The sequence below is a fragment of the Amycolatopsis sp. NPDC051903 genome (assembly GCF_044452505.1).
Lineage (GTDB): Bacteria > Actinomycetota > Actinomycetes > Mycobacteriales > Pseudonocardiaceae > Amycolatopsis.
The window spans coordinates 463,078-519,924 of sequence record NZ_JBITBT010000001.1 but is presented as its reverse complement, the minus strand read 5'-3'; the positions used below and the strand labels follow the sequence as shown (position 1 = coordinate 519,924).

Here is a 56,847-nt window from a genome sequence, read left to right as displayed (position 1 = left end):
ATGGACAGTGCGGCGTTCTTTCACCCGGACGGCGAGCGGGGGCCGGCGAGGGCACGCCGTGAGGCCAGGGCGAAGGCGGTCTGCCTGGCCTGCCCGGTCCTGGACCTGTGCCGCAGGCACGCGCTGGCCGTGCACGAGCCCTACGGGATCTGGGGCGGCCTGTCGGAATCGGAGCGCGAGAACCTGATCAAGCAGGACAAGCGAGCGCTGAGCATGACCTGAGCGGTTTTCACGACTTTGCCGGGGCGGTGTCCGATGTGGACACCGCCCCGGTGTCGTTTGCGGGGTTTCCGGCGCTTCCTGGGTCTCCCGGCCACGAAGCGAGCGCGGCGTCGATGATCAGACTCAGCTCGGGCAAGCCGGCACTGTCGCGGGCCTGCACGGACAGGCCGAACAGGACGGTCGCGTAGAAGCCGCCGAGCGCCTCGACGTCCGTGCCCTCGGGCAGTTCACCGGCTTCGACGCCGCGGCGCAGGCGCGTGCGGATCAGCTCCCGGACGTGGTCGCGCAGTTCGCCGAGGTGCTCGCACACCGACCGGTTGGCGGGCGAGCAGTTCGTGGCGGCGAGGACGACCATGCAGCCCGACGGGTGTGCGGGGTCGACGTAGACGCGGACGTTGTCGCGCAGCATCGCTTCGATGGCCGCGCGGGCCGTCGGCTCCTCGGCGAGCGCGCGGGGCGTGTAGCTGCCGTACGTGGCGCTGTACTGCTCGACGGCCTCGCGGAACAGGGCTTCCTTGCTGCCGAAGGCCGCGTACAGGCTGGGTGGGTTGATGCCCATCGCACCGGTCAGGTCGGCGAGTGACGCGCCCTCGTAGCCGCGCTCCCAGAACACGAACATGGCCTCGGTGAGCGCGCGTTCGCGATCGAACGCACGGGGCCGGCCGCGCGGTGACATCAACCACCTTCTTTAGCGGGCGATACAGAAAAACTTGACGACGCGATGGTACGGCAGCTTTTATGTAGTCATCGATACAGAAAGGAGCCCTGATGGGCAACCTCGACGGCAAGGTCGCGCTCGTGACGGGCGGCAGCCGCGGCATCGGCGCGGCGATCGCGAAGCGGCTGGCCGCGGAAGGCGCCGACGTCGCGATCACCTACGAACGCTCGGCCGACCGGGCCGCGACCGTGGTCAAGGAGGTCGAGACCCTCGGCCGGCGCGGCCTCGCCCTGCAGGCCGACGCGGCGGACGCCGCCGCGGTTTCGGCGGCGGTCGACCGCGTGGCGTTCGAGCTCGGCGGGCTCGACGTCCTCGTCAACAACGCCGGTGTGATGACAGGCACCCCCTTCGACTCGCTCTCGGTGGACGAGGTGGACCACATGCTCGCGGTCAACGTGCGGGCCGTCGTGGTCGCCACCCAAGCCGCCCTGCGCCACCTCCCCCGCGGCGGCCGCGTGATCTCCATCGGCAGCGACCTGGCCGAACGCGTGCCGTTCCCGGGCGTGAGCCTGTACTCCGCGACCAAGAGCGCCCTGGTCGGCCTGACGCGGGGCCTGTCGCGGGACCTCGGCCCGCGCGGCATCACCGCCACCGTCGTCCACCCCGGCTCCACGGACACGGACATGAACCCCGCCGACGGCCCTGGCGCGGCCGGCCAGCTGCCCCACATCGCCCTCGGCCACTACGCCGAAGCCGCCGACGTCGCCGCGACGGTCGCCCACGTCGCCGGCCCGGACGGCCGCTACCTGACGGGCAGCTCGATCGCGGTGGACGGCGGATTCACGGCCTGATCCGGTGCGGCGGGGTGGTGCCTTTCGGGCCGCTGCCCTGCTTCCCGTTGTGGCTGGGGTCGATTCGCCGTGTCGGGTCGGCAGCCGCGGCTGGGCGCTGGCTTCGGCGACCTTGCCCGGCAAGCGGGCAACGCCGGTCGCGGACGAGTTGACCTTGGGTTCAGTGCTGCACCGGGTTGCGTTCGGCGTCGACGACCGCGGGGTTCCCGGCCTGATCCAGTGCGCTCGGCAGCTCCCCGCGAGACACAAAACCCCCGCCCTCCCAAGGGGGGCGTCCCCGTCCCATTCTACCGGCCGGCACCGACAAAATCGGCTGGTGAGCGGAGTTGTCCACGGTGGGCCGAAGTTGTGGACAACCCGGCAGACGGGCGCTCAGCCTTCGACAGGAGCTCAGTCTCGACAGCCAAAGCCGGATCGGCCGAGCAACACCCTCGACGACGAAAGCCGACCTGACCGCCAGCATCCCCGGCGCGCGAATGAGAAGCGGAGCGGCACTCCCGAACGAAGGCGGACCCGGCCTAGCAGCAACCCACCGCACCAACGAAAAGCTGCGGGCACTCTCGAGAGCGACAGGCGACCCCGCCAAACAACAACCCCACCCCACCAACGAAAAGCGGGGCGGCACTCCCGAAGGAGTACCGCCCCGCTTCCGTACGGAGGAGAACCTCAGTGCGCGTGCCCGTGACCGTGGCCGGTCTCGGGCTCCTCCTCGACCGGCTTCTCGACCACGGAGCTTTCCGTGGTGAGCACGAGCCGGGCGATGGAGGCGGCGTTGGCGACCGCCGAGCGGGTCACCTTGACCGGGTCGACGATGCCCGCCGCGAGGAGGTCGGTGAGCTCGCCAGTGGCGGCGTTGAAGCCCTGGCCCCAGCTCTGCTCCTGGACCTTGTTCACGATGACCGCGCCCTCGTGGCCCGCGTTGCTGGCGATCCAGAACAGCGGGGCGGTGAGCGCGTCGCGGACGATGCGGACGCCCGTGGCCTCGTCGCCGGTGAGGCCGAGGTCGCCCTCGAGCTCCTTGACGGCGTGGACCAGAGCCGAGCCGCCGCCGGGGAGGATGCCCTCTTCGACGGCCGCCTTCGTCGACGCCACGGCGTCTTCGATGCGGTGCTTGCGCTCGTTCAGCTCGGTCTCGGTGGCCGCGCCGACCTTGATCACGGCCACGCCGCCGCCCAGCTTCGCGAGGCGCTCTTGCAGCTTCTCGCGGTCCCAGTCGGAGTCGGTGGTCTCGATCTCCTTGCGGATCTGCGCGATCCGGCCGTCGATGGCGTCCTTGGAGCCGGCGCCGTCGACGATCGTGGTGTCGTCCTTGGTGACGACGATGCGGCGCGCGCGACCCAGCGAGCTCAGGTCGATCTCGGACAGCTTGAGCCCGATCTCGGCGGAGATGACCTCGCCGCCGGTGACGAACGCCAGGTCGTCCAGGAACGCCTTGCGACGGTCGCCGAAGAACGGCGCCTTGACCGCGACGGCGGTGATCGTCTTGCGCAGCGAGTTCACCACGAGGGTGGACAGCGCTTCGCCGTCGACGTCCTCGGCGATGATCAGCAGCGGCTTCTTGGCCTCGACGACCTTCTCCAGGAGCGGGAGCAGGTCGGTCAGCGCCGAGATCTTCTCGCGGTGCAGCAGGATGTACGCGTCCTCGAGGATCGCCTTCTGGTCCTCGGGGTTGGTGGCGAAGTGCGCCGACAGGAAGCCCTTGTCGAACTGCACGCCCTCGGTGATCACGAGCTCGGTCGCCAGGGTCGACGACTCCTCGATGGTGATCACGCCGTCCTCGCCCACGCGCTCGACGGCCTCGCCGAGCAGCTGGCCGATCGTGGCGTCGCGGGAGGTGACGGTGCCGACCTGCGCGATGTTGTCGCGGCCCTTGACCGGGGTCGCCTTGGACTTGAGGACCTCGACGACCTTCTCGGCCGCGGCCTCGATGCCCTTGCCGACCGAGGTCGGGTTGGCGCCGGCGGCGACGTTGCGGAGGCCGTGCTTGACCAGCGACTGGGCCAGCACCGTGGCGGTGGTGGTGCCGTCACCGGCGACGTCGTTGGTTTTCGTGGCGACGTTCTTGGCCAGCTGCGCGCCGAGGTTCTCGAACGGGTCGTCGAGCTCGACCTCGCGCGCGACGGTCACGCCGTCGAGGGTGATGGTCGGGCCGCCGAACTTCTTGTCCAGAACGACGTGGCGACCGCGCGGGCCGAGGGTGACCTTGACCGCGTCGGCGAGCTTGTTCACCCCGCGCTCCAGCGCGCGACGAGCGTCCTCGTCGAAGTTGATCTGCTTGGGCATGGCTTGGTTCCGATTACCTTTCGGAGGGTGTGACGGAGACGCAAAGACGCCCCGTCCCCGGCTTGAGCGGGGCCCGGGGCGTCATGCGCTGCGAGCGGTCGTCAGTTGATGACGGCCAGCACGTCGCGGGCGGAGAGGATCAGGTAGTCCTCGCCGTTGTACTTGACCTCGGTGCCGCCGTACTTGGAGTAGATGACGACATCGCCCACGGCCACGTCGAGCGGCACGCGGTTGCCCTTGTCGTCGATGCGGCCCGGGCCCACGGCCAGAACCTTGCCCTCCTGGGGCTTTTCCTTGGCGGTGTCGGGGATGACGAGGCCGGAAGCGGTCGTCTCCTCGGCCTCGCTCGTCTGGACAACGATCTTGTCCTCGAGCGGCTTGATGTTCACGCTCACCGGGTTGACCTCCACGGTCGTCGAAAGCGTCGGCAGGATGACTTACGGCTCCTACCACCCCCGCCGTCGCGGGTGCCGGGCGTGTTCGGGCCGTTCGATTAGCACTCTAGCCACGGGAGTGCCAGCTTTGCAAGGAGGGTCTGCCCGACGTGGCGAAACTTCGCGCCACCAGTCCTGACCGGCGGTTTTGCTCCGCGGTGGTTCCGTGAACTCTCCGCAGCACCTCGACCTGGTCGCCTTCAGTATGCCTGCCCCGGTCTCCGGTGAGGCGACATGTCGAGGCGCGATCCGCGGTGGTCGGCCGTCTCCGTCATCCTCGTCCCCGCTTCCGCCAGCTGGCCGTCGGCCTCAAGGGCGCGCTTGCGTCCATCGCGGAGTGACCCTTGAAGCGGTGGTCCTGCGCTAAACGAACGCGCGCAAGGAAGCGCGGCTGGCGAGCGAGCCTCGGCGTCCTCCGCGCGGATCTTGTGGCTCAACCCGCTCGGCAGCGCGCGGTTGCCGCGTCCGCGACGGGCTCGCTCGGCGGCGTCGGCCAGAGCGGCAGGCCTGCGTCCACTGCTGGACAAACCCGGCCCCACCAGCCCTGACCGGCGGTTTTGCCGCCGCCGCTGGCCGGGGGGTCACTTCTCGGCGCGCGGACGGTGGGGTTCGGGGTGGCCGTCGGAGCCGAAGGGGAGGTCGCGGTCGACGTGGTCGGCGTGGTGGAGGGCCTGGGCCAGGAGGCGGCGGACGTGGTCGTCGGCGGCGGAGTAGAAGACGAACGTGCCCTCGCGGCGGCCCTTGACGAGGCCGGCGAGGCGCAGTTTGGCCAGGTGCTGCGACACGGACGTCGGGGTGACGCCGGCGAGTTCGGCGAGGCACGCGACGGACGACTCGCCCTGCAGCAGCGCCCACAGGACCTTGATGCGCGTCGGGTCGGCGAGCAGCCGGAAGGACTCGGCGGCGAGGTGCACCTGCTCGTCGTTGGGCATGTCGAAATCCGGCAGCGCGCTGTGCATACCGAGCACCCTACGCGGCTGCGTGCATACCTACATACCTTCATTCATACGCAGATACGCTGGTAAGCTCCCCGCCATGACCACCGGTCACGGGCACCACCACGGCTTCGGCCGCGTGCGCCACGCCCTCGCCCCGCACAGCCACGACAGCACCGACCGCGTCGACGACGCGCTGGAGACCAGCCGCCGCGGCATCCGGGCGCTGGTCTGGTCGTTCGCAGCGCTCTTCGCCACCGCGCTCGTGCAGGTGGTGCTGGTGCTGCTCACCGGATCCGTGGCGCTGCTGGGCGACACGATCCACAACTTCGCCGACGCGCTGACCGCGCTGCCGCTCGGGCTCGCGTTCCTGCTGGGCCGCAAGGCGGCGACGCGCCGCTACACCTACGGGCTCGGCCGCGCCGAAGACCTCGCGGGCGTGGTCGTGGTGCTGATCATCGCCGGGTCCGCCGTGCTGTCGGCGTACGAGGCGATCCGGCGGCTGATCGACCCGCAGCCGGTGACGCACCTGTGGGTCGTCGCGGTCGCCGGCGTGGCCGGGTTCGCCGGCAACGAACTCGTCGCGCGCTACCGCATCACGGTTGGCCGGCAGATCGGATCGGCCGCCCTCGTGGCCGACGGGCTGCACGCCCGCACCGACGGGTTCACCTCGCTGGCCGTGGTCCTGGGCGCGGCGGGCGTGGCGCTCGGTTTCCCGGCCGCCGACCCGATCATCGGCCTCGTCATCACCGCCGCGATCCTCCTGGTCCTGCGCGACGCCGCGAAGGAGGTGTTCCGCCGGCTCATGGACGGCGTCGATCCGTCCACTGTGGAGCACGCCGAACTCGCCGCCCGCGCCGTCCCGGGCGTGCGCGACGTGGCGGACCTGCGGATGCGCTGGATCGGTCACCGCCTCCACGCGGACCTCGCCATCCGCGTCGACGACACCCTCACCGTCGACGAGGCCCACCGGCTCGCGCACGAGGTCGAAGACCGCCTGCGCGAAACCACGCCACGGCTCGCGGCGGCCGTGATCCACACCGAACCGGCTGCGAAAGCCGGAATCGCCTGAGCCGCGCCACGGTCCTGGTTACGCTCGGCCGGTGATCACCAGGATGGCCGACGGCAGCGCGGGCGACGCGGACTACGGCGAGATCGGCAAGGTCTACCGGGGATTCCGCCACCCCGAGCCGCTGATCGCGCGGGCCGTCGCCGACGTGCTCGGCGACGCGGAGACCGTGGTGAACGTCGGGGCCGGAGCCGGGTCGTACGAGCCCGCGGACCGGGCCGTGACAGCGGTCGAACCGTCGGCGTCGATGCGGGCGCTGCGGCCCGCCGGGCGGCCGGCGGTAAACGCGACGGCCGAGGACCTGCCGTTCGACGACGGCAGCTTCGACGCGGCGATGGCGACGTTCACCGTGCACCAGTGGCCCGATCTCGCGCGGGGGCTGAGCGAACTGCGGCGGGTCACGACGGGACCGGTCGCGATCCTGACCTGCGACCCCGATCTCGTGCGCGGTTTCTGGCTGTACGAGTACGCGCCGGAGGTGCTCGACACCGAAGCGCGGCGCTACCCGTCGGTCACGGAGCTCGCCGAAGGCCTGGGCGGCGAGGTCGAGACCATTTCCGTGCCGATCCCGAAGGACTGCGCCGACGGGTTCAACGAGGCGTACTTCGGGCGCCCCGAGCTGCTGCTGGACCCGGCCGCGCGGCAGGCGTGCTCCGCGTGGAGCTTTGTCGGCAAAGGGGTGCACGACCGGTTCGAAGCCACGCTCAAGCGGGACCTCGCCGACGGCACGTGGGACGCCGGCCACGGCCACCTCAGGCAGCGGCAGGCCTACGACGGGTCGCTCGTGCTCGTCGTCAGCCGCACCGCGGACTGAGTGGACCGCTGAGCGGAACCGCCGTAACGACGGATTACCACTCGCCCCCGGTTCTGGTTAGGTTTCGCCCGAACAGCACCTGACCACCTGGGGGTCCCACCATGTCCCACACGCTCGCGCGACGGCTCGCCGTCGCGGGCGGCGCGGGGTTGCTGGCGGTTGCACTGGCGACGCCGGTGCCCGCGCAGGCCCAGCCGCCGAACCAGCAGCGCCAGCAGGACTTCGTGAACGCGGCGCGCGAATTCGGCGTGCCGCTCGACGTGCTCCTCGGCGTCTCGTACCTGGAGTCCCGCTGGGACTACAACGCCGCCACGCCCAGCACGGCGGCCGGGTACGGGCCGATGCACCTCACGGATCTGCGCGCGGCCGGCGTCGTGACCAGCGAATTCGACCAGGGCGGCGAAGACCCGCGCGGGGATGCGGCCCGGCCCGCGGTGCACCCGAAGGCCGACGGGCCCGCCGCCACACCGCCGAGCCTGCAGACCGTCGACGAAGCGGCCGCGCTGCTGCACACCGACGCCGCGACGCTGCGCCGCGACCCGGCGCAGAACATCCGCGGCGGCGCGGCGCTGCTGGCCGAGTACCAGCGCCGCCTCGGCGTGCGCAGCACCGCGGCCAACGACTGGTACGGCGCCGTCGCCGCGTACAGCGGTTCGGACGACGTGACGGCGGCGAGGTCGTTCGCCGACGAGGTCTTCGGCACCCTGGCAACGGGTGAGACGCGCACGACCGACGACGGCCAGGCGGTCACCCTCGCCGCGACGCCCGGCCTCGCGCCCGACCGCGCGCAGGCCGACCGGCTGGGGCTGCGCGCCGAGGCGCCGCCCGCCACGGAGTGCCCGAAGTCGGTGGCGTGCGAATCCGTGCCCGCGCCGTACCAAGAGCTGCCGGGCGGCGACTACGGCAACCACGACATCGCGAACCGGCCGCAGAGCCAGAAGATCGACACCATCGTCATCCACGACACCGAGGGCTACTGGGCCGACGCGCTGACGCTGGCGCAGGACCCGACGTACCTGGCGTGGCACTACACCGTGCGCTCGCAGGACGGGCTGATCGCGCAGCACGTGGCGACGAAGGACGTCGGGTGGCACGCGGGCAACTGGTACGTCAACGCGAAGTCGATCGGCGTCGAGCACGAGGGCTTCGCCGCGCAAGGTACCTGGTACACCGAGGCGATGTACCGGTCGTCGGCGAAGCTCGTGGGCTACCTGGCGAAGCGCTACGGCGTCCCGCTCGACCGCGCGCACATCATCGGCCACGACAACGTGCCGGGCACCACGCCCGCGACCATCGCGGGCATGCACTGGGACCCGGGCCCGTACTGGGACTGGTCGCACTACTTCGACCTGCTGGGCGCGCCGATCAAGGCGTCGGGCCGGCCCGGTTCGCCGATGGTGACGATCGCGCCGTCGTTCGCCACCAACAAACCCGCGATCACCGGCTGCGACAAGATCGGGTCCGGCAACCCGTGCCCGGTGCGGGGTTCGGAGGCGGTGTGGCTGCACACGGCGCCGGACGCGTCGTCGCCGTTGCTCGCCGACGTCGGGCTGCACGGCTCTTCGCCGTCCACTGTGGACGTGTCCGATGTGGGCAGCCGCGTGGCCACCGGCCAGAAGTACGCGGTGGCCGGGCGCCAGGGCGGCTGGACGGCGATCTGGTACCTCGGGCAGAAGGGCTGGCTGCCGAGTTCGGCGGTGGTCCCGGCGAGCGGGCTCGTGGTGACCCCGCGCCCGGGCAAGGCGACGGTCCCCGTGTACGGACGGGCGTTCCCCGAGGCGTCGGCCTACCCGGCCGGGATCACCCCGCAGGCGCTGGCCCCGATGCCGTACACGTTCGCCGCGGGCCAGAAGTACACCGCCGGCGGCATCGTCGGCTCGGAGTACTACTCGGCGACGACGTTCGACGTGTCCCAGCACGTGGTCGTGCGGGGCAAGACGAGGTACGCCGAGATCCAGTTCGGACACCGCGTCGAGTACGTCAACCTCGACGACGTGCTGCTGCTGCCGGCGATCTGAGCCGGCCCGCGAACCGGCCCCTCCCGGGGAGGGGCCGGTTTCGTCAGCTGTCGAGGGCCACCTTGACGCCCGCGGTGGCCTCGGTGTTGCGACGGGTCTTCGACCAGCCGTTGCGGCGGCGCACCAAGCGGAACAGCGCACGCCACGACGTGACGTAGAAGGTGTAGCTGTACGCGGCGTAGAGCAGGCCCAGGCCGACGCCGCGGAAGATGTTCTTGCTGCGCAGGCACTTCAGCTGGTAGATCGGGCCCCAGACGACGAACGGCAGGAGCCCGAACGAGCCGTAGATCGCGAAGAGGATCCAGGCGCCGCCGGTGAACCAGGTCCAGACCTGGGCCGGATCGCCGGCGGTGGTGACGAGTAGCAGCAAGAAGGGCACCGGGTACAGCAGCGAGCCGAGCAGCTGCAGCCACGGCTGCGCCAGGTAGTACATCATCTCCGCGGCGCCCGAAGTGGACACGTGCGGTGAATCCCAGATGCGGCGCAGGTAGCGCGAGCACTGCATCGTCCCCTGGCCCCAGCGCGTGCGCTGCACGAGGAAGCGCCGCAGGCTGTACAGGCCTTCCTGGGCGACGTGGGAGTCCGGCGTGAACCCCGTGCGCCAGCCGGTCGTGAGCAGGTGGACGCCGAGCTCGAAGTCCTCCAGCAGGGAGCCGCGCCAGGGCCGGCGTTCGGCGCCGGCGATGGAGTCGAGGGCCGACAGGCGGGTGAACGGGCCGTTGCCGCCCATGGAGATCGTGCCGGTGAAGCCGCGAGAGGTCTGGATGGCGGCGATCGCGGTGCGGAACTCGAGGTCCTGCAGCTGGGCGAGCTTGAGGCCGAACGCGCGGGCGAACCACGTGCGCCCCGGCGGGCGGGTGCGGACGTTGCTCATCCGCACGTCCAGCTGCACGGCGCCGATCTTCGCGTCGCCGAAGAGGTGGCCGGCGGCGCAGACCTCGAGGCAGTTCCGGGCGGGCCGGCCGTCGGCGTCGACGACCACGACGACGACCTCGTCGCGGTCCACGCCGGGTGGCAGCCAGTCGTCGAGTTCGTGGTAGGCGGCGTTGAGCGCGTCGCCCTTGCCCGTGCGGGCGTCCGGGCGCTTGCGCTCCACGAGGTGCAGGTTGGTGTCGTAGCCGCCGTTGCGCCGCCAGACCGAGCGGACGACACGGGCGGTGCGGTCGTCGGAGTCGTCGTCGACGACCCAGACGTGCGTCCGGCGGAACGTGGTGCGCAGGTACCGCACGGTCTCGCGGATGACGGCCTCTTCGTCGCGGCACGGCACGAAGAAGTGCCAGGTGAACGCGTCCGGATCGCCCACCGGAGCCGGTTTGCGACGCAAGAAGGGCACCACGATCAGCGCGACGTACACGAGGAACGCGACGCTCATCGTCAGCGCGAACGCCTGCGTGCTCGACAGCAGGACCTTGAAACCGGCGTCGGTCACGCGGCCCGCCCGGCCTTGTTCCCGCGGGTGGCGAGCCAGCCGAACAGCACGAGCGAGAGCGCGCCGCCGAGCACGCTGACCATCGAGCCGAGCAGCGTGTGCCCCCATAGTAGCCCTCGTCGGTGCCGAGCGCGTGCACGAGACCGACGATCGTGAGAATGCACAACTGATTCACGAGAATCACGGTGATCGCGGAAATTCCCAGCGAAATAAACAGCCGTCGCGCATTCTGCAGGCGGAAGTACAGGAAGGCCGCGGTGACGAGCAAGAGTGGCAGTAGCAGGAATACCGATGAGCATTCCGGGGTCATTCTCAACCCGAACGGGGTAGCGCCGGTCAACCCGAAGTACACGGTTTCCCGACTGCCCCGATGAGGTGATGATCCTCAGGATCAGACCCGCGAGCTGCACTTCCAGTTCGCGGTAGAACCGCTCCACCAGCACGAGCCCCACGCCGATCGCCACGGCCCCGGCGACCGCCACACGCAGCGGAAACCGGGGCGCGCCGGACACAGGTGCGTTCACCACCACCACAACGACCCTCCCAGCCGGAAACTTCGGGAAAACGAACGGATCCCGCCGACAGCGCGAGTCACCACAGCCGGACCTTTCACCGGTATCCCCTTCTCAGGGATCTCCCAGCGCCTTTCGGCACGAATGGAACCTTGCTAGGGCGTTCAGGTGATGGCGGCACCGACGTGGGAAACGTTCCGCGGGAAACCACCCGATTCGGTGGTCCGGGCAGAATTGTGTGCCATTTCCGGCGGGACCACCGATATCCGTCTCGCGTGCCGACTCTTGATCAGCGGGATTCGTCCGTGCAGCGGCTCACCCTGACAAAAATCGGAGGACCAGTGAAGAAACACCTCTTGCGACGAGGCGGGGTGCTCGCCGCTGTGGTGGCGGGCATCGCCCTCGCCGGAGCGGTTCCGGCCTCGGCGGCGCCCGGCGACGGTTCCACCTACGGCGCCAATGTCAACGTCCAGCTCCTCGGCGCGAACGCGGTGAAGGCCGGCCCGCTCTCGGCGGCGGACACCAACGGCCCGACTTCGGCGTTACTGGCGAAGATCGACCTGCCCGGCATCCTCACGACGGGTGCGGTCGCGGCCTCGGCGATCCGGGACGACAACTCGGGTTCGGTCACGGCGAAGGCGTCCGTCGCGGGCGTCGGGCTGCCGTTGCTCAAGGCGGTGCTCGGGAACGTGAACGTCGGCGTCATCGAGGCCGTCTGCACGGCGACCCAGGAAGGCGTGAAGGGCAGCGCGACGCTGGCCGACGCGAAGCTGGGCAGCTGGCACCGTCGACGCGAACCCGACGCCGAACACACAGGTGAAGGTCGCGCTCGGGCCGGTCAACGTCGCCACGCTGATCCTCAACGAGCAGATCCACAACCCGGACGGCAGCCTCACCGTCAACGCGCCGCACCTGAAGCTGCTGGGCGGCGTCGTCGGCGCGCTCGGCTCGGGCGACGTGATCCTGTCGTCGGCGACCTGCGGCCCGGCCGCACCGCCGATGCCGCTCGCGTCGGGCACCGGCCTGTGGGTGGGGCTGGGAGTGCTGGCCGCCGTCGCCGTGCCCGTCGGCCTGCGGTTCACGCGGCGCCGCTCGGTCGCCCGACCCGGTTCGAGGTGATCGATCGATGTACAAGATGCCTGGTGCGGGCGTCGATGTCGCCGGTGGCGGCGTGGGCACCCTCGCCGCCACCGGCGCCGACGTCGGCTGGTGGCTCATCCTCGGCGCGCTCCTCGTGGTCCTCGGGATCGCCGCGGTGATCGCCGCCCGCCGCCGCAACCGGCGCCTCGCCCGCGCGGAGGACTAGCGGCCGGCCGGCGGCCGTCGTGGTCCACGGCGGCGGCCGCCGATCCGCGCAGCAGCCGATGACCAGCAAAAACCGGCCCGTCGCCCGGCCGGAATTCCGGGACACTCGAAGGTGTGGAGCTCGTGGACGTGATGGTGCTGGCCGGTACCCGGCCGGAGGCGGTGAAGCTGGCTCCGCTGGCCGTGGCGCTGGCGGGGCGGGCCGGGGTGCGGCCCGTGGTGGTCCACAGCGGGCAGCACCAGGGGATGGTCGAGCAGGCGCTCGTGCCGTTCGGGGTGGGCGTCGACGTGTGGCTGGACGTTCCCCCGCGCGTGGCGGGGACGCAGGCGGAGCTGGTGGCCGGCCTGCTGCCCGCGCTCGACGCCAAGCTGCGAGACCTGAGACCGGCCGCGGTGGTCGTCCAGGGCGACACCACCACGGGGCTGGCGGGCGCGCTCGCGGCGTTCTGGCTGGGCATCCCGGTGGTCCACCTGGAAGCCGGGCTGCGCACGAAGGACCTCGCGGCGCCGTTCCCCGAGGAGGGCACGCGGCAGATGGTCGCGCGGATCGCGGCGCTGCACCTCGCCCCGACCGTGGCGGCCCAGCGAGCGCTCCACGCCGAGGGCATCGCGCCGGAGCACGTCGTGCTGACGGGGAACACGGTGGTCGACGCCGTCCTCGCCATCACGGCGCGGGACCTGCCCGCGATCGACCCGGGGCTCGCGCTGCTCGAGATGGAGATCGCGGAGGCCGGGGAACGGCTGGTGCTCGTCACGTCGCACCGGCGCGAGTCGTGGGGTGAGCCGCTGGACCGGACGCTCACGGCCGTGAAGCGGATCGTCGAAACGCACGAAGACGTGCAGGTGCTGTTCCCCGTGCACCCCAACCCGGCGGTGCGCGCGCAAGTCACGAACGCGCTCGGTGGCGTCGGCCGCATCACGATCACCGAACCGCTCGAGTACCCCGACCTCGTGCGCGCGCTGCGCCTGGCGTCCCTCGTGCTCACCGACTCCGGCGGCATCCAGGAAGAAGCGCCGACGTTCGGCACACCCGTGCTGGTCCTGCGCGACGTCACCGAACGCACCGAAGCCGTCGACGCCGGGTGCGCGTGGCTCGTCGGCACGGACCCGGCCCGGATCACCGGCGCCGCGACGCGCCTGCTGGCGGGCCGGCTCCACCCCACGGCCACACCGAACCCGTACGGCGACGGCCACGCGGCCGAACGAGCCGTCACCGCCATCGAGCACCTGCTCACTACCCGGCAGGCGCTGGAGGAAGCCGCGAACTAGAGCGACACGATCTCGACCGACAGCCCCGGGTTCGCGGAGAACTCCCACGGCGCCGTCGGCCGCCCGGCCGCGACGACGTGGGCGCCCAGCGCCGCGATCATCGCGCCGTTGTCCGTGCACAGCCGCGGGCGCGGCACGCGCAGCTCGATGCCGGCGGCCGCGCAGCGCTCCGCCGCGAGTTCCGACAGCCGCGAGTTGGCCGCGACGCCGCCGGAGATCACGATCGTGCCGATCCCCTGTTCCTGCGCCGCCTTCACGGCCTTCGCGGTCAGCACGTCGGCGACGGCCTCCTGGAACGACGCCGCGACGTCGTTCACCGGCACCTCGCCGCCGGCGCGTTCGACGTTCTCCACCCACCGGGCCACAGCCGTTTTCAAGCCGGAGAACGAGAAGTCGAACTTGGCGTCGCGCGGACCGGTCATGCCGCGCGGGAACGCGATGGCCGACCCGTTGCCGAGCTTCGCCGCCTTGTCGATCGGCGGCCCGCCCGGGTACGGCAGGTCGAGCACGCGCGCGACCTTGTCGTAGGCCTCACCCGCCGCGTCGTCCACAGTGGACCCGATCTCGGTGATCTTCGACGCGATGTCGTCCACGCGCAGCAGCTGCGTGTGCCCGCCGGACACGAGCAGCGCCAGCACCGGCGACGGCAACGGCCCGTGCTGCAGCGTGTCCACGGCGATGTGGCCCGCCAGGTGGTTCACGCCGTACAGCGGCACGTCCAGCGCCGACGCGTACGCCTTCGCCGCGGAGACGCCCACCAGCAGCGCGCCCGCCAGGCCGGGACCCGCCGTCACCGCGATGGCGTCCACATCGGACAGTTTGAGCCCCGCCGTCGCGAACGCGCGCTCGGCCGTCGGCACCATCGCCTCGAGGTGCGCCCTGCTGGCGACCTCGGGCACCACGCCGCCGAAGCGCGCGTGCTGCTCGACGCTGGAGGCCACCTCGTCGGCGAGCAGCTCCACCGAGCCGTCGTCGTGCAGGCGGACCAGTCCGACGCCGGTCTCGTCGCAGGAGCTCTCGATTCCCATGATGACGCGCGACATCAGCCGGCCACCTCATCTCGTGCCGGGGTCCGCGCGGGGCGGACCATGGTGAAGGCGTCGGCGCCGGAGGGCTGGTAGTAGCGCTTCCGGATGCCGAGCTTCTCGAAACCGTGCCGTTCGTACAGGCCGACGGCCGTGTCGTTGTCGGTGCGCACCTCGAGGAACACCGGCGCCGACAGTTCGTCGGCGCGTTCCAGCAGCGCGCGCAGCAGGGCCTTGCCGATGCCCTGGCCCTGGGCCTCGGGCACCACGCCGATCGTGTGCACGCTCGTCTCGTAGTCCCCGCGGCGGCCCACCACCGCGAGGCCGGCGTACCCGAGCAGCTCGGTGCCGTCGTCGGAGCGGGCGGCGACGTACAGGTGGCCCTGGTCGAGTTCGGAGTGGAACGCCGCGGCGCTCCACGGGTCGTCGCCCGGGAAGAGGATCCGCTCGATGTCCGCGCAGCGCCGGACGTCGCTGCGACGCAGGCGGTCGAGCTTCACGGTGCGGTCACCCGTTTCCGAGCCGTGGGCTCGACGGCGTCGGGGCGGCGCAGGTACAGCGGCGTCAGCGGCGCGGGCTCGGCGCGGGTCAGCAGGGCTTCCCGCGCGACCGCGACCAGGCCCGCGGGCGACGGGAACCGCGGCTCGATGGGCACGACGCCGATCGCGGCGGCGTGCAGCAGGGCACCGTCCCCGGCGGCGACGCGCGCGGTGGTCTCGACCTCCGCCGGCTTCTGCACGTGGGGACCGCTCACGCGGACGCCCGCGGCGTCGTACTCGGCCCAGTACACCTCGCGGCGGCGCGCGTCGGTGAGCACGAGGAACGGCTTGTCGGTGCGCACCACCTCGGCGGCGATCGCGTCGAGGCTGCCCACGGGGTGGACCGGGATGCCGAGCGCGTGGCCGTACGCGGCCGCCGTCGCCAGGCCCGCGCGCAGGCCCGTGAACGGGCCGGGGCCGACGCCGCAGACGATCGCGTCGAGGTCGCGCAGGGTCACCCCCGCAGCTTCGGCCGCGGCCGTCGCGTGCGGGGTGATGAGCTCACCGTGGGCTCGCGGGTCCACCGTCACGCGGTCAGCCCGGGTGGTCAGTTCCGCCTCGTCCACGGCGACGATGCCCGCGGTCACGGCCGGGGTCGAGGTGTCGATCGCCAGTACCAGCACGGTATCCCAGCTTACGTCCAGTCCCGGAGCACCAGGCTGGCGGGCCGATCGGGGCAACCCTTCAGCCGTGTGAATCGCGTCGCAGGTGGTGAGCGTCACCTCGCGGTACGGTGCGGATCTGACACCCGCCGACGCCGTGCTGGAGGTCCTCGCCGTGCCCGATCCGCTGTTCCCCGCGATCACCGCCGGTTCCCGGAAAGAGGCGCTGCGCTTCGGCGATCAGGCCCTCACCTTCGCCGAGCTGGGCGCGGTCGCCGGCTCGCTCGCGGCCGGGCTGCCCGCGGGCCGGATCGCGGTGTGGGCGACGCCGACGCTGCACACGAGCGTCGCCGTGGTCGCCGGGCTGCTGGCCGGAGTGCCGGTGGTGCCCCTGAACCCCAAGATCGGCGAACGCGAGCTCGCTCACATCCTCGCCGACAGCGCGCCGGAACTGGTGCTGGCCGAGCCCGGCGCCGAACTGCCGGAAGGGTTGTCCGGGCTCGAGCGCCGGGACATCCCGCTGACGGGAACCGGCCCGGTGCCGTCGGCGGAACCGGACGCCGAGGCGCCCGCGTTCATCGTCTACACCTCCGGGACCACCGGCCCGCCCAAGGGCGTGGTGCTCCCCCGCCGCGCTGTCGCGTCGACGCTCGACGCGCTGGAGGACGCGTGGCAGTGGACGGCCGCCGACGTGCTGGTGCACGGCCTGCCGCTGTTCCACGTGCACGGCCTGATCCTGGGCGTCCTCGGCCCGCTGCGCCGCGGCGGTTCGGTGCGCCACCTCGGCCGGTTCTCGACCGAGGGCGTGGCGCGGGAGCTGCGCGGCGGCGCGACGATGCTGTTCGGCGTCCCGACGATGTACCACCGCATCGCGGAGGCGGTGGCGACCGACTCCGCGCTGGCCGACGCGTTGCGCGGCGCCCGGCTGCTGGTGTCGGGGTCGGCGGCGCTGCCGGTGCACGACCACCAGCGCATCACGGCGGCGACCGGGCAGCAGGTCGTCGAGCGCTACGGGATGACCGAGACGCTGATGAACACCAGCGTGCGCGCCGACGGCGAGCGCAAACCGGGCACGGTCGGGGTGCCGCTCGCGGGCGTCGAGCTGCGGCTGGTCGGCGACGCGGGTGAGGAGATCACCGACACCGAGACGGTCGGCGAGATCCACGTGCGCGGCACCAACCTGTTCACCGAGTACCTCAACCGCCCCGACGCGACGGCCGCCGCGGTCGTCGACGGCTGGTTCCGCACGGGCGACATGGCGACGCGCGACTCCGACGGGTACGTGAAGATCGTCGGCCGGAAAGCGACGGACCTGATCAAGAGCGGCGGGTACAAGATCGGCGCGGGCGAGATCGAGAACGCGCTGCTGGAGCACCCGGACGTCGCGGAGGCGGCCGTGACGGGTGAGCCCGACGACGACCTGGGCGAGCGGATCGTGGCGTGGGTGGTGCCCGCCGCCGGTTCCCAGCCGTCGGCCGGGGAACTCGCCGACCACGTCGCGAAACTGCTCGCTCCGCACAAGCGGCCGCGGGTCGTGCGGTACCTGGATGCCTTGCCGCGCAACGACATGGGCAAGATCATGAAGCGGGCGCTGGGGTGACGGCCTCGGCGCGCGAGGTGATCGCGCAGCTCGCCACCAGCTTCACCGAACTGTCCGAATGGGACGGCGTGGTGGACGGGGTGGACGACCCCATCGGCTGGCCCCGCTACGTCGAGGCCCACGCCGTCGCGGCGGAGCGCACCGGTGAACGCGAGTCCGTGGTCGTCGGCGAGGCGCTGGTCGGGGCGGCGCCGGTGGTGCTGATCGTGTGGGAGTTCGGGTTCCTCGGCGGGTCGATCGGGCGGCGCACCGGCGACCGCGTCGAGGCGGCGTTCGCGCGGGCGCGGGCGCGGCGGCTGCCGGTGGTGTCGCTGATCGCGACGGGCGGCTCGCGCATGCAGCACGGGATGCGGGCGTTGTCGCAGCTGCAGCGGATCGCGCGCGCGTCGGCGGCGGCGCGGGCGGACGGCGTGGCGCAGATCTCCGTGCTGCGCGACCCGACGACGGGTGGCGGCTGGGCGACGCTCGGCGCGAGCGCCGACGTGGTGCTCGGGTTGCCGCTGGCGCAGGTGGGCTTCGCGGGCTCGCGCGTGCGGCCGGCGACTTCGCCTTCGGAGGCTTACACGGCCGAGGCGCACTACGAATGGGGCCAGGTCGACCAGCTCGTTTCGCCGGCCGACCTGGGCGCGGTCCTGGAGCGGTGGGTGCGGCTGGTGACGGCGCGGTCCTCGGAGCCGGCGCCGCCGCCCGCGGCCGCGCGGGAGGTCGCGCTACCGGAGACGGGCTGGGAAGCCGTGCGGCTGGCCCGGTCCTCCCACCGGGCGCGCGCGGCCGAATACCTCGACACCTACTTCGACTGGCGCGAGCCCATCCGCGGCGACCGCGCCGGCAGCGTCGACGACGGTGTCCTGTGCGGCCTGGGCTGGCGCGACGGGCGCGCGGTCGCGTACGCCGCGCAGTGCGGCACCGCGACGCGTCCGGCGGGTTTCCGCACGGCCGCCCGCCTGGTGCGCCTGGCCTCCCGGCTGGGGATCCCCGTGCTGACGCTCGTCGACACCCCCGGCGCCGCCAACGACGCGAACGCCGAAGAGGGCGGCGCCGGCCCCGCCATCGCGGACCTGTTCGAAGCCATCGCCTCAGCGTCGGCCCCGGTCACCACGCTCGTCATCGGCGAGGGCGGCTCGGGCGGCGCGCTGGCCTTCGCGGCGCCGGACAACACGTGGATCGCCCCGGACGCCTACTTCTCCGTCACGTCCCCCGAAGCCGCGGCGGCGATCCTCAAACGTCCGCTGACGGAGGTACCGGCCACGGCCGACCAGCTGCGGTTGCGGCCGCAGGACCTCGTCGCGCTCGGGCTGGCACGGGGGATCGTCAAGCCCTAGAGGTATGTGGCCATCAGGTTGGTGGCAATCGGCTGGTGGGTGGGTGGCCGCCGAGTGCGCTGTGTCGGCGTTGGGTGTTGTCGTGCTCGAGCCGCGGGAAAGGCCGGTGGCTCGGTTGGTGTTGCCGGTGAAGACCTGCCCGTAGGCCCATTCGGTGTGCAGAGTCCGGTTGAGGCGCTCGACTTTCCCGTTCTGCCAGGGCAGTGCGGCCTGGTGGACTTCTGCCGGATGCCGTGCTCGTTAGGTGATCGCCCGGAGCAGGAACGCAGCACAGGTCGAGCCCTTCTCATCCGGGAGGATCTCGGAGTAGGCCGGCCGGGAGTGGTCGTCGACCAGGGAGTGGACGTAGTGGAACCCGACCTTGACGCTGCGGTCACGGGTGGCTTCCCGGTTCACGCGGCCATGGGCTCGCCAGCCACCGCCGTCGGGGATGCGGCCGATCTTCGTGACGTCCACGTGGACCAGCTCGCCGGGCCGGTCCCGCTCAGAGCGCACCGCGGCGGTTTTGCCGGCCCGGATGAGGCTCTCCCGACGTCAACCAGGCCGCTCGCTACCAACGTCCTGGCCAAACACACCTAAACCGTCGGCAACGGGATCCGCGACGCCCACGCGCCGTGCGGCTCCAGCGTCACCTCGCGCACGTCGTCGTCGCGGCGTGCCATGCGCACGACCAGGTAGTCCTCCGACAGGCGTTCCGCCGAGCCCTCGCCCCATTCGACGACGAGGGCGGAGCGTTCGAGGTCGGTGTCGAGGTCGAGGTCGTCGAGCTGGGCGAGGTCGCCGCCGAGGCGGTAGGCGTCGACGTGGACCAGCGGCACGCCGGCCGGGCCGGCGCCGTGGACGCGGGCCAGCACGAACGTCGGGGAGCTGACGCGGCCGCCGACGCCGAGACCGTCGGCGATGCCGCGGGTGAGCGTCGTCTTGCCGGCACCCAGCGGACCGGCCAGCAGCACGAGGTCGCCCGCGCGCAGGGACGCGCCGAGGGACCGGCCGAAGGCCATCGTGTCCTCAGGGGTCGCGAGAAGGAACGTCACCGTGTCCACCACCAGTTCCGCCGGTTCGGTGCGGCGCCGCCGGAGCAGCGCTGCAGGAGATCGATGAGATGGCCCGTCACGAGGTCGGGCTGTTCGAGCTGCACCATGTGCCCCGCGCCGCGCACGCGCACCAGTTCGGCCTCGGGCAGCTCGGCCGCGATGCGCTCGGCGTGCGCGAAAGGCGTGAAGCGGTCGGAGTCGCCGCCGATCACGAGGACCGCGGCGTGCTTGAGGCCGGCCAGCGCGGCGTAGCGGTTGTGGCTGCCGAGCGTGTCGACGAAGTTCACCAGGCCCCGCACGGGCGTCACGGCGAGCATTTCGAGCATGAAGTCCACCAGCCGCGGCGACACGTCGCGGCTGCCGAACGCCAGGCGGCGCACGGCCTGGCGCTCCAGCTGTCCCCCGGCGGCGCGCACGAACTCCACGAGCCCCGGCTGCCAGCCCGCCAGGTTGCCGACGCCCTTGGTCAGCGGGTTGTACTTCGACAGCAGCGAACGCGGCAGCCCACGCGCCCCGACCTCACCCGCGGCCGTCGCGATGAACACCACGCCGCACACGCGGTCCTCGAACAGCTCGGGCCGCTGCGAAGCCAGCTCCATCACCACCATGCCGCCCATGGAGTGTCCCATGAGGACGATCGGACCGTCGGGCACGACGGCGCGCAGCACGCTGTCGAGGTCGTGCGCGAGCTGCTCGATGGTGCTGTTCTCCGCCGTCGCCGCGCCGGAGAGGCCGTGGCTGCGGTGGTCGTAGTAGACCTGGCGCACGCGCGGCACCTTCAGCGCGGCGATCGCGCGGCGCTGGAAGTGCCACGACTTGCGGGACAACGCGAACCCGTGCACGCCGACGAGCGTCAGCTCCGCTTCGCCGCCGTCCTCCGGGTCGATCTCCTCGACCGAAAGCGGCGTGCCGTCCTCGGCCGCGACCGTGAACGCGCGGTCGGGCTTCAGCTCGCCCAGCGGCTCGTCCACGAACTGGTCCTCACTCTGCCTGCGTTGCTGCGCCGCGACGATGGCCGCGGCGGCCGTGCCGGTGGCGACGGCGCCGAGCCCGCCGACGATCGCCCACAGCCGGTTCGACGGCCTCACGGCTGCTCCCCCACGTACCGCCGGCGCACGCGCGGCCGGTACATCGAGGTGACGATCTCGTAGTCGATCGTGCCCAGCGTGTCGGCCCACTCGCGCGCCGTCGGCTCACCCGAGCCACCGGCGCCGAAGAGCACGACCTCGTCGCCGACGGCCGGGGTGTCGTCACCGCAGTCGACCACGAGCTGGTCCATGCACACGCGGCCCGCCACCTCGCGCCGGCGCCCGCCGAGCCACACCTCCATGCGGCCCGACAGCGACCGCGGCACCCCGTCGGCGTATCCGGCGGGCACGAGCGCAAGCGTGGTGTCGCGCTTGGTCGTCCACGTGTGTCCATACGAGACGGACTCGCCCGCCGGCAGCCGCTTCGTGAGCGCCACGGCCGCGCGGAACGTCATGGCCGGGCGGAGATCTTCGGCCTGCGGCACGGGATTCAGCCCGTAGATCGCGATGCCCGGGCGCACGAGGTCGAAGTGCAGGTCGGGCCGCGTGAGCACCGCCGCGGAGTTCGCGAGGTGGCGCAGCGGTTTAAGGCCCGCCGCGCGCGCGACGTCGTACGCGTCGGCGAAGCGCTTGGCCTGGAGGTCGATCGACGGGTGGCCCGGTTCGTCGGCGCACGCGAGGTGCGACCACACGGCGACCACCTCGACGCCGGAGGCCGTCGCGGCGGCCTCGACCAGCTCCGGCCAGTCGGCGGGCTGGCAGCCGTTGCGCGACAGGCCCGTGTCGATCTTCAGGTGCACGCGCGCGCGTTTCCCGAGCTGCCGGGCCGCGGCCGCGATGCGCTCGAGCTCGTCGACGGAGCTCACGCCGAGGTCGACGTCGGCCTCGATGCCGGGGGCGAAGTCGACCTCCGGCACGTCGAGCCAGCTGAACAGGCGCACGGACAGCCCCGCGCGCCGCAGATCCAGCGCTTCACCCAGCGAGCACGTGCCCAGCCAGGTGGCGCCCGCCTCCACGGCGGCGCGCGCGACGGGCACCGCGCCGTGGCCGTACGCGTCGGCCTTGACCACGGCCATCACGGCCGAGCCGGACGCGCGCGCGGCCAGGAGGGCGACGTTGTGGCGCACGGCGCCGAGGTCGATCACGACCTCGGCTCGCGGGAAACTGGCAGTCATAACGACTGCCAGTTTCCCATGCGAGGTGCTCAGGGCAGGCGCAGCCCGGTGGTGCCGGAGAACACGTGCAGCTCGTCGGGACGGATCCGCAGGTGCAGCGTGTCGCCCATGGCCGGGGTCGCACGCGGGTCGACGCGCACGACCACGTTCTTCGACGAGCCCTCGGCCGCGACGTCGACGGACCCCGCGAGCTTGCCGTAGACGAAGGCGTCGGAGCCCAGCTCCTCCACGAGGTCGACCTTGATGGGCAGGGAACCGGCGGTGTCGGTGGTGACCTCCAGCGACTCGGGCCGGAAGCCCAGCGTCACGGTGTCCCCGTCGGCGGCCGAGCGGATCGCCGACGTGAGCGGGACGCTCGCGCCGCCGACCTCGGCGCCGTCGGTGGTGAGCTTCGCCGAAACGAGGTTCATGGCGGGCGAGCCGATGAAGCCGGCGACGAACACGTTGGCCGGGTGGTCGTACAGGGCGCGCGGGGTGTCGCACTGCTGCAGCAGGCCGTCGGACAGCACGGCCACGCGGTCGCCCATCGTCATGGCCTCGACCTGGTCGTGCGTGACGTACACGGTGGTGACGCCGAGGCGACGCTGCAGGGCGGCGATCTGCGTACGCGTCGACACGCGCAGCTTCGCGTCCAGGTTGGACAGCGGCTCGTCCATGAGGAACACCTGCGGCTCGCGCACGATCGCGCGACCCATGGCGACGCGCTGGCGCTGACCACCGGACAGGGCCTTCGGCTTGCGGTCGAGGTACTGCTCGATGTCCAGCAGCTTCGCGGCTTCGAGCACCTTCTGCTTGATCTCCGACGCCGGGCGGCCCGCGATCTTCAGCGCGAAGCCCATGTTCTGCGCGACGGTCATGTGCGGGTACAGCGCGTAGTTCTGGAACACCATCGCGATGTCGCGCGAACGCGGCGGCAGCTGCGTCACGTCGCGGTCGCCGATCCAGATCGAGCCCTCGTCGACGTCCTCGAGGCCCGCGAGCATGCGCAGGGCGGTCGACTTGCCGGAACCCGACGGGCCGACCAGCACGAGGAATTCGCCGTCGGCGATCTCCAGGTCGAGCGCGTCGACAGCAGGCCGATCGGTGCCGGGGTAGCGCCGGGTCGCCTTGTCGTAGGTGATGGTGGCCATCGGTCAGTCCTCTCCGAATTTCGCGGGAACCCCGTGCGCGGCTTCCCGTGCCTCGAGGTGGCGGCGCTGGATCTCCATGCCCGCGGCGCGCTGCGCCTCGGCCGGCTCGTCCAGCACGAGCCGGTTTCCAGGTCCTTCGCCCACCCAGGCGGGCGCTTCGGCGGTGCCGGCCAGCGCCCACGCGGCCTGGCGCGCGGCGCCGAGCGCCACGTACTCGCCGGCCTCGGGGATCACCACGGGCACCCCGAGCACGATCGGCGCGACGGCCCGCACGGCCGCGGACTGCGCGCCGCCGCCGATGAGCAGCACGCGGCGCACGTCCAGGCCCTGCGCGCGCACGGCGTCGAGACCGGCGGCGAGGCCGCAGACCATGCCCTCGACGGTGGCCCGCGCGAGGTTCTCGGAGGTCATGTTCGCCCTGGTCAGGCCGTGCAGCGAACCCGTGGCGCCCGGCAGGTTCGGGGTGCGCTCGCCGTCGAGGTACGGCAGCAGCGTGAGCCCGCCCGCGCCCGGCTCGGCCGCGAGCGCGAGGCGGTCGAACTCGGGCAGTTCGACGCCGAGCAGCGCGGCGCCGGCGGTGAGCACGCGCGCCGCGTTCAGAGCGGCGGTGAGCGGCAGGAACTTGCCCGTGGCGTCGGCGAACCCGGCGACGAGGCCGGTCGCGTCGGCGGAGCCGGTCTCGGCCACGCCGAAGACGGTGCCGCTGGTGCCGATCGAGATCACGGCGTCGCCGGGCTCCAGCTCCAGGGCCAGCGCGGCGGCCATGTTGTCGCCCGTGCCGGCGGAAACGACCAGGCCCTGGTCGGTGTGACCGGCGACGTCCGCGGGGCCGAGCACGGTCGGCAGCTCGGGCGTGCGGCCGCCGAACGCGTGGGCCAGCACGTCGAGGCGATAGGCGTTCTCCGTCGGCGAGAAGTAGCCGGTGCCGGACGCGTCGCCGCGGTCGGTCACGGCCGTCTCCGGCTTGCCGAGCAGGCGCCAGGTGAGCCAGTCGTGCGGCAGCAGGACGCGCGCGACGCGGTCGGCGTTGGCGGGCTCGTGCTCGGCGAGCCAGCGCAGCTTCGTGACGGTGAAGCTCGCGACCGGCACGGAGCCCACGGACTTGGCCCAGACACCGGCGCCGCCCAGTTCCTCGGTGAGGTCCTGGGCGGCCTGCGCGGAGCGCGTGTCGTTCCAGAGCAGGGCGGGGCGAACCACCTCCCCGGCCTCGTCGAGGGTGACCATGCCGTGCTGCTGACCGCCGATGCCGATGGCCCGCACCCCGTCGAGCACACCGTCGGTCGCCTCGCCGAACGCCTGCCACCAGGCCGCGGGGTCCACCTCCGTGCCCTCGGGGTGCGGCGCGCGGCCGGTGCGCACGACTTCGCCCGTGCGCGCGTCGCACACCACGACCTTCGTCGACTGGGTCGACGAGTCGATCCCGGCCACCAGCTCAGCTGTCATACGGCTGCCCCTCCTCGACGTGTTCCACGGTCTCCACGGCCGTGCCGGCGTTGAGCGCGGCCTCGATCTCCTCGGTCGGGGTGGCCTCGCTGGTGATCAGCAGGTCGTAGTCGCCGACGTCGCCGTGCGCGTAGGTCGCGGTGCGGCCGAACTTCGAGTGGTCCAGCACGAGCACGTTGCGGTTCGCGGCGCGCAGCACGGCCTTCTTGAGCTCGGCGTAGTCCCGCACGGGGTGGAACAACCGGCCGACCGCGACGGCGCTCACGGACACGAACGCGACGTCGGCGCGGGTCCGGTCCAGCAGCGCCAGCACGTCCGGACCGGAGCACGAGTCGTACTCGGCGTCGTACCGCCCACCGGCGACCACGACGTCGACGCCGGTGCCCAGCAGCCGGGCGGCGCGCAGCGAGTTGGTGATGACCGTGAGGCCCGGGATCTCCGCGAGCCGCTCCACCAGCGGGAACAGCGTGGTGGAGTCGTCGACGAACACCGTCTGACCGGGCTCGACGTGCTTGACGGCCGCCTCGGCCAGCGCGACCTTCTCCGCGGAGTGGAGCGTGAAGCGGCTGGCCGTCTCCATCGTCAGCGCCGGGTAGGCCTCGACCTTGCCGCGCAGCTTGCGCAGGAGCCGCCGCTCGGCCAGGTCGTCGAGGTCGCGGTGCATCGTCATGAGGCTCACGCCGAACCGGGCGGTGAGGTCGTCGATGCGCACCTCGCCCCGCTCGATGACCTCGTCGAGGATCTCCTGCCGCCGCTGCTCGACGGCCGCGTCCGACGGCCTCGTCTTAGGCACGGCGTACCCCCGTCGGGACCCGGCTGGGGGTCACCTGATCAGAGGCGCCAGTGCTCACACTGCGTTCTTACCAGATTTTCTCGCGAGAGTTAACACGTAACTCGATAACTTCGCCGCCGACTTCCGGTTACGGTTCCCGGATGCCCGACCCGCTCTTCACCGACCCCCGCCTCGCCGCCGTCTACGACGCGTTCGACGGCCCGCGCGACGACCTGGCCGCCTACCTCGGGATCGCCGACGAACTGGGCGCCGAGCGCGTGCTCGACCTCGGCTGCGGTACCGGCAGCCTCGCGCTGCTGCTCGCCGCGGGCGGCCGCACGGTCGTGGGCGCCGACCCCGCCGCGGCTTCGCTCGCGGTGGCTCAGACCAAGCCCGGCGCCGACCGCGTCCGCTGGCTGCACGGCGACGCGACGACCCTCCCGGACCTCGCCGCCGACCTCGCGGTCCTGACCGGGAACGTCGCGCAGGTCTTCCTCACCGACGACGACTGGGCCCGCACCCTCGGCGGCCTCCGCGCCGCGCTGCGCCCGGGCGGGCACCTCGTGTTCGAAACCCGCCGCCCCGAGCGCCGGGCGTGGGTGGACTGGGCGGCCGCCGATCCGGTGGCCCTCGACGTCCCGGGCACCGGCCGAGTGGAGCAGCGACTTCAGGTCACCGGAGTGCACCTGCCGCTCGTCACCTTTCGCTTCACCTACCGCTTCCTGCCCGACGGTGCGGTGCTCACGTCGGAGTCGACCCTGCGGTTCCGCGAGCGCGCCGAACTCACGCAGGACCTGCTCACCCACGGCTTCCGCGTCCTCGACGTGCGCGACGCACCCGACCGGCCCGGGAAGGAGTACGTGTTCGTCACCCAGCGGGTGGACTAGAGCGTGGCGGCGCGGACGGCCCTGATCGCCGACGTTGAGCGGTTGCAGTTCCTGCCGGATGACCGGTGAGCGTTGGTCGGGGACCTGTTTCCCGCGCGTCACAACATCACCCGGGTCGTCTGTTGCTGGATCGCGCAGCACCGGATCCGTTGACCAACCACTTGATCATTCGATCAGCGCCTCGGCAGCCGGCCACGCCGGATACCGAATCGCCACGGCGGCCACCGAGCCGGCTTCGACCCGGTCGGCTACTGACGACGCGACGTCGCCGAACGCCATCTCAACCGGGTCAAGCACGTGGCGTGTACTCGCAACTCGCCACGCGGTCGCGCTTGTCTGCCGAGCTGCCTTGCTCCTGCCTGGACCACGGCAGTCTCAGCCGCGCCGTAGCTAGAGCGTGGCGGCGCGGACGGCCCTGATCGCCTCGGGGATGGCGTCGACCAGGCCGGACGCGGACGTGGGCACGCCTTCGGCGGCCAGGGCGCCCGCGAGGGAGTGCAGTTGCGCGCCCGCGGCGGCCGCGAGCCACGGGTCGAGGCCGGCGGCCAGCAGGGAGCCGATCAGGCCGGTGAGAACGTCGCCGGAGCCGGCGGTCGCGAGCCACGAGCCGCGGGGGGTGTTGGCGGCGACGCGGTCGTCCGGGGCGGCGATGACGGTGCAGTGGCCCTTCAGCAGCACGACGGCGTCGTACTTCGCGGCGGCGGCGCGCGCGGCCTTGACGCGGTCGGCGCCGGGGCGGCTGCCCATCAGGCGCTCGTACTCGCCGGCGTGCGGCGTGAGGACGAGCGGGGTGTCGGGGTCGCGCGCGTCGAGGACGTCGGGGTGCTGGGCGAGGATCGTGGTCGCGTCGGCGTCGGCGCAGACGGGCACGCCCTGGCCGAGGATGTGGCGCAGCACGTCGCGGCCGTCGGCGCCGGTGCCGATGCCCGGGCCGACGACCCAGGCCTGCACGCGGCCGGCGTCGGTGACCGAACCCGTCGCGACGATCTCGGGCCAGCGCGCCCGCACGACGTCGGCGGCGGGGCCGGCGTAGCGGACCATGCCGGCGGTGGCGTGCACCGCGGAGCCGGACGCGAGCACGGCAGCGCCCGGGTACGTCGCGGAACCGGCGGCGATGCCGACCACGCCCTGCGTGTACTTGTCGTCGCCGGGCCCGGGCATCGGCCAGAGTTCACCGAGGTCGGCCGGTTCGAGGCGGAGCAGGTCGGGGTCGCCGAGCTCGGGCCGCAGGCCGATGTCGACGAGCACGACCTCACCGCACTGCTGCGGCGCGAGCGCGTGCACGGGTTTGAGGCCGCCGAAGGTGACGGTGCGGGTGGCCGTGACGTGCGGGCCGTCGGCCGCGCCCGTGTCGGGGTCGACGCCGCTGGGCAGGTCGACGGCCACGATCGGTGCGTCGACCAGCTCGACGAGAGCGGCCGCATCGGGCCGCAGCGAGCCCTTCCCGGAGATGCCGACGATGCCGTCGACCACCACGTCGGCCTTGGCGATCCACTGTGGACTGTCCTCGACGGACACGGCGCGGCCACCCGACCGGGTCAGCGCCGCCAATCCCTTGGTGTGCGCCTTCTCCGGCTTCAGCAGCACCGCCGTGACGGCCACGCCGCGGCGGCGCAGGAAGGCGCCGGCCCACAGCGCGTCGCCGCCGTTGTCGCCGGAGCCGACGAGCAGGACCACCCGCCGGCCGGCGACGCCACCGGTGCGTTCGGCCAGCAGGTCCGCGATCTGCGTGGCCAGGCCGAACGACGCCCGGCGCATCAGTTCGCCGTCGGGCGTGACGGCGAACAGCTTGCCCTCCGCCTCGCGAATCCGTTCCGTGGTCCAGATTCCCTGCACGGCGGGCCTCGCTTACTCGACTGTGACCGACTTCGCCAGGTTACGCGGCTTGTCGACGTCGTACCCGCGCGAGCGGGCGATCTCGGCGGCCAGCACCTGCAGCGGCACGGTGGACACCAGCGGCTGCAGCAGCGTCGGCACGGCCGGGATCTCGATCAGCTCGTCGGCGAACGGGCGCACGGTCTCGTCGCCCTCCTCGGCGATCACGATCGTGCGGGCACCGCGGGCCTGGATCTCGCTGATGTTGGACACCAGCTTCGAGTGCAGCACCGCCCGGCCCTTCGGCGACGGCATCACGACGACGACCGGCAGGCCCTCTTCGATCAGCGCGATCGGGCCGTGCTTCAGCTCGCCGGCGGCGAAGCCCTCGGCGTGCATGTACGCGAGTTCCTTGAGCTTCAGCGCGCCTTCGAGCGCCACCGGGAACCCCACGTGGCGGCCGAGGAACAGCACCGCGCGCGAGTCGGCGATACGCCGCGCGACGTCGCGGGTCTGGTCCACAGTGGACAGCACCTTCTGCACGGCGGCCGGCATCGCCTCGAGCTCGGCGAACTCGCGGGCGACCTCGTCGGGGTACTTGGTGCCGCGGGCCTGCGCGAGCGCCAGGCCCACGAGGTAGTTGGCGGCGATCTGCGCGAGGAACGCCTTCGTCGACGCGACCCCGATCTCCGGACCGGCGTGCGTGTACAGCACGGCATCGGACTCACGCGGGATCTGGGCGCCGTTGGTGTTGCAGACGGCCAGCACGCGCGCCTTCTGCTCGCGCGCGTGGCGGACGGCTTCCAGCGTGTCGGCGGTCTCACCGGACTGCGAAACGGCAACGACGAGCGTGTCGCGGTCGAGCACCGGGTCGCGGTAGCGGAACTCCGACGCCAGCTCGACCTCCACCGGCAGGCGGCACCAGTGCTCGATCGCGTACTTGGCGACCAGGCCCGAGTGGTAGGCCGACCCGCAGGCGACGACGAAGACCTTGTCGACGTCGCGCAGGTCCTGGTCGGAGATGCGCTGCTCGTCGAGGATGATCCGGCCAGCCTCGAAGTGGCCGCGCAGCGTGTTGGCCAGCGCCTCGGGCTGCTCGTCGATCTCCTTGAGCATGAAGTACTCGTGGCCGCCCTTCTCGGCGGCCGACAGGTCCCAGTCGACGGTGAACGGCTTGGCCTGCGCGGCGTCACCGTGGAAGTCGGTGACCTCGTAGCCGTCGCGGGTGATGACCACCAGCTGGTCCTGCCCCAGCTCGACGGCCTCGCGGGTGTGCTCGATGAACGCCGCCACGTCGGACGCGACGAACGTCTCACCCTCGCCCACACCCACCACCAGCGGCGACGACCGCCGCGCGGCGACGATCGTGTCGGGCTCGTCGGCGTGCGTCACCACGAGCGTGAACGCACCCTCCAGCCGCCGGCACACGGCCGCGACGCTCGCGGGCAGGTCGCCCTGGGTCTCACCGCCGGTGTACGCGCGGGCCACGAGGTGCGCCGCGGTCTCCGTGTCGGTGTCGCTCGCCATCTCCACGCCGTCGGCTTCCAGCTCGGCGCGCAGTGCGGCGAAGTTCTCGATGATCCCGTTGTGCACCACCGCGACCCGCCCGGTGGCGTCCCGGTGCGGGTGCGAGTTGCGGTCGACGGGCGCGCCGTGCGTCGCCCAACGGGTGTGGCCCATGCCCGCCGTGCCGGCGAACGCGTCCCTGCCCACCGCGTCGAGCTGCGCCTCCAGGTTGGCGAGGCGCCCGGCCTTGCGCTCGACGTTCAGAGCGCCGGCGCCGTCCAGCACCGCCACCCCGGCCGAGTCGTAGCCGCGGTACTCCATCCGCCGGAGCCCACCCAGGACGACGTCCAGGGCCGGCCGGTGTCCGACATATCCCACGATTCCACACACGCGAACAAGCCTAACGAGGGATGTCCAGTCCCCTACTCCGGTACCTTCCCGGGGCATTTCAGCCCGGTTGACCAGCGGGGATGCACCGGTAACGGTCCGCAGTCGGCGAGCTCTGGTGAGTGATGGTGAGGGGTCGGGGCTGGGGTGCCCCGGCATCGGGGTGCGGCTGGGGTGGACAGTGGGTGCAGCTGGGGTGGGAGTGGGTGCGGCGCTCGACGGGTGTGGGCGGGGTTTCGGCGAGGCAGCGGACTCCGCGAGCCACCACCTTCGGAGCCTGCGATGAACCACAGCCCCCGCGGCGTGTCAGTCCAGCCGTATGCCGCACGCCCACCCCACGGCACAGCGCACCTCCTGCTCGGCAACAGGCGAGCCAGCGGACAGACCGGCCACGACCCACCCGCCACACACCGGGCCGGGCACCCGGAGCGGCGGACGGGCCGAGGCCCGGCACGGGCAGTAAGGTCACGCGCATGGCCAGCAAGCCCAAGCAACTGCTCGCGGAGCTGTCACACCCTGGGCCCCACGAGGTCCTGCGCGGCAACCTTGCCCTGGTCGGGCTGCCGGGGGTCGTGTTCACGCCCCGGCAGGGGCTGGGGCTGCCGGCGATCGCGTTCGGGCACGGGTGGTTGCAGCCGGCCGCGCGGTACCGGCACCTGTTGCACCACCTGGCGAGCTGGGGGGTCGTCGCGGCGGCGCCGGCGACGCAGGGCGGGCCGTTCCCGTCGCACCGGCTGCTGGCCAGCGACCTGCTGACGACGCTCGACGTCGTCACGAACGTCCGCCTCGGACCCGACGGCATCAGCGTCGACCCCGACAAGCTCGGCCTCGCGGGCCACTCCACCGGTGGCGGCTCCGCCGTGCTCGCGGCCGCCCAGGCCGCCGCGAGCGACGACGACGCGCGCCCCCGCGTGCGGGCAGTCGCGACGATCACCGCGGCCCAGACCTTCCCGTCGGCCTCCGCGGCGGCCCAGCTCATCACGGCCCCCGGCCTGCACCTCGCGGCGGAGGAAGACCTGGTCGCCCCGGCCGTCGCCCACGCGGAGGCCATCGCGTCGGCCTGGGCCGGGCCCGTGCAGCTGCGCACGCTGGGCAAGTCGTCGCACCTCGCGATCACCGAGGGTCGGCACTGGAGCCAGCTCCTCCTGCACGGCAAACCGCAGCGCCGCACGCAGCAACTGACGCGCGCGCTGTTCACGGCGTTCTTCCTGACCCATCTGACGGGCACCGACAAGTACCTGCCGCTGCTCGACGCGGACGTCAAGCGCGCGCCGATCGAGCTGACGGACGAACCCGCCGCCTAGTCGACCATCCACTTGTTGTTCGAGAAGTCGTGGTCGTCGAAGGATTCCGGGTGCTCGTCGCGGCCGGGTAGTGGCGGGAGCGGCTCGTCGGCGGGCAGGTCGGCCGGCAGCGCCAGGTCGATGGTGCGGTCGCGGTCGGTCATGGTGCGTTCGGTGAGCCAGCCGCCGGCTTCGCGGTGACGTCGTTGCAGGTCCTGGGCGCGCGTGAGGTAGCGGCCGTGGGTCGCGGCGTCACGCTGGAGCGCGCTGCCGGCGGACGACGTGGCGGTGGCGACGTGCCGGTCACGTAGCGCGCGGCGGTCCTGGTGTTCGCGGGTGGCGGCGTCCTGGGCGGCGCGGGCGGCGGCGAGGCGATCCGCGGCGTCGCTCACCGACCGCCGCCGGGCGGCTCGTCCAGGGACCCCGAGATGCGGCCGCCGGAGCCGCGCGTGTCGAAGACGTCCGCGCCGAGACGGGCGGCGCTGCGCTGCTGGTCGGGGGCCGCGCCGAGGCCGCCCATCGCGCCGAGCACGCCCACTCCGCCGAAACCGCTCATGTCCTCGGGCATCGCTTCGGAGCCGGTGCCGAGCGGGTCGAACGTGATGTCGCCGCCGGGCGCGGTGCCGAGCTCGTTGTCCGCCGGGTGGTGCTCGGGCGCGTCGAGGACGTGCTGGCCGATGTCCGAAAAGGACGATGCCGTCGTCGAGTCGTCCAGGTCCCCCGAGCTGGAACCGGTGACCGGGTCGGGCTCACCCGGGCCCGGGAGGTCCATCGCCGGGAGCTCGAGCACCGGCAGGCCCATCGCGGGCGTGTCCACCACGCGCTCCACTGTGGACGTCCCGACCGGACCGAAGCTCGTCAGAAACCGGTTCAGGGCCTGGAAATGCCCGTCGATGGCGGAGGTAGCCGTGGCGCAGAGGTTGCGGAACGCCGTGTACCGGCCGCCGAACTCCGTCGCGAAAGGACCATCGAGCCACTGCCGGGCCGCGCGCACGGCGTAGTCGTGGTCGCCGGGCTCGCAGTCGCGCAGCCGGTCGTGGAGGTCGTTGCCGGGGGCGGCGCCGTCGAGCCAGCGCGCGAGGTCCAGCAGCTCGTCCTGCGTCAGCGCCTCGCCTTGCGCCAGGCGCACCGCCCGCTGCGCGACGGCGAGCGGCGCCCCCGCGACTTCGTCGACGCGCAGCTTCAGCACTTCGTCCACTTCGGACTTCAGCACGGTGAAGACGTGGGTCATCGTCTCGGAGATGAGCTGGGCGGCACCGTCGAGCTGGTCGGCGAGGTCGTCGGGCCGGATGCCCTCGAACGACTCCTTCGCGGCGGAGGCCGCCGCGCTCTCCCAGTCGCGGAACAAGCTGGTCACGGCACCGTCCGCGTCGGCGCGGGCCGCCGTGACGGTCTCGTGCGCGCGAGCCAGCGCGTCGGCGTCGGCGAGGAACTTGCGGAAGTCGAGGCCCGCGCTCTCCTGGAACTTCTCCCGGACGTCCTTCTCCACGTCGATCCGCGCCGCGCTCGGCCGCGCGTTCCAGACCTCCGCCCACTGCGCGAAGAAGTCCAGCGCCGGTGCCGCGAGCGCAAGCACCTCGTCGGACGTCCCCACCTCCGCGGGGCCGCGCAGCGCGTCGACGGCCGGCTCGGTCATCGGTCCCCCGTCTTCCGGATCTGGTCGACGCGGTCGGCCTCCAGGTCCGCGTAGCGCCCCGCGGCCACGTCGAGCGACCCGCCGAACGCCGTGAGCTGCTCCGCGTACGCCCGCATCGCGTCACTCAACGCGCCGAACCCGCTGCGGTACGCGCCGAACGCCCCGCCGTGCACCCGCCCGAAATCCGCCGCGGTGACCTGCGTCACCACCCCGGTGACCTCCCCCGCCGCGGCCTCGAGCGCACCGCGCGCCGACCGCATCACCTCGGTATCCGACCGGTGGCCTCCCTCAGGCATCACGCGCTCCTCACTCCGCCCACCCCGGTCCGACGCACCCGGGCGGCGTCCGGTGCCCCTCCTGGGCGAATCTACCGAGTGAACGAGCCCGGCAGAACCGACATCGGCGAACCGATCAGGTCGCGAGCCAGTCGGTGTCGCCGAAGTCGTCTTCGTCAGCCGCGTGCGCAGCCCTCCGGTGGCGACCCGCTGGCTCGGCGGGCGCAGGCGCGGAACGAAGAGCCGAGCGCCGGCCGGTCGTGAGCTCCGGCTCGTCGGCCGGGCGGAACCCGGCCCGCCGTTCGTTCGCGGTCTCGTCCTCTTCGAACCCGAAATCGTCCTCGTCGTCGTGCCGGTCGCCGACGGTCTTCTCCGTCGCCCAGCCACCAGCCGCCTTCGCGCGCCGGTTGCGCTCCTGCAGCCGGACGAACACCTCGCCCTGGATCTTCCCCTGCTTCTCGAGCTTCTCCTTGCTCTCCGCCACCGCCTCGGTGCGGCTGCGATCGAGCAGGGCCGCGCGGGCGCTGCTCTCGGCGTCCAGCGTCGCAAGCTTGGCGCGCATCGCGGCCAGCGCGTCCTGTGAACTCATCGGTCTCCCCTTCCGGACGCCCGGACTAGTGGCCCATCACGTGGTCGTCGTCGAGCGAACCGCTGATCCGGTTGCCGGACTTCGACGATTCGAACAAGCCGCGGTCGACGCGGAAGTTCGACGACCGCTCCTGGTCCTGACCACCATGGCCCGCGCCACCCATCGCGCCGCCCATCATCCCCATCGACGCGGGCTGCTCGGCCTGGTGGTCGGTCGGGGTCGGCGCAACGCCGAGCTGGGACGCCGACGGATCCGTCGCCCCACCGCCGAGCGGGGTGGCGTCGGGAGTCGCGCCGAGCGCGTCCTCGTGGTGTGCACCGACGGTGCTGTGGCTGTCGAGCGGATCGGTCAGCGACTGGGCCGTCGTCGAATCGTCGACGCCGGGGTGACCGGCCGCGTCGGCCGTGAAGCCATCCGGCTGCGCGTGCTGCGGCACGGCGGCGACGTGCTGCGGACCCGCGTCCGCGGCGCGCGCGGCCACCGGCTGCTCGGCGGCTTCGTGGCCGCCCGCGGACACCGGCGAGTCCTGGCCGCCGAGACCACCACCCGTGCCACCCGCGTGCCCCGCCGCGTCCGGCAGCGCACCGGACGAGCCGAGGTCGCCGCTGTGCGACCCGGCTACCGCGTGGCCCGGCACGTCGGCGAGCACGCCCTGGGTGTGCTGAGCCGCGGTGCCGCTCTGGCCTGGTATGAGCGCGTCCGGCTTGCCGTCGTCACCGAGGGTGTACTTGACGGGGTCGCCGCTTCCGTCGTCGACGGTCACGACCGTCGGGCCACCGGGACCCGACGGACGCTCCGCGGTGATCTTGAGACCGCCGTCGTCGATGTGGATCTTGCCGTCAGGGCCGGGTTCGTAGGTCTTGCCCGACGGATCGGTGCCCGGTGCCCCACCGTGGCCCTGGGGCCCGAAGCCGGGTGTCTGGCTGCCACCCACCGGAGCGGGCTGGACCGGCAAGCCCGGGTGAACGGGCTGACCGGCCAACCCCGGCTGACCGGGCGTGGCAGCGGCGGCGTCCTTCGGGTCGTCGAAGTCGAGTTGGTACTGCTTCGGGTGCACGGTGCCGTCGTCGACCGTGATGCCCATGCTGCCGTCGGCGCTCGGCTCGGTCATCGCGATCTTGTGGTCCCCCTGCTGGACGGTCATCGTCTCCGGTTCGGCCGTCTTGATCGGCTCGCCGGTGCGCGGGTCGATCGGGTACGGCTTGCCCGTGGCCGGATCCGTCTCGAGCGGCTGGTGCGTGACCGGGTTCAGGTTCGGGTCCGTCGCCTCCGCTGGTTTCGGCAGCGGCGCCTGCGGAATCGCCGGCATCCCGCCGCCACCACCGGACGGCATTCCGCCACCACCGCCACCGCCATTGACGCCGCCGCCGCTGCTGGTGCTGCTCGACGGTTTCGTGTTGCCGGGGTCCGGCGCACTGGCCTGGTCGACGTTGGAGAACGGGTCCTGCGGCAGCTTGGCGAAGAAATCGGTCAGCGCGCGCCACGCGCCGTCGACCGTGGTGTGCGTGTTGGTGCACATCGTCTTGAAGTCGCGGATGTAGCCGTCGAAGAACTTCCCGAAGTTGTCCTTCAGGTACACGCTGCACTGGTCGACGATGTGGTTGATCGTGTCGTCGTTGAGATCGCAGTCGTCCTTCTCGAGCATGTCCTGCGACTCTTGGTCCAGGAACTTCGCGCAGTGCTTGAAGTCGTCCTGGCTCGCGTTGCTGCGCAGTTCGGCGATGCGGATGATGCGGTCGAGGTCCTGGGCGGTGACCGGGCCGAGGGAATCCACCCGGTACTTGATCACCCAGTTCGCCTTGTCCCGGCAGGCCTTCCCGACCAAACCGCACGCGGATTTCATCGCCGCGGCCGCGTTCGTCCCGGCATCGGACACGACCTTCGCGTCGGCCGTGTAGTTCTTCCGGAAGTTGTCAGCCTGGTCGGCCGCGTCCCCCTGCCAGTCGGCCAGATTGGTCGAGAGCTGGCCTTCGACGTCGGTCGACGCGTTGACGATGGCGCCGCTCAGCGCGGTGAACTCATCGGCGCCGGCCATGAACTTGGTGAACGGGATCTTCCGCTGCTCGTTGTAGAGCTTGTAGAGCTCGTCCGTGCTCGCCGGCTGGTAGGTGCCGACGACCGCGACCGCCCGGTTGAACAGCGGCACCCACGTGTCGAACGTCTTCATCCCCGGCCGCCCGAGGTCGAGGATTTCGTCGGACGTGTTCGCGCCCGCGTTCGTCTGAGAAGCTTTGTCCGCTTGCTCGTCGAGCTTGCCCCTGGCGTCGTCGGCCGCCTTCTTGTCGGCCGCGCGGGCGTCCGCCTCGTGCTTGTCGTAGGTCTGCTTCGCCTGCGAGTAGGCGTCCTTGACGTCGCCGTTGCCGTGGTTGTCCTCGGCGTCCTGCGGCGGATCGGCGCTGAGTCCCAGGTCGCGCTTGATGCGGTCGCGCCACTGCTCGAACTCGTGCTCGTCCTTGAACCCGTACTTGGTGGGATCGTGATCATCGAGGTAGCCGAGGTACTTCCACGCCAGGTCCGTCCCCGCCTGGGTCTTCCCCAGGTCGGGGTCGTAGAGCATCTGCTCCACTTCTTGCCTGGTCGGGACGTCGTCCCCGACATCCGCGCTCACTTTCCGGCCTCCTTCACGGTGGCACCGGAAGCGTCCTGGCTGGCCTGGTAGTGGCCGCCGGCGGCGTTGAGCTTCTGGGCGAAGGCGTCGGAAGCCTTGAGGTACGCGTCGGCCATTCCGGCCAACCGGAGGACACCCGAGTGGTACGGCTCGAAGTTCATCGAGTGCGCCTCGCCGAAGTCACCGGCCACGAGCTGAACGTCCTTGACCGCCGCGAGGGGTTGCTGCACCGTGTTCCGCGGCATTTCGCTCAGTGCTTTGGCCGCCCTCGTAAGCGCCTCAGTATCGACCTTGTGGCCGCCCGCCATCGCTCGCCCTCCCTAGAGCACCCGTGTGACAGCACTCTAGGACGCACGAAATCCGCCCCCGGTGCCATCACACCCGCACACGGAATGTACCCGGGCCGTGACGACGGGCGCAGTCGAATCGGGTGATCCGGGACGTTCAGGAGACCGCCGACACGACGCCGGCCAGGCGGTCGGCCGCGGCTTGGGCCGTGGAGTGGGCCGGGGCTTCCACCATGACGCGCACGAGCTGTTCGGTGCCCGAGGGGCGCAGGAGGACGCGGCCCTCCTCGCCGAGTTCGGCTTCGACCTCGCCGACGGCGTCGCGGACTTCCGTGGAGGAGGCGACGGCCGCTTTGTCGGCGACGGGGACGTTGACGAGGACCTGGGGCAGGCGGTTCATGACCGCCGCGAGCTCGGACAGGTGCTTGCCGGTGGCGGCCATGCGGGCCATGAGGCGCAGGGCGGTCAGCAGGCCGTCGCCGGTGGTGGCGTGGGCGGGGAGGACGACGTGGCCCGACTGCTCGCCGCCCAGGGCGAGGCCGGAGGCGCGCAGCTCTTCGAGCACGTAGCGGTCGCCGACGGACGTGGTGACGACCGTGATGCCGTGGGCCTTCATCGCGAGGTGCAGGCCCAGGTTGCTCATCACGGTGGCGACCAGCGTGTCCTTCACGAGCTCGCCCTCCTCGGCGAGCGCCAGCGCCAGCACGGCCATGATCTGGTCACCGTCCACGAGCTCACCCGAGGAGTCGACCGCGACGCAGCGGTCGGCGTCGCCGTCGTGGGCGATGCCCAGGTCGGCGCCGTGCTCGACGACGGCGGCGCGCAGCAGGTCGGGGTGGTTCGAGCCGCAGTGCTCGTTGATGTTGATGCCGTCCGGCTCCGCGTGGAGGGCGACGACCTCGGCGCCGGCGCGGCGGTAGGCCTCGGGGGCGGCGACGGACGACGCGCCGTTCGCGCAGTCGACCACGACCTTCAGGCCGTTGAGCCGGTGCGGTGTCACCGAGACGAGGTGCTCGACGTAGCGGTCCAGCGCGTCGGTGACATCGGAGACGCGGCCGACGCCCGAGCCGGTCGGGCGGACGACGTCGGCACCGGTCAGGCCGGCTTCGATCTCGTCCTCGATGCTGTCGGGCAGCTTGTGCCCGCCCGCGGCGAAGAGCTTGATGCCGTTGTCGGGCATCGGGTTGTGCGAGGCCGAGATCATCACGCCCAGGTCGGCCTCCAGCGCGCCCACCAGGTAGGCGACGCCGGGCGTCGGCAGCACCCCCAGACGCAGCACGTCGGCGCCGGCGGACGCGAGGCCCGCGACCACGGCCGCCTCCAGCATCTCGCCGCTGGCCCGCGGGTCGCGGCCGACGACGGCCACCGGGCGGTGCGAGCGGTCGTGCGCGGCCAGCACCCGCGCGGCGCTCGCCGCGACGGACAGCGCGAGCTCCGGGGTCAGCTCGGCGTTGGCCAGGCCACGAACCCCGTCGGTGCCGAACAGGCGAGCCATCTCCACGACCTCCAAGGTCTCGATCGACCACGACAACCTAGCGGCGGACCCGGTTGGCCCGGCCCTTGCCCCCTTACCCCTGTGAAGTCGCAGGTGGGACGGGAAACGCATCACTTCAGGGCGAATGGGTCCCCAGGGAATGACCGCCGGTACCCGCCGGAAAACGCGAAAGCGCCCATCCGAAAGACGGATGGGCGCTCCTGAGGTTGCACTCGCAAGGGGCTTGAGGGCTTGGATTCCCCTCGAACGATCACGGCGTGAACCCGGCCCGCACACGCAGGGCACGAGCAAGGCCACCCGCGAACAAAAGCACAGACAGCTACTCAGTCAAACCTACGCACGGCACCCGACGCCGGACCGCCCCCGGAGGCGCAGCCAACAAAACAGCCCCGCCACGCGCCATCGGCACCAGCAGGGCTCACCCAAAAACCACGTAACCAAACAAGCCAACGCAACCGACCCGGGGGTCCAGGGGGCTTGCCCCCTGGCGGGGGTTTGGGGGTTCGACCCCCAATACAGCCGTAGGGGGAGTCCGGCGAAGCGCCGCCAGGCGCTGAGCAGACTCCCCCACGACCACCTACTACCGCTTGCTGTACTGCGGAGCCTTGCGGGCCTTCTTGAGGCCGTACTTCTTCCGCTCCGTGGCGCGCGCGTCACGGGTCAGGAAGCCGGCCTTCTTGAGGGCCGGGCGGTCGTCGGCGTCGACCTCGACCAGCGCACGGGCGATGGCGAGACGCAGCGCACCGGCCTGGCCCGAGATGCCGCCACCGTGGAGGTTGGCGAAGATGTCGAACGAGTCCGGCTTGTCGACCGTGACCAGCGGCTCACGGATGAGCTGCTGGTGCACCTTGTTCGGGAAGTACTCCTCGAGGGTGCGGCCGTTGAGCTTGAACTCACCGGTACCGGGCACGACGCGAACGCGGACCACGGCCTCCTTGCGGCGGCCGACGGTCTGGGCGTTGCCGCCCGCAGCGCGCGACGGACGCGGGGCGGCGGGCGTCTCGCTGGTGGCGACGGCCTCGCCCTCAGGGGTCTCCGACGTGGCGACGACGGCCTCGGCGGCCGCCGGAGCCTCGGTCTCGGTGCTGGTCACAGACTGTTCCTCACTCACTGCGCGACCTGCGCGATCTTGGTGATCTCGCGCGCCTGCGGCTGCTGCGCGGCGTGCGGGTGCTGCGGGCCGGCGTACACCTTCAGCTTCTTGGCCATGGCGCGGCCGAGCTTGTTCTTCGGCAGCATGCCCTTGACGACCTTCTCGACCAGGTGCTCGGGCTTGGTGTCGAGCAGCTCGCCGAAGGAGCGCTTGCGCAGACCGCCGGGGTAGCCGCTGTGGCGGTACGCGAACTTCTGGTCGCGCTTGTTACCGGTGAGCGCGACCTTCTCGGCGTTGACGATGATGACGAAGTCACCGGTGTCCACGTGCGGGGCGTAGGTCGGCTTGTGCTTGCCGCGCAGCAGCGTGGCGACCTCGGTCGCGAGCCGGCCGAGCACGACATCCTCGGCGTCGATCACGTGCCAGGCACGAGTGACGTCGCCGGGCTTGGGGCTGTACGTGGGCAAGGGTCTACCTCGTCGTCAACATTGCGTGTGGGTTCTGTGCGGGCCTAGCGCTGACGCGCCGCAACGCACAACGACATATGAAGATACCCCCCTGCTCACGCGACCCGTGCAGCGGGGTGGTCCGATGCCGTGATCACGGGGTCCGGGCCCGGTGGTGATCCTACCGGGTCACGCGCTCGAACCGGCCACGCGCGACCCGCCAAGATGAGACGATCCGCGCGGACGGCACGAGACCGGGGGACCACGATGACGAAACGGACCGCCAGTGCGGCGCTGGCCCTGGGCGCCGTGCTGCTCGCGACGGCCTGCGGCCACGCCCGCGCCGGCACGGCACTGCCCGACGGCGACCAGGCGTCCGCGTACGTCGGCGCCAAGTTCGAGAAGGCCATGCCGAAGCTCGAGGACTCGATCCTCGCCGCGCGCGACGTCACCAACTCCTTCGACGCGTACTTCCGCTTCGACGAGAAGTCGCTCAAGAACACGATCACCTCGGCCCGCGCCGGCAGCCCCGAGAGCCGCGTGGTGCACAACCGCTCGCAGCGCAACCCCGACGAGATCATCGACACCTTCACCCCCGCGGAGGGGACGCTCGAATACCTCTACCTCGGCCCCGAGTACAAATCGCTCGAGCCGACGTCGTGGGTGTCGATGAAGAAGCCCGACGTCGGCCTGGTGCAGCCGTGCGTCTGGGGCGGCGTGCTCAGCGTGTGCGCCATGGCCCAGTCGGTCGACAGCTCCTACAAGGCCGACAAGAAAGCGGTCCGCGGCGCCAAGAGCTCACCCGACGGGTCGATCGAGCTGACCGTGAACGTCCCCTTCTCGCAATTCCTCGACAACCGCGTGGAGCAGTTGCCGGCCGATCTGCTCTCGGAGGTCGGGCCCGAGCTGAAGAAGGCCGTGATCCCGACGACGATCAAGATCAAGCCGGACGGATCGCTCGACTACTTCACGATGGCCGCCAAGTTCTCCGGCGACGGCCACAACCTCGAACTGCGCTACGACTTCCGCTTCACCGGCAAGGCCACGGCTGCGGACATGCCGAAGCTGCCGGACCCGAGCCAGGTCACGAACCTGCCCGACGACAACGCGAAGCAGGACTTCTACCGACGGCTCGCCCAACTGCAGGGCAGCTGATGAACACCCGAGGGGACCTCCGATGACGCAGCCACCCGAGCAGCCGCGGCAGTGGCCGCCCCCGCTGGGGAACGGGAACCAGCCGGGTACCCCGGGCCAGTGGCCGGCCGGTGGGTGGCAGCCCCCGCAGCAGAACGGTCAGCCGCCGGCGCCGTACGCGGGTGGGCAGCAGCCCTACCCCGGCGCGCCGCACACCGGTCCGCAGCCGTATCCCGGGCAGCCCCACCCCGGCGCGCAAGCCCAGCCGTACCCCGGCCCGCAAGCGCAGCCGTACCCCGGACAGCAGGTGCCGGGAGTGGCGCCACAGCAACAGAATTCGCCGTACGGCGGTGTTTTCCAGCCGTCGGCCTACGGCGGGCTCGGCGCGTTTTCCGCGGCGGCGGTGAAGAAGGCGCCGAAGTCGCGGCGGCCGTGGGTGATCGGCGGTGCGGTGGTGGCCGTCGTGGTCGTCGGAGCCGGTGCGGCGTGGTTGTCCGGCGCGTTCCAGGGGGACACTTTGGACCAGAAATCCTTGCAGGACGGCGTTACTCGCGTGCTCGCGGAGAACTACGGGGAGCCGGACGTGAAGAACGTGGTCTGTCCCTCCGGCAAACCGGTGGTGAACGGCACCACGTTCGACTGCACAGTGCAACTCGGCGGGCAGACTCGCAAGGTGACTGTGCGGGTGCTCAACGACAAACCGGAATACGCGGTCGGCGCACCGCACTGAGAAGACGAGAACCGGTCGGCACAAAACAATCGCCGGCCCGCGGCTAACGCGGACCGGCGATTGCGGAAAGCGAAATCAGAACAGGTTCGCCACGCTCTGGTCGCCCTGACGGAGTTCGTCAGCGACCTCCGGAAGCTTCTTGGACATCTTCTCCAAGAACTCCTCCAGCTGCGCGTAGCTGTTGTTCCACTTGTTCTGGAGCTCCTGCCAGCGAGCCTGGCCGTCACCTTCCCAGTCGTTGATCAGCGGCGCGAGCACACCCTGCAGGGTCTGCTGCTCGTCGCGCAGCTTCCCCACGGTGGCACCACAGTCGGCGCCGGCCTGGTCGATGGTCGAATAATCGACGACAATGCGGCCGTCAGACATCGTTCACTCCTTTTCGAGTGGTTGAGCGAATGGTGAAAGTGTGTGGTGAAACCGTCAGCCGAGGACGCTGCCGATGCCCGAGCTACCCATGCTCTTGATGGCGGAGTTCGTCTGGTCCTGGTTGTTGCTCATCGACGTGCCGGCCTGCTGCAGGCGGTCGGCGATCTCGCCGAGGGCCTGGTTCACCTTGCCGAAGTCGTCGTTGAAGTCCTGCATGATCTGGTTGAACGTGGTCGCCGCCTCACCCTGCCAGAGGGTGCGAGTCGACTCCATCTTGCTCAGCAGATCAGCCTTGTGGCCATTCAGCTGCTCGGAGTTCTGCTGGACCTGCTGCGACGCCTTCGCCAGGTCTGCCGGATTCCCCTTAAAGCCACCAGCCATGGGAGCGACCCCCTTCATTGGTTCGTTGTAGTACTGAGCTCATGTCTGCGCCGTACAATCCTACGACGAAGACAGTGCCAGGTTCGGTTCACACCCGGTGCGAGATTTCCCAAGGTGTTTGCTTTCGTTAACGCAAGGTTCGGGAACCACCCTCCGCACCGGCCGCCCCGCGCTCCGGGAAACCTTGCTGACCAGGGTGTCGCCCCACGTCGAGAAAGTTTCAGGTGGGCCGGTTCAGGATTCGCAACTGCGAAAAGTCCTCGTCGTCATCACTCGTCTGAGGCCCCCGCGCGGGAACCACCGGTCCGGACCGCACCGGATCTTCGACCGGCATCGGCAGGCCGCAGGCCGCGCGGAACCGCTGGGCGGCGCCGCGCAGCGCGCTGGGGGTCGCCTCACCACCGCCACCGCCCGCCGAGCGGTGGCGGCCGTAGGCCTTGAGCAGTTCCCGGTTCTCCTCGCGGTGGTGCTCGGACCGGGCGAGCGCGGTGCCGGCGACCCGGCGCGCGTACGTGACCGCGTCCTGCCCCGCTCTGGTGAACGCCGCCGCGGCTGACTCGGGTTCCGACCGCACGGGCACTCCTTCAGCTGGTGATCTTCAGCGTCCGCACGACCTGTTCGCAGGCCGTGTCGACGCGCTGCCGCAACGCGGGAGCCTCGTACTGGCACCCGACGTGCACCCGAATCCGGCCCTGCACGACCACGAACCAGTTCACGGTGAGCTGGTCGCTCTTGCGCTGGTGGTACCCGATCACGGTGCGGCCACCGTACGTCAGGTCCGGGTCGAACGCGCTGTAGACCGCGTTTCCTTCGGCCTGCGAACGCAAAGTGTCCACGAGTTGTGCCCGATCGGCCGTCGCGTCGTAGTCCATCACGTACTCCTGCGCGACCAGCAGGTCGTTGCCCTCGGCGACGTCCTGCGGGTGCAGGATCACCTGCCGGTCGGCGACCTGGTCGGAGGTCTGGACCCAGTCGGCGGGCGCGACGAGGCTGAAGTCGTACTGGACGAACGTCTTGCCCTGCTGGGCCTGCGGTGCGCCACTCCCCCGGTTCACGACGTAGAGCACCACTCCCGCGACGATCGCGACGACCACCACGACCGCGACGATCCCCCACGCGAGCCGCTTGCGGGACTTGCCGGGAGCGCGGTCCGGCGGCCACGAACCGGCGGGGGCTCCCGCACGGGCCGGCGCCGGTCCGCCCAGGCCTGGACCAGCCGGTGGTGGCCCGGAAAACCCGAGCCCCGGCGCCGGCCGCCCAGCCGCCAACGGTCCCGACGGCGGGTTCACCGGCTGCGCCGGCCGAGGTGCGGCCTGGCGCGAGAGCAGTTCCGTCCGGCCGTCAGCATCGGCGCGCTGCCGTTCCCCCGGGCGCACGACGTCGGTGCGCCGCTCCGACGGGGGCGCTGCGGCCGGCCCGCCCGGGGTCGCGGCGAGCCGCGCCGCCGAAGCACCCGGCAACGCCCCGGTGCGGTCGGGGTCCACGAGTACCGCCCGCAGCGCGCCGCGCGCCACGACCGTCTCGGGCTGGTCGAGGCTCGTCGGCACGACGCCGGTGCGTTCGTGCACCAGCCGCGAGATCATCGGGATCCGGCTGGACCCGCCGACGAGGAAGATCGCCGTGAGCTGCTTGGCGCGCAGCCCCGCGTCGGCGATCGCCGCGCTCGTGAGCTCCACCGCGCGCCCGAGCGGAGCCGCGATCAGCTTCTCGAGATCGTCGCGCGTCACGTGCGCGTCGGTGAACGGCGGCGGCATCGGCACGTCCGTGTAAGTGTGGCGCGACAACGTCTCCTTCGCGCCGCGCACGTCCTGCCGCAGCACGCGGCGGCGGCGCCGGTCGGCGAGCTCGCGCCCGGTGACCAGCTGCCGCCACGCCTCCGGATCCGCGTCCGAGACCAGCGACCCGACGTGGTCCAGCAGCGTCTGGTCGATGTCCGCGCCGCCGAAACTCGGGTCACCGCGCGTGGCCAGAACCTGGAACCCGCCGCGCTGCGGGGGCCGGCCGGGCACCGACGCGCCTTCCGGCAACCGCTGCACGACGCTGACGTCGACCGTGCCGCCACCGAGGTCGAGCACGGCGAGCGCGTCGCCGGGCCGGCCGCTGAACTCCACGGTCCGGCCGTCCGGCTGGGGCACGGGGGTGAACGTGGCCGCGTGGTACACGGCCGCGGCCACCGGTTCGGGCACGAGCGCGACCTCGCGCGCCAGCCCGCCCGCCGCCTGGCGGAGCAGCCGGGTGCGGATCGCGCCCCAGTCGGCGGGGTGCGTCAGCACGAGCAAGTCGACCTCGGCGTCGGCGGCGATGCGCCGGGCCTCACCGACGGCCCGGGCCAGCACGGCGTGGATGACGTCGGTGACCCGCAGCACGGACTCACCGAGCAGCAGCTCACCCTCGTCGATCCGCCGCTTCGGGTTGGGCTCGTAGCGCGACGGGTCGACGGCGGCCTGCCGCTCGGCTTCCTGCCCGACGAACAGGGTGCCGTCGGCGGCCGCGTAGACCGCCGACGACATCAACGGCTGGCCGTCGACGACCACGACCTGCGGCTCGCGGCCGTTGACGGAGGCGACGACGCAGGTGCTGGAGGTGCCGAAGTCCACCGCGACCCGCAGCGTCACCCGGCACCTCCACCCGCGTCAGCGCGCACTCCCCCGGCTCGGTTCAGTCGGGCTCGATCCACGAGACCTGGACGAGTTGCCGGCCGTTTTTGCGGCTGAGCATGACGGCGCGGCCGGGTGGCAGTGCGCTGGGTTTGATGTTGCCGACGAGTGCGCCTTCGTCGCGGGATCCGTTGCCGACCATGCCGGGGGCGGCGATTTCTTTGAGTTTGCCGATGATCGGGTCGTAGGAGGAGCGTGACGCGCCGCCGGTGCGGCGGGCGACGACCAGGTGCAGGCCGACGTCTTTGGCTTGGGCGAGGAAGTCCGAGAGGGGCCGCAGCGGGTTGTTGGATTGGGTGACGACGAGGTCGTAGTCGTCGACCAGGACGAACAGTTCCGGTCCGGTCCACCAGGACCGGTTTTTGAGTTGTTCCTGGGTGACGTCGGGGCCGGGCAGGCGGCGGGTCATGGACCCGACGACGTCCCTGATCATGTCGTCGAGCTGGTTGGACGACACGGCGTAGCCGAGCAGGGAGTCGCCTTCGAGGAAGCCGAGCATGGTGCGCCGGTAGTCGACCAGCAGGATCACGGCTTCCTTGGGGGTGTAGCGCTGGGCGATCCCGCGGCCGATCTGGCGCAGCAGGTTCGTCTTGCCCGACTCGCCGTCCATGAACGCGAAGAAGTGCGGTTCGGCGTCGAAGTCCAGGTAGACCGGGGCGAGGTTGTCCTCGGACAGGCCGAAGGGCACCAGTTTGGTGGTGCGGGCGTTGTCGAGTGTGAGGACTTCGTCGTAGGTGACCATTTCCGGCAGCAGGCGGACCTGCGGGGCGGGGCGGCCGCGCCAGGCGCCGCGGATCTTCGCCACGGCGTCGGACACACCGGCGGCCAGGGTCTCGGCGTCGCTGGCGCCGTCGATGCGGGGCAGGCCGGTGAGCATGTGCAGCTTCTCGCGGGTGATGCCACGGCCGGGACGGCCGCCGGGGACGTTGACCGCGACCTTGCGGTCGACCTCGGACTCGGTCGGGTCACCGAGGCGCAGCTCGAACCGGGTGCCGAGCATGTCCTTGATCGCCGGGCGCAGGTCGGCCCACCGGTTGGCGCTGATGACCACGTGCACGCCGTAGGACAGACCCTGCTGGGCCAGCCTGGTGATCGCCCCTTCGAGCTCCTCGAAGTCGTCGCGGATGGCGCGCCAGTTGTCCACGATCAGGAACGCGTCCCCGAACGCGTCCTGCTCGGGGGTGATCTCCCCGCGGCGTTTGCGGTTGCGGAACTCGGTCATCGAGTCGATGCCCAGCTCACCGAAGCGGCCTTCGCGCTCGGTGACGAGGTTGTTCATCTCGGCCACGATCCGGCGGGCCTTGTCCGGCTCGCGCCGGGCCACCGCGACCCCACCGACATGCGGCAGGTCGGCCAGCCCGGCCAGGGTGCCACCACCGAGGTCCAGGGCGTAGAACTGCACTTCCTCGGGGGTGTGGGTGAGCGCCATCGACATGATCAGCGTGCGCAGCATGGTCGACTTGCCCGACTGCGGACCGCCGGCGATGACGCCGTGGCCGGCGGCGCCGGAGAAATCGGCCCACAGCAGGTCGCGGCGCTGCTCGAACGGCCGGTCGACGATGCCGAGCGGCACCTGCAGGCGGCCGTTGCCGAAGAACCCGACCGGGGACAGACCGCGGTCGTCGGTGGGGTTGAGGTTCGGCAGCATCGTGTCCAGCGAGTTCGGCTCGTCCAGCGGCGGCAGCCACACCTCGTGCGCGGGCGGGCCCTGGCCGACGAACCGGTCGACCATCACCTCCAGCTCGCTCGGTTCGGTGGCCTCGTCCTGCTCCGGCTTCGGCGCCTCCTCGACCGGCTGGGGCTCGGGCTCCGGCTCGGGCGGCAGCTCGATGAAGTCGGGCACGAACAGCTGCGGGCGCTTGTCGGCGCGCACCACCGCGGCGGCCGGCCCGGCGGCCTTGATCCCGGCGGGCCGATACGGGCCCGACACGTAGGAGGCCTTGAACCGCACCATCGTGGACGTGTCGAACTTGAGGTAGCCCGAACCCGGGATCGAGGGCAGCTCGAACGCGTCCGGCACCCCGATCGCGGCGCGGGACTCCGCGGCCGAGAACGTCTTCAGACCGATCCGGTAGGACAGGTAGGTGTCCAGACCCCGCAGCTTGCCCTCCTCCAGCCGCTGCGACGCCAGGAGCATGTGCATCTGCAGCGACCGGCCGACCCGGCCGATCTGCAGGAAGATGTCGATGAAGTCCGGCTTCGCGGTGAGCATCTCGGAGAACTCGTCGATGCAGATGAACAGCGCCGGCAGCGGGTCGAGGTCGGCGCCGGCCTCGCGCGCCTTCTCATAGTCCCAGACGTTCTTGTAGTTGCCCTTCGCCAGCACCTCCTGGCGCCGCGACACCTCGCCCGCGATCGCGTCCTTCATCCGGTCGACCAGCGTCAGGTCACCCGCGAGGTTGGTGATCGTCGCGGCGACGTGCGGGGCCTTGTCCAGACCCAGGAACGTCGCACCACCCTTGAAGTCGACGAGGATCATGTTCAGCGCCGTGCTGGAGTGCGTGGCCAGCAGCCCCAGCACCAGCGTCCGCAGGAACTCCGACTTACCGGAACCGGTCGCCCCGATGCACAGGCCGTGCGGGCCCATGCCCTCCATCGCCGCTTCCTTGATGTCCAGCTCGACGGCCTGACCGTACTCACCGACACCGAACGGCACCCGGTAGCGGTCACGCACCGGCCGCGGACGCCACGCCTGCTGCACGTCGAACGTCATCGGGTCACCCGGGATCCCGAGCAGCTCCAACAGCGTCGGGTTGGACAGCAACGGCTCGTCGTCGTTGGTCTCCGCGCCCCCACCACCCCCGACCCGATACGGGGCGATCAACCGGGCCAGCGCCTCGGTCTCGATCACCGACAGCGTGTCGGGCCGGCCGAACCACTCCACCCCACCGGCGCTGCGCGCCCCCAGGCGATCAGGCTCGGCCACCAACCGCAGCCCCCGGCGCGCCGCGAGATTCCCCAGCGAGTCGGACAGATCGATCAACGTGACACCGACCAGACCCTCCTCCAGGATGATCTGCTCCTCACGCGTGACCTCGGCATCGTCGATGACGATCACGATGTGCGGCTGATCCGGCGCCGGCGTCGCGTTGCGCGAGAACCGCTGACGGTCCCGCAACTCCTCATCCAGCCACGCCTCGATCTGCGCCAGCGAACCCGCCATCATCCGCATCTGCCCGATCCCGTCGGACAACGTCGGGTGCTGGGTGTGCGGGAGCCACTTCGCCCACTCCCACTCCTCCTTCGCCCGCCCCGCCGTCGCAACCGCGATCAGCACATCATCCGGACTGTGGAACGCGACCAGCTGCGCCAGCATCGCCCGGGTCAGACCACGAGTCAGGCCCCGCTCACCCTGCACACTCACCGCCGCGAACCCACGCAACGTGATCTGCGTCGGCAAATCCGGCACGATCGAATGCGCCCGCACGAACCGGCGCAACGCCAACGTCGCGATCGGCTCCAACTCGTCAACCGGGCCGGTCTGCGGCGGCACCAACCGCGTCGCCAGCCGATGCGAGCTACGCCCCACCCGCAAGTGCAGAAAATCCTGATCGTTCTGGCGCCGCTCCCACATCCGCCGACTCGCGGCCAGCGACCACAACGACTGCGGATCCGGATGCACCCACTCCAACGCCGCCCGCTGATCGACCATCGCCTCACGAGCACGATCACGCATCTGGCCGAGGTACCGCAAGTAGTCCTTGCGGTCCTCATCCATCTCGGCCTTCTTGGCCCCACCGCCCTTGCCGCCACCGCCGGCGAGCATGCCGACGGTGCCCATCAGCATCATGCCGCTCATCATGATCGTGGTCGGGTTCTTCCCACCCGCCGTGAACATGAAGACCATCATCCCGAGCGAGGCGAAGATCATCACGCCCGGAATCGCCTTGGCAACGATGTTGCCCGGGATCGTGCGGGGTACTTCGGGTGGGGGCTCGAGGTGCACCTCGCCGCCCGGCGGGCGCGGCGCCGCCAGCCGTGGCGACTTCTTGAACTGAAGCGTGCTCATCGAAGGACCCCTCTATTCCAACTCGACGATGGCCGGTCGGCTCCCGCGCCCGGGCGCGCGTGACAACCTATCGAACGTCGCCGGGAATTTCCGGCCAACGCCCGATAGTGCACCGCAGCTGCCCCCTCGACAGACACCGACGGCTCCGGCGGTGTCACCCGCGGATCCGTTACCTCTTGATCCCGGGAGTGTACGGCCCAGCACCGCCGAAAAGTGATCGAATCGCTCGATCCCACCTGGTCGCCGGGCACGGATGGCGTCCCGCGGGTGTACTTTCGCCAAGGATTTTCGGACAGTCGGTGATGCGGCACCCTGGGTTCGGTATAAGTTCCCCCCGGGAGTTGAGTCGTCAGAGCGGGGGCGTCAAGTGGCAACGGGCACGACGGTATTCAGCAGGGTGACGGTGGTCGCGCCGAACACCCGGATCGACGTCGCGCTGCCGGCCGACGTCGCGGTGGCCGATCTGCTGCCGATGCTGCTGGAGATGGCGCGGGAGACGTCGCCCGACGGCGGCGCGCGCCACGGCGGCTGGGCGCTGGCCAAACTCGGCGACGCCCCGCTGGACCCGAGCCGCACGCTCGCGTCGCTCGGTGTCGTCGACGGCGAGCTGCTGCAGCTGCGCAAGCGCAACGAGAACCCGCCGCCGCCGCTGTACGACGACGTGGTCGACGCCATCGCGGAGTCGACCCCCGACACCTTCCGTCCCTGGACCAAGGAGACGGCGCGCCGCTTCGGGCACGTCGCCGGCGGGCTCGCGCTGTTCGCGTCCGCGCTGGCGCTGCTGATGAGCGGATCGCTCGCCGGCGGCAACTCGCTCGCCGCGGCCATCGCCGGCGGGCTCGGCGCGATCGCGTGCGTGGCGGTCGGCGCGACCCTGGTGAAGGGCTACCAGGCCGAGGGCACCGGCGTGCTGATCGCCGCCGCGGGCGGCCTGCCGCTGGCGTTCGTGAGCGGCTTCTACATCGTCCCCGGCCTCACCGTCCGGGCGAACCTGCTGCTGGGCGCGGTGCTCGTGCTCATCGTCGCGGCGGTCTGCATCCTCGTCATCGGCGCCGGTATCCGCGTGTTCATCGCCGCGGCCACGGCCGGCGTCTTCGGCGCGATCGCGTTCCTGGTCGCGACGCTGGTCACGGTGACCCCGGCCGGGGTCGGCGCCGGCGCGGTCGCCGTGTCGCTCGCTTGCATCTCGATCCTGCCGCGCGCCACGATCTGGCTCGCGAAGCTCCCGCTGCCGCACGTGCCCAGCACCGCGGAGGAGCTGAAGGAAGAGACCGGGTTCCCGGACTACGAGGCGATCGAGAAGCGCACCGCCGTCGCCCACGACTACATGACCGGCCTGCTGATCGGCTGCGGTGCCACCACCGCCGTCTCGGCCGTGATCGCCGCGACCGCGCCGGGCGTGTTCGGCATCATCCTCGGCGTGGTCGCCACGCTCGTGCTGCTGCTGCGCGCCCGCGCGTACGCCAACGGCGCGCAGGCCATCGCGCTGCTCACCACGGGCATGGTGTCCGCGGCCGGGATCCTGATCGGCTGGCTGTTCTCCGCCACCGCCGAAAACCGCGTGCTGTACGTCTTCGGCGCGCTGCTCCTCGTCGCCGCGGGTTCGCTCGTGGTCGGCGTGATCTTCCCGAACCAGCGCTTCTCCCCGCCACTGCGACGCACCGTCGAGATCTTCGAGGCGATCTGCATCGCCGTGGTGCTGCCGCTGGCCCTCGGCGTGATGGACCTCTACACGACGTTGCGCCACCTGAACCTCAAGTGAGCCGGCAGATGCGCGCGCGACGTCCGTTCCCGCGTCGGCTCGGGCTCGGTGGCCGCACCGGTGTCGTCCTGCTCGCGGCCGGGATCGGGGTGCTGGCCCCGTTCGCGGCCGTCTCGCCCGCGTCGGCGCAGCAGCCCACCGACGCGGCCGGCACGTGGGCGACGCCGCCGCAGGTCGACCTGAGCGTGCTGCCGACCGACAGCGGCGGGCCGGACAAGACCTACAAGCAGAAGACGGGGTGCGTTCAGCGCAGCCTCGACGCCAACGTTCCGATCAACATCATCCCGTGGGGTCAGGCGTACCTGCAGCTGGACAAGGCCCAGCAGATCGTGAAAGCGGCGACCGGCAGCATCGGCGGGAATCAGAAGGTCGCCGTCGTCGACACCGGCGTCACGCCGCACCCGTGGTTCCAGGGCCGCGTCGAGAGCGGCGGCGAGTACGTCGCCAACCCGACCAACGGCCAGCCGGGCGGCCTGCAGGACTGCGACGGCCACGGCACCGAAGTCGCCGGCATCATCGCGGGCAACCCGCAGGATCCGAAGGTCGGGTTCATCGGGGTCGCGCCCGACGCGACGATCATCTCCTACCGGCAGCTGAGCGAGAACTACTCCGAGGACACGAGCTCGAACAGTTCGAGCAACACTGGGCAGCCCGGCGGGCAGCAAGGGGGGCAGCCCGGCGGCCAGACCGGCGGGCAGCTGCCCCCGAGCACCGGTGGCGGCGGTCAGGTCGGCGGCACCGGCCCGCAGCAGGACAACAACGGCGACACCCGCCAGCTGCAGAAGGAAGGCACGGCCGGCACGCTGCACACGCTGGCCGAGATCATCCGCGGCATCGCCGACAAGCACCAGGCCAAGGTCATCAACATGTCGGTGGACCACTGCCGCGCGGCCGACGGCAACGGCGACATCCAGACGGGTGAGCGAGAGGTCCAAGCCGCCGTGAAGCACGCGGCGGACAACGACGTGGTCGTCGTCGCCGCGGCGGGCAACGTCTCCGACAGCTGCCCGCAGAACGACCAGCCCGACCCGAACAAGCCGAAGTCGATCGTCACGCCGCCGTGGTTCGCCGACGACGTGCTGTCGGTCGGCGCGATCGACCAGTCCGGCGGTGTCGCGTCGTTCAGCGTGCACGGCCCGTGGGTCGGCGTCGCCGCGCCCGGCACCGACATCGTGTCGCTCGACCCGGCCGAGGGCTCGACGGGCCTGGCGAACCTCACGATCAACAACGGCCAGCAGTCGAAGATCCAGGGCACGAGCTTCGCCGCGCCGTATGTGGCCGGCGTGGCCGCCCTCGTCCGCTCGATGTACCCGAAGCTCAACGCGCGCCAGGTGATCCAGCGCATCGAGGCCACCGCGCAGCACCCGGCCGCGCCCGGCGGGCGCGACGACTTCGTGGGTTACGGCGTGATCGACCCGGTCGCCGCGCTCACCGCGAATCTGCCCGGCGACGTCGGCATGCTGGCGCCGCCGAAGCCGGTCGTCCAGGCCGCGCAGCTGCCGCCGGCCGACGGCGGCAGCTCCACCCCGATGATCGTCGCGCTGGCGGGCACCGGCGGTGGGGTGCTGGCGCTGCTGATCACGCTCTTCGTGATGCACACGATCCGGCGCAACCGGCCGGACAGCCGGCCGGGCTGAGCGCTGCCGTCCTGAAGCCCGAAGGGGCCGCGCACCGGGTTTTCCCGGCGGGCGGCCCCTTCGGTCACTTCTGGGGTTTCTTGGCCTTGTCGGGCTTCTGAGGGCGCGGGTCCTCGCCGATCACGGGCGGCACCACGTGCTCCGGTTCGCCGAGGAGGTCCGACGACTTGGCGGACGTGCGGTTCTTGGGCTGGCGCGTACCGCCGCCGCCACCGCCCGCCCCGCCGCCGAAGCCGCCCATCATGGGCATCATCGGCATGGCCATGCCCGGCTGTCCCTGCGCGGGCTGGGCGGGTGCGGGCGCGGGTTCCGGCTGGACCGGGAGCACGCCCGCGTCCACTTGCTGCGAGCGCGGATCGACGCCGGATTCCTTGCCCTGGTTGACCTCTCCGGCCGCCGACGGGGAGACGGAGTCGTCGGCCGAGGACGGTGCGGTCGTGCCGGACGGGTCGGCCGCCGCGGTGTCAGGCGCGGAGTTTTCCACCTGATCGGGCGAAGTTCCGGGCTGCGCTTCGGCTTCGGACGCCGCCGAATCGGCCGGCCGCGAACCGGCCTGCTCCGGTCCGGCGGCCGCGCCGACTGCGGCGGGCCGCGCGGAATCGCTGCCGTGGAGCCGGAACTGCTCGGCCGGGTAGTGACGGCGGACCGTGATGCTCGACTGCTCACCCGCCGGCGCGTCCACGCCGTCGCAGAGCCGGCCGAACTCCTGCAGCACGTCTTCCGCCGCGTCGTAGAAGGACCGCATCGACTGCTCGGTCTCCCGAAGCTGTGCGCGCGAACGGCTCACGCCGCCCACGGGCAGCATCGCCGATTCCGACAGCAGATCGGCCGCGTCGGTGAGCACGTGGGTGGCGTCGCCGACGATCTTGCGCAGCGTGCCGGCGAGCTCGTCCAGCGCGCCCGCCAGCTCGTCGAGAGCGTCCTCGACGCCTTCGCTCGCGGACCGGATTTCACCCAGATAAGTGACAAAAGCATCGGCGTCCGCACCCGACCACGACGCGTCGAGCCGGCCCAGTTCCTCGGCCAGCTCGGCGGAAACCCCGCCCGCCGTCTTCGCGGCCGTGCGCAGGCGTTGGGCTTCCTCGTCGAGGTCCTCCCAGCGGCCGACGAGCGGGCGGTAGTACACCGCGACGGGGTCGGTCACGCCGAGCTCGCGCGCGAGCTCGGACACGAACGTCAGCGACGGTTCCGTCACGACCGCCTCCCGGCGCGCTTGAGGATCTCGGCCGCGTCGGCGTCACGCTGCGCGTGACCCGCGGTCAGCTGTTCGAGCGCCTGCGCGGCCGACCGCAGTGCGGTCGCGCCCGCCTGCAGCTGCTGCCGCAGCGCCGTCGACGCCCGCGTGTACGACCGGTCCAGACCGAGCCGGCCGCCCAGCTCCCCGTACGTCTCCGCCGTGGTCGCGCCCGTACCGATGCCGGCCGCCGCCGTGTCCAGCTCGCCGGCGGCGTGCGCCACCTTGGCCGCGTAGCCGTCGACGACCGCTCCGTCGATGTTCAGCGCGTTGTTCCCCGCCGCCACGACATCCTCCTCACCCGACTGTGTTCGAGTGTGACGGACACGGCCGCGCGGTGGTTCCCGGTTCAGCCGCCGGCCTGCTGCCCGGCCTGCTGCGCCGGGAACGAGCCCGCGTTCGGGTCGATGGGCACGGAGTCGAACTGCTTCTGCACGTCCTGCGTGTTCAGCGACGAGCCCGTGGGCAGCAGTCCGATGATCGACTCCGGCGCCGGCAACGGGTTGTTCAGACCGAGCGCGTTGGCGGTGTTCACGTCCGGGACGCCGTAGCGGAGACCGCGGTCCGAGATGAGCTGGATCGGGCCCTTGCCGAACGTCGCATTCGTCTCCGTGGCCGACGACACGACCGCGCCGAAGCCCGGTGGCATGAAGAACCCGGTGATGGGCAAGCCGTTCGGGCCCGTGGTGCTCACGTTCTGGACCTTCGACGAGTTGTCGGGGTTGAACGTCTCGGCGGGCAGGCGGTTGCTGACGTACACCGACGTGTGCGCCGTGTTCTTGCCCGGGTCGAACGACCAGCCGAGGCACGCCACCGGCGAGCCCTGCGTCGCGTCGAGGACGGTCGGGGTCTCCTGCGGGTAGTTGCTGACGTCGACGAAGCCGTCGTCGCCCTTCTGCAGCTGCCTGGCGCCGTTGATGCTGCTGAGGCCGAGGTCGACGACCTTGCTCGAGCTGGCACCGTTCCTCGCCACGCGCACGATGTCGGCGACGGCGGAGGACACCTTCTCGATGCCCGTCTTCGTGATCAGCCAGAACTCCGGCTGCCCACCCGAAGGAGTGGTCGAGAAGACGTCGCCGACCGCGAGACCTTGGAAGTTCTGCGTCGGCGTGTCGCCGGCACCGTCGACCTGCGGCGGCACGAGCGGGGGGACGTCGGGGATCGCGTTGAGGAACGCCTGCGAGACCTTGCGCGCCTTGGACGGCAGCTGCAGCGCCGCCTTCACGGGGTCGCTGTTGTCCAGACTCACCTGGGAGCGCACCGTGTTGGCGTCGGGCCGCGCCTGCGTGGGCGGGAGGCGGTAGATGAGGTAGGTCTTGCCGTTGCCGGCGTCGCCCAGCAGCGCCTGGCCGTTGTTCAGCTCCGTGCCGACGTTCGCGACACCGGCGATCACCGTGGTGTCGGTGCGGTTCACGCTGTCCGGCACCGGCAGCGACGGCTCGAGTTCCACCTGGTCGCACACCGCCCAGTTGGGGGAAATGCGCTGGGTGGCATCGGGCAGAAGTTGTGGCCCATCGGGAATGCCGGTCAGTTTTCCGCGCGGAATGTTCTTGAGCTGTTCATCCGAAACGACGGTCGGAGTCTTCACCTCGGCCGCCGGCGCACCGGCCGGCTGGGCGCCACCCTGACCGCCGCCCTGCGACGACTGCTGTTGCTGCGCCAGCAGGATCAGCCGCGCGGACGCGAGGTTGAAGGTCGGGATCAGCTTCTGCGGATTTCCGGTGACCACGTACACCGTGCCGGACTGCTCGCCGATCACGATGTTCCCCGACGCAGGCACCGACGGAGCCGGGCTGAGCAGGGCCCACAGCACGAAGACGACCGCGCCCAGCACGCCGAGGATCACCCCGACGACGGTCGCCCGCGCGTGGGTGCGCATCGGGTCGTGCAGCATCACCGAATCGCGGCGGACGAGCGCCGACTGCATCCGGCGCATGACGAACTTGTAGGCCTGAACCTGTGACTTAGTCGTGGGTGTTGATGGCATTTCCGACCTACAGTCCTCCCCGTCGCGGTACGGTTCCGCAGGATAGCCGTACGGGGACCGTCTGGTGTGGGGTTTCTACCAACTCAAGCTAGGGTCGGACACCTCGGTACCGGCTTTCCGGGAACGTAGCACTCACGAGGGGAAGAGAACGCGCGGATGTCCGTCACCACGCCTCCACGTCCGCCTGGCCCGCCGGGGCCGCCGCCACCCGGAGGACGTCCTCCGGGTCCGCCGCCGCGACCGGGCAGATCGGGTGGACCGGGCGGGGTGCCGGGTGGACCCGGTGGGCCGGGCGGACCTGGTGGCCCCGGAGGCGTGCCGCGCGGTCCGGGTGGTCCCGGTGGGCCCGGTGGGCCCGGAGGTCCTGCCGGCCCGGGTGGGCCCGGAGGTCGTGGCCGTCCCGGTGGTCCCGGCGGCCGGGGACCCAACGGTCCCAACGGTCCCGGTGGCGGCGGTCCTGGTGGTCCGGGTGGACCCGGTGGGCCTGGAGGTCCCGGTGGGCCCGGCGGTCCGGGAGGACCGGGCGGCCCCGGTGACTCCAGTGGTTCCGGCCCTGACGGTAGCGGCTCGGGTGGTTCGCCCGCGGCGACGGCGACCGCGACCCGCATGGCCCCGCCTTCGCGGCAGCGCTCCGGGGGCATCAACCTCGGCCCGCTGCCCGTGTCGAACCTCGTGCTGCTGGAACTCGGTGTCGCGATCGGGCTGATCCTGCTCGCGATCAACTCCGAAAAACTCAAGTACATCGCCGCCGGTGTCGTCTTCGTCTTCCTCGTCTTCGCGTTCCTGCGGGTCGGCGGGCGCTGGTTCACGCAGTGGCTCGGCCTGACCATGCGCTACCGCTTCCGGTCGCACGACCGCGTCGCGACCCCGCCGCCGCCCAGCACCGTCGAGGAGCTGGCGGCCGAGGACACCACGGTCACCGGCCCCGACGACGCGCGCGTGAACCTGCTGCGCCTGGCCGTGCCGGACCTCGTGGTGGCGCACGGCGTCGACCACGAACGCCAGCAGGTCGGCCTCGCCTGGAACGACGGCACGTGGACCGCGGTGCTGCTCGTCGAGCCGGCACCCGCGCTGATCACGCAGGCGGGCGGCGCGCCGAGCCTGCCGCTGTCGGCGCTCGCGCCGTGCCTCGAAGACCGCGGTGTGGTCCTCGACTCGATCCAGATGATCTGGC

General features: G+C 71.5%; 50 protein-coding genes and 3 pseudogenes (2 of these 53 cut by a window edge). 18 read left to right on the top strand and 35 right to left on the bottom strand.

From position 1 onward, the window contains the following. Positions 1 to 222: the 3' portion of a WhiB family transcriptional regulator gene (locus ACIA77_RS02675; protein ID WP_395884005.1), read on the top strand. It extends 93 nt beyond the left edge of the window; the window shows 222 of its 315 coding nt (coding positions 94-315); its start codon lies off the left edge, out of view; its stop codon occupies positions 220 to 222. Positions 223 to 229: 7 nt separating this feature from the next. Here the strand turns inward: ACIA77_RS02675 and ACIA77_RS02670 are convergent, their stop codons facing one another. Beyond that, positions 230 to 898, bottom strand: a complete 669-nt coding sequence (locus ACIA77_RS02670; RefSeq protein WP_395884004.1) for a TetR/AcrR family transcriptional regulator — start codon at positions 896 to 898, stop codon at positions 230 to 232. 92 nt (positions 899 to 990) lie between these two features. Between ACIA77_RS02670 and ACIA77_RS02665 the strand changes: the two genes are divergently transcribed. Further along, positions 991 to 1,731: an SDR family NAD(P)-dependent oxidoreductase gene (locus ACIA77_RS02665; RefSeq protein ID WP_395884003.1), complete on the top strand. Its 741-nt coding sequence runs from the start codon at positions 991 to 993 to the stop codon at positions 1,729 to 1,731. Positions 1,732 to 2,397: 666 nt separating this feature from the next. Here ACIA77_RS02665 and groL read toward each other — a convergent pair. The 3 genes from groL to ACIA77_RS02650 all read right to left on the bottom strand — a co-directional run bounded on the left by groL (position 2,398) and on the right by ACIA77_RS02650 (position 5,407). Continuing rightward, a complete protein-coding gene (gene groL, locus ACIA77_RS02660) occupies positions 2,398 to 4,014 on the bottom strand; it encodes a chaperonin GroEL (protein ID WP_395884002.1) in 1,617 nt (538 codons plus the stop codon). Between the two features lie 101 nt (positions 4,015 to 4,115). After that, a complete protein-coding gene (gene groES / locus ACIA77_RS02655; protein ID WP_009072407.1) occupies positions 4,116 to 4,409 on the bottom strand; it encodes a co-chaperone GroES in 294 nt (97 codons plus the stop codon). Between the two features lie 620 nt (positions 4,410 to 5,029). Then, complete coding sequence (locus ACIA77_RS02650) at positions 5,030 to 5,407, bottom strand: ArsR/SmtB family transcription factor (RefSeq protein ID WP_395884001.1); 378 nt, start codon at positions 5,405 to 5,407, stop codon at positions 5,030 to 5,032. A 76-nt stretch (positions 5,408 to 5,483) separates the two neighbouring features. Here ACIA77_RS02650 and ACIA77_RS02645 point away from each other — a divergent pair, with 76 nt between their 5' ends. From ACIA77_RS02645 to ACIA77_RS02635, 3 genes are all read left to right on the top strand, one after another. Further along, positions 5,484 to 6,455 (top strand): cation diffusion facilitator family transporter, encoded by a 972-nt coding sequence (locus ACIA77_RS02645; RefSeq protein WP_395884000.1) that lies wholly within the window; start codon positions 5,484 to 5,486, stop codon positions 6,453 to 6,455. A 31-nt stretch (positions 6,456 to 6,486) separates the two neighbouring features. Next, complete coding sequence (locus tag ACIA77_RS02640; protein WP_395883999.1) at positions 6,487 to 7,266, top strand: class I SAM-dependent methyltransferase; 780 nt, start codon at positions 6,487 to 6,489, stop codon at positions 7,264 to 7,266. 101 nt (positions 7,267 to 7,367) lie between these two features. After that, positions 7,368 to 9,284, top strand: a complete 1,917-nt coding sequence (locus ACIA77_RS02635; protein WP_395883998.1) for an N-acetylmuramoyl-L-alanine amidase — start codon at positions 7,368 to 7,370, stop codon at positions 9,282 to 9,284. A 43-nt stretch (positions 9,285 to 9,327) separates the two neighbouring features. Here ACIA77_RS02635 and ACIA77_RS02630 read toward each other — a convergent pair whose 3' ends face one another. Both ACIA77_RS02630 and xrtP read right to left on the bottom strand, forming a co-directional pair. Next, on the bottom strand, positions 9,328 to 10,656 hold the full coding sequence (locus ACIA77_RS02630) for a glycosyltransferase (protein WP_395884318.1): 1,329 nt from the start codon (positions 10,654 to 10,656) through the stop codon (positions 9,328 to 9,330). Positions 10,657 to 10,709: 53 nt separating this feature from the next. After that, positions 10,710 to 11,195: pseudogene (xrtP, locus tag ACIA77_RS02625) on the bottom strand (exosortase P). 32 nt (positions 11,196 to 11,227) lie between these two features. Here xrtP and ACIA77_RS02620 point away from each other — a divergent pair. The 4 genes and pseudogenes from ACIA77_RS02620 to wecB form a co-directional block, all read left to right on the top strand. Then, positions 11,228 to 11,923 (top strand): annotated as a pseudogene (locus ACIA77_RS02620) (hypothetical protein); the annotation flags it as partial. 118 nt (positions 11,924 to 12,041) lie between these two features. After that, a complete protein-coding gene (locus ACIA77_RS02615) occupies positions 12,042 to 12,344 on the top strand; it encodes a choice-of-anchor P family protein (RefSeq protein WP_395883997.1) in 303 nt (100 codons plus the stop codon). A 7-nt stretch (positions 12,345 to 12,351) separates the two neighbouring features. Beyond that, the gene (locus ACIA77_RS02610; RefSeq protein ID WP_395883996.1) at positions 12,352 to 12,531 is read left to right on the top strand and encodes an LPXTG cell wall anchor domain-containing protein; all 180 of its coding nucleotides are present in this window, start codon (positions 12,352 to 12,354) and stop codon (positions 12,529 to 12,531) included. Positions 12,532 to 12,653: 122 nt separating this feature from the next. Next, positions 12,654 to 13,799, top strand: coding sequence for a non-hydrolyzing UDP-N-acetylglucosamine 2-epimerase (wecB, locus tag ACIA77_RS02605; RefSeq protein WP_395884317.1), 1,146 nt, complete (start codon positions 12,654 to 12,656; stop codon positions 13,797 to 13,799). Here the strand turns inward: wecB and tsaD are convergent. Genes tsaD through tsaB form a run of 3 tightly spaced genes read right to left on the bottom strand, consistent with a single transcriptional unit; the run spans position 13,796 to position 15,986 of the window. Next, positions 13,796 to 14,842 (bottom strand): tRNA (adenosine(37)-N6)-threonylcarbamoyltransferase complex transferase subunit TsaD, encoded by a 1,047-nt coding sequence (gene tsaD / locus ACIA77_RS02600; protein WP_395883995.1) that lies wholly within the window; start codon positions 14,840 to 14,842, stop codon positions 13,796 to 13,798. The genes wecB and tsaD overlap by 4 nt on opposite strands. Then, positions 14,842 to 15,324, bottom strand: a complete 483-nt coding sequence (gene rimI / locus ACIA77_RS02595) for a ribosomal protein S18-alanine N-acetyltransferase (RefSeq protein WP_395883994.1) — start codon at positions 15,322 to 15,324, stop codon at positions 14,842 to 14,844. The genes tsaD and rimI overlap by 1 nt, the downstream gene beginning before the upstream one ends. Next, complete coding sequence (tsaB, locus tag ACIA77_RS02590; RefSeq protein ID WP_395883993.1) at positions 15,321 to 15,986, bottom strand: tRNA (adenosine(37)-N6)-threonylcarbamoyltransferase complex dimerization subunit type 1 TsaB; 666 nt, start codon at positions 15,984 to 15,986, stop codon at positions 15,321 to 15,323. The genes rimI and tsaB overlap by 4 nt, the downstream gene beginning before the upstream one ends. A gap of 154 nt (positions 15,987 to 16,140) precedes the next feature. On the opposite strand from tsaB, the gene ACIA77_RS02585 reads away from it, so the two are divergent. After that, a complete protein-coding gene (locus tag ACIA77_RS02585) occupies positions 16,141 to 17,565 on the top strand; it encodes an acyl-CoA synthetase (RefSeq protein WP_395884316.1) in 1,425 nt (474 codons plus the stop codon). Further along, positions 17,562 to 18,887, top strand: a complete 1,326-nt coding sequence (locus tag ACIA77_RS02580) for a carboxyl transferase domain-containing protein (RefSeq protein WP_395883992.1) — start codon at positions 17,562 to 17,564, stop codon at positions 18,885 to 18,887. Before ACIA77_RS02585 ends, ACIA77_RS02580 begins: the two co-directional genes overlap by 4 nt. Positions 18,888 to 18,900: 13 nt before the next feature. Here ACIA77_RS02580 and ACIA77_RS02575 read toward each other — a convergent pair. The 7 genes and pseudogenes from ACIA77_RS02575 to ACIA77_RS02545 form a co-directional block, all read right to left on the bottom strand. Further along, positions 18,901 to 19,409, bottom strand: a pseudogene (locus ACIA77_RS02575) (integrase core domain-containing protein); the annotation flags it as partial. A 53-nt stretch (positions 19,410 to 19,462) separates the two neighbouring features. Then, the gene (gene tsaE, locus ACIA77_RS02570; RefSeq protein ID WP_395883991.1) at positions 19,463 to 19,921 is read right to left on the bottom strand and encodes a tRNA (adenosine(37)-N6)-threonylcarbamoyltransferase complex ATPase subunit type 1 TsaE; all 459 of its coding nucleotides are present in this window, start codon (positions 19,919 to 19,921) and stop codon (positions 19,463 to 19,465) included. Then, positions 19,918 to 21,009, bottom strand: a complete 1,092-nt coding sequence (locus ACIA77_RS02565; protein ID WP_395883990.1) for an alpha/beta fold hydrolase — start codon at positions 21,007 to 21,009, stop codon at positions 19,918 to 19,920. The genes tsaE and ACIA77_RS02565 overlap by 4 nt, the downstream gene beginning before the upstream one ends. Next, complete coding sequence (gene alr / locus ACIA77_RS02560) at positions 21,006 to 22,124, bottom strand: alanine racemase (RefSeq protein ID WP_395883988.1); 1,119 nt, start codon at positions 22,122 to 22,124, stop codon at positions 21,006 to 21,008. The genes ACIA77_RS02565 and alr overlap by 4 nt, the downstream gene beginning before the upstream one ends. A gap of 29 nt (positions 22,125 to 22,153) precedes the next feature. Beyond that, positions 22,154 to 23,254, bottom strand: coding sequence for an ABC transporter ATP-binding protein (locus ACIA77_RS02555; protein WP_395883987.1), 1,101 nt, complete (start codon positions 23,252 to 23,254; stop codon positions 22,154 to 22,156). Between the two features lie 3 nt (positions 23,255 to 23,257). Continuing rightward, positions 23,258 to 24,697, bottom strand: a complete 1,440-nt coding sequence (xylB, locus tag ACIA77_RS02550) for a xylulokinase (RefSeq protein ID WP_395883986.1) — start codon at positions 24,695 to 24,697, stop codon at positions 23,258 to 23,260. Continuing rightward, a complete protein-coding gene (locus ACIA77_RS02545) occupies positions 24,687 to 25,490 on the bottom strand; it encodes a DeoR/GlpR family DNA-binding transcription regulator (protein WP_395883985.1) in 804 nt (267 codons plus the stop codon). The genes xylB and ACIA77_RS02545 overlap by 11 nt, the downstream gene beginning before the upstream one ends. Positions 25,491 to 25,630: 140 nt before the next feature. Here ACIA77_RS02545 and ACIA77_RS02540 point away from each other — a divergent pair, with 140 nt between their 5' ends. Then, entirely contained in the window at positions 25,631 to 26,356 is a 726-nt protein-coding gene (locus tag ACIA77_RS02540) for a class I SAM-dependent methyltransferase (RefSeq protein WP_395883984.1), read from the top strand. Between the two features lie 390 nt (positions 26,357 to 26,746). Here ACIA77_RS02540 and ACIA77_RS02535 read toward each other — a convergent pair whose 3' ends face one another. Together ACIA77_RS02535 and glmS are read right to left on the bottom strand one after the other, a co-directional pair. Then, on the bottom strand, positions 26,747 to 28,192 hold the full coding sequence (locus ACIA77_RS02535; RefSeq protein WP_395883983.1) for an NAD(P)H-hydrate dehydratase: 1,446 nt from the start codon (positions 28,190 to 28,192) through the stop codon (positions 26,747 to 26,749). Between the two features lie 12 nt (positions 28,193 to 28,204). After that, positions 28,205 to 30,067, bottom strand: coding sequence for a glutamine--fructose-6-phosphate transaminase (isomerizing) (glmS, locus tag ACIA77_RS02530; RefSeq protein ID WP_395883981.1), 1,863 nt, complete (start codon positions 30,065 to 30,067; stop codon positions 28,205 to 28,207). A 470-nt stretch (positions 30,068 to 30,537) separates the two neighbouring features. Here glmS and ACIA77_RS02525 point away from each other — a divergent pair, with 470 nt between their 5' ends. After that, positions 30,538 to 31,368, top strand: coding sequence for a dienelactone hydrolase family protein (locus ACIA77_RS02525; RefSeq protein WP_395883979.1), 831 nt, complete (start codon positions 30,538 to 30,540; stop codon positions 31,366 to 31,368). Here the strand turns inward: ACIA77_RS02525 and ACIA77_RS02520 are convergent. From ACIA77_RS02520 to rplM, 9 genes are all read right to left on the bottom strand, one after another. Further along, on the bottom strand, positions 31,365 to 31,739 hold the full coding sequence (locus ACIA77_RS02520) for a hypothetical protein (protein WP_395883978.1): 375 nt from the start codon (positions 31,737 to 31,739) through the stop codon (positions 31,365 to 31,367). The genes ACIA77_RS02525 and ACIA77_RS02520 overlap by 4 nt on opposite strands. Then, the gene (locus tag ACIA77_RS02515; RefSeq protein WP_395883977.1) at positions 31,736 to 32,983 is read right to left on the bottom strand and encodes a hypothetical protein; all 1,248 of its coding nucleotides are present in this window, start codon (positions 32,981 to 32,983) and stop codon (positions 31,736 to 31,738) included. Before ACIA77_RS02515 ends, ACIA77_RS02520 begins: the two co-directional genes overlap by 4 nt. Further along, entirely contained in the window at positions 32,980 to 33,279 is a 300-nt protein-coding gene (locus ACIA77_RS02510) for a WXG100 family type VII secretion target (protein WP_395883975.1), read from the bottom strand. Before ACIA77_RS02510 ends, ACIA77_RS02515 begins: the two co-directional genes overlap by 4 nt. Before the next feature lie 115 nt (positions 33,280 to 33,394). After that, positions 33,395 to 33,847: a hypothetical protein gene (locus ACIA77_RS02505; RefSeq protein WP_395883974.1), complete on the bottom strand. Its 453-nt coding sequence runs from the start codon at positions 33,845 to 33,847 to the stop codon at positions 33,395 to 33,397. Between the two features lie 25 nt (positions 33,848 to 33,872). Next, complete coding sequence (locus tag ACIA77_RS02500; RefSeq protein ID WP_395883972.1) at positions 33,873 to 36,455, bottom strand: hypothetical protein; 2,583 nt, start codon at positions 36,453 to 36,455, stop codon at positions 33,873 to 33,875. Next, entirely contained in the window at positions 36,452 to 36,700 is a 249-nt protein-coding gene (locus tag ACIA77_RS02495) for a hypothetical protein (protein ID WP_395883971.1), read from the bottom strand. The genes ACIA77_RS02500 and ACIA77_RS02495 overlap by 4 nt, the downstream gene beginning before the upstream one ends. Positions 36,701 to 36,899: 199 nt before the next feature. Further along, the gene (gene glmM / locus ACIA77_RS02490) at positions 36,900 to 38,237 is read right to left on the bottom strand and encodes a phosphoglucosamine mutase (protein WP_395883969.1); all 1,338 of its coding nucleotides are present in this window, start codon (positions 38,235 to 38,237) and stop codon (positions 36,900 to 36,902) included. 580 nt (positions 38,238 to 38,817) lie between these two features. Beyond that, a complete protein-coding gene (gene rpsI / locus ACIA77_RS02485; RefSeq protein WP_395883967.1) occupies positions 38,818 to 39,330 on the bottom strand; it encodes a 30S ribosomal protein S9 in 513 nt (170 codons plus the stop codon). 14 nt (positions 39,331 to 39,344) lie between these two features. Beyond that, positions 39,345 to 39,797 (bottom strand): 50S ribosomal protein L13, encoded by a 453-nt coding sequence (rplM, locus tag ACIA77_RS02480; RefSeq protein WP_204091673.1) that lies wholly within the window; start codon positions 39,795 to 39,797, stop codon positions 39,345 to 39,347. 246 nt (positions 39,798 to 40,043) lie between these two features. On the opposite strand from rplM, the gene ACIA77_RS02475 reads away from it, so the two are divergent. Together ACIA77_RS02475 and ACIA77_RS02470 are read left to right on the top strand one after the other, a co-directional pair. Then, positions 40,044 to 40,931 (top strand): hypothetical protein, encoded by an 888-nt coding sequence (locus ACIA77_RS02475; RefSeq protein WP_395883964.1) that lies wholly within the window; start codon positions 40,044 to 40,046, stop codon positions 40,929 to 40,931. A 22-nt stretch (positions 40,932 to 40,953) separates the two neighbouring features. Further along, positions 40,954 to 41,640: a DUF4333 domain-containing protein gene (locus tag ACIA77_RS02470; protein ID WP_395883963.1), complete on the top strand. Its 687-nt coding sequence runs from the start codon at positions 40,954 to 40,956 to the stop codon at positions 41,638 to 41,640. Positions 41,641 to 41,715: 75 nt separating this feature from the next. Here the strand turns inward: ACIA77_RS02470 and ACIA77_RS02465 are convergent, their stop codons facing one another. From ACIA77_RS02465 to eccCa, 5 genes are all read right to left on the bottom strand, one after another. Further along, positions 41,716 to 42,006, bottom strand: coding sequence for a WXG100 family type VII secretion target (locus tag ACIA77_RS02465; protein WP_395883962.1), 291 nt, complete (start codon positions 42,004 to 42,006; stop codon positions 41,716 to 41,718). A gap of 54 nt (positions 42,007 to 42,060) precedes the next feature. Next, on the bottom strand, positions 42,061 to 42,387 hold the full coding sequence (locus tag ACIA77_RS02460; protein WP_395883960.1) for a WXG100 family type VII secretion target: 327 nt from the start codon (positions 42,385 to 42,387) through the stop codon (positions 42,061 to 42,063). A gap of 220 nt (positions 42,388 to 42,607) precedes the next feature. Then, on the bottom strand, positions 42,608 to 42,961 hold the full coding sequence (locus ACIA77_RS02455) for a hypothetical protein (protein ID WP_395883959.1): 354 nt from the start codon (positions 42,959 to 42,961) through the stop codon (positions 42,608 to 42,610). A gap of 10 nt (positions 42,962 to 42,971) precedes the next feature. Continuing rightward, on the bottom strand, positions 42,972 to 45,002 hold the full coding sequence (locus tag ACIA77_RS02450; protein WP_395883958.1) for a type VII secretion-associated protein: 2,031 nt from the start codon (positions 45,000 to 45,002) through the stop codon (positions 42,972 to 42,974). 43 nt (positions 45,003 to 45,045) lie between these two features. After that, complete coding sequence (gene eccCa / locus ACIA77_RS02445; protein ID WP_395883957.1) at positions 45,046 to 49,053, bottom strand: type VII secretion protein EccCa; 4,008 nt, start codon at positions 49,051 to 49,053, stop codon at positions 45,046 to 45,048. A gap of 397 nt (positions 49,054 to 49,450) precedes the next feature. Here eccCa and eccD point away from each other — a divergent pair, with 397 nt between their 5' ends. Together eccD and ACIA77_RS02435 are read left to right on the top strand one after the other, a co-directional pair. Further along, positions 49,451 to 50,815, top strand: coding sequence for a type VII secretion integral membrane protein EccD (gene eccD / locus ACIA77_RS02440; protein WP_395883955.1), 1,365 nt, complete (start codon positions 49,451 to 49,453; stop codon positions 50,813 to 50,815). 8 nt (positions 50,816 to 50,823) lie between these two features. Then, complete coding sequence (locus ACIA77_RS02435) at positions 50,824 to 52,452, top strand: S8 family serine peptidase (protein ID WP_395883954.1); 1,629 nt, start codon at positions 50,824 to 50,826, stop codon at positions 52,450 to 52,452. A gap of 64 nt (positions 52,453 to 52,516) precedes the next feature. Here the strand turns inward: ACIA77_RS02435 and ACIA77_RS02430 are convergent, their stop codons facing one another. From ACIA77_RS02430 to eccB, 3 genes are all read right to left on the bottom strand, one after another. Further along, positions 52,517 to 53,647 (bottom strand): WXG100 family type VII secretion target, encoded by a 1,131-nt coding sequence (locus ACIA77_RS02430; protein WP_395883953.1) that lies wholly within the window; start codon positions 53,645 to 53,647, stop codon positions 52,517 to 52,519. Continuing rightward, positions 53,644 to 53,973, bottom strand: coding sequence for a hypothetical protein (locus ACIA77_RS02425; protein ID WP_395883951.1), 330 nt, complete (start codon positions 53,971 to 53,973; stop codon positions 53,644 to 53,646). The genes ACIA77_RS02430 and ACIA77_RS02425 overlap by 4 nt, the downstream gene beginning before the upstream one ends. Positions 53,974 to 54,035: 62 nt before the next feature. Then, the gene (gene eccB, locus ACIA77_RS02420) at positions 54,036 to 55,673 is read right to left on the bottom strand and encodes a type VII secretion protein EccB (RefSeq protein ID WP_395883950.1); all 1,638 of its coding nucleotides are present in this window, start codon (positions 55,671 to 55,673) and stop codon (positions 54,036 to 54,038) included. 606 nt (positions 55,674 to 56,279) lie between these two features. Between eccB and eccE the strand changes: the two genes are divergently transcribed. Continuing rightward, a protein-coding gene (eccE, locus tag ACIA77_RS02415) for a type VII secretion protein EccE (RefSeq protein WP_395883948.1) crosses the window boundary here: on the top strand, positions 56,280 to 56,847 show its 5' end (the start). The gene runs 671 nt beyond the window's last position; 568 of the gene's 1,239 nt are visible here — the first part of the coding sequence; the start codon lies at positions 56,280 to 56,282; its stop codon lies off the right edge, out of view.

What these genes read in the sequence shown, in the direction of transcription:
- ACIA77_RS02670 (WP_395884004.1), bottom strand. Translation starts at nt 898, where the DNA reads ATGTCACCGCGCGGCCGGCCCCGTGCGTTCGATCGCGAACGCGCGCTC.
- ACIA77_RS02665 (WP_395884003.1), top strand. Translation starts at nt 991, where the DNA reads ATGGGCAACCTCGACGGCAAGGTCGCGCTCGTGACGGGCGGCAGCCGC.
- groL (WP_395884002.1), bottom strand. Translation starts at nt 4,014, where the DNA reads ATGCCCAAGCAGATCAACTTCGACGAGGACGCTCGTCGCGCGCTGGAG.
- ACIA77_RS02650 (WP_395884001.1), bottom strand. Translation starts at nt 5,407, where the DNA reads ATGCACAGCGCGCTGCCGGATTTCGACATGCCCAACGACGAGCAGGTG.
- ACIA77_RS02645 (WP_395884000.1), top strand. Translation starts at nt 5,484, where the DNA reads ATGACCACCGGTCACGGGCACCACCACGGCTTCGGCCGCGTGCGCCAC.
- ACIA77_RS02635 (WP_395883998.1), top strand. Translation starts at nt 7,368, where the DNA reads ATGTCCCACACGCTCGCGCGACGGCTCGCCGTCGCGGGCGGCGCGGGG.
- ACIA77_RS02630 (WP_395884318.1), bottom strand. Translation starts at nt 10,656, where the DNA reads ATGAGCGTCGCGTTCCTCGTGTACGTCGCGCTGATCGTGGTGCCCTTC.
- ACIA77_RS02610 (WP_395883996.1), top strand. Translation starts at nt 12,352, where the DNA reads ATGTACAAGATGCCTGGTGCGGGCGTCGATGTCGCCGGTGGCGGCGTG.
- tsaD (WP_395883995.1), bottom strand. Translation starts at nt 14,842, where the DNA reads ATGTCGCGCGTCATCATGGGAATCGAGAGCTCCTGCGACGAGACCGGC.
- alr (WP_395883988.1), bottom strand. Translation starts at nt 22,124, where the DNA reads ATGACTGCCAGTTTCCCGCGAGCCGAGGTCGTGATCGACCTCGGCGCC.
- ACIA77_RS02555 (WP_395883987.1), bottom strand. Translation starts at nt 23,254, where the DNA reads ATGGCCACCATCACCTACGACAAGGCGACCCGGCGCTACCCCGGCACC.
- xylB (WP_395883986.1), bottom strand. Translation starts at nt 24,697, where the DNA reads ATGACAGCTGAGCTGGTGGCCGGGATCGACTCGTCGACCCAGTCGACG.
- ACIA77_RS02540 (WP_395883984.1), top strand. Translation starts at nt 25,631, where the DNA reads ATGCCCGACCCGCTCTTCACCGACCCCCGCCTCGCCGCCGTCTACGAC.
- ACIA77_RS02525 (WP_395883979.1), top strand. Translation starts at nt 30,538, where the DNA reads ATGGCCAGCAAGCCCAAGCAACTGCTCGCGGAGCTGTCACACCCTGGG.
- ACIA77_RS02515 (WP_395883977.1), bottom strand. Translation starts at nt 32,983, where the DNA reads ATGACCGAGCCGGCCGTCGACGCGCTGCGCGGCCCCGCGGAGGTGGGG.
- ACIA77_RS02510 (WP_395883975.1), bottom strand. Translation starts at nt 33,279, where the DNA reads ATGCCTGAGGGAGGCCACCGGTCGGATACCGAGGTGATGCGGTCGGCG.
- ACIA77_RS02505 (WP_395883974.1), bottom strand. Translation starts at nt 33,847, where the DNA reads ATGAGTTCACAGGACGCGCTGGCCGCGATGCGCGCCAAGCTTGCGACG.
- ACIA77_RS02495 (WP_395883971.1), bottom strand. Translation starts at nt 36,700, where the DNA reads ATGCCGCGGAACACGGTGCAGCAACCCCTCGCGGCGGTCAAGGACGTT.
- glmM (WP_395883969.1), bottom strand. Translation starts at nt 38,237, where the DNA reads ATGGCTCGCCTGTTCGGCACCGACGGGGTTCGTGGCCTGGCCAACGCC.
- ACIA77_RS02475 (WP_395883964.1), top strand. Translation starts at nt 40,044, where the DNA reads ATGACGAAACGGACCGCCAGTGCGGCGCTGGCCCTGGGCGCCGTGCTG.
- ACIA77_RS02470 (WP_395883963.1), top strand. Translation starts at nt 40,954, where the DNA reads ATGACGCAGCCACCCGAGCAGCCGCGGCAGTGGCCGCCCCCGCTGGGG.
- ACIA77_RS02465 (WP_395883962.1), bottom strand. Translation starts at nt 42,006, where the DNA reads ATGTCTGACGGCCGCATTGTCGTCGATTATTCGACCATCGACCAGGCC.
- ACIA77_RS02460 (WP_395883960.1), bottom strand. Translation starts at nt 42,387, where the DNA reads ATGGCTGGTGGCTTTAAGGGGAATCCGGCAGACCTGGCGAAGGCGTCG.
- eccCa (WP_395883957.1), bottom strand. Translation starts at nt 49,053, where the DNA reads ATGAGCACGCTTCAGTTCAAGAAGTCGCCACGGCTGGCGGCGCCGCGC.
- ACIA77_RS02435 (WP_395883954.1), top strand. Translation starts at nt 50,824, where the DNA reads ATGCGCGCGCGACGTCCGTTCCCGCGTCGGCTCGGGCTCGGTGGCCGC.
- eccB (WP_395883950.1), bottom strand. Translation starts at nt 55,673, where the DNA reads ATGCCATCAACACCCACGACTAAGTCACAGGTTCAGGCCTACAAGTTC.